The following is a 56,403-nucleotide window of genomic DNA, read 5'->3' as shown; positions in this document are numbered from 1 at the left end:
GGCATCCCCTTCGCGCCAGACCCCCGATGCGATCTGCGCCAGCACATGGCGTTTGATGCGCTCAAAAGCCGGCAGCGTTGCGTCTTCCGAGGCATCGCTGCCCCCATCGGGTAAATCTAACTTACGTGGTGCGGGCATAGGGTTTTCACTGGGATTTGAATTCGGCAATTGTATTGACATCACAAATCGCGCCGGATATATTTGTCTATACAACTTTAGCGATAAATTGCATAAGTTGTATTGTAAAAATGTATAGCGCTTCGCCACCTGGAAACGACCCCATGAGCCTGCACCACCCCGCGCCACCGTCAGCACAAACGGTTGAAACCCGCACCATCGACATGGTTCCCGAACGGGAGCGCTATGGCTCGGCACTGAGCCAGCTCACGCTGTGGTTCGGAGCCAATATGCAAATTACCGCCGTCGTGGACGGAGCCCTGGCGATTATTTTTGGTGCCGAGGCGCTCACCGCCATCGTCGGCCTGCTGATAGGCAACATCCTGGGCGGCGCGGTGATGGCCTTGCATTCGGCCCAAGGGCCGCGCCTGGGGCTGCCGCAAATGATTTCCAGCCGGGTGCAGTTCGGGGTCAAGGGTGCCGCACTGCCCTTGGTACTGGTGGTGCTGATGTACCTGGGCTTTGCCGCCACCGGCACCGTGCTGTCGGGCCAGGCGATCAACCGCATGTTCGGCTTTACCGCTCCCGAGATCGGCATCATCGTATTCGGCAGCCTGACCGCCATCGTGGCCGTGGTGGGGTACAAACTGATCCACGTGGTGGGGCGCATCTCCACCGTGGTCGGCATCCTGGGCTTTGGCTATTTGGCGGTACAACTGTTTAGCCACTACGACGTGGCTGCGGCCTTTGGCCAAAAGCCGTTTTCGGTGGCCTCGCTGCTGCTGACGGTGGCCTTGTCTGCAGGCTGGCAAATGACGTTTGCCCCGTATGTGGCCGATTACTCGCGCTACCTGCCGTCCAAGACCAGCCCCGCCGCCACCTTTTGGTCCACTTTTGCGGGCAGCGTGACCGGAGCGCAACTGGCCATGACCTTTGGCGTGCTGGTTGCGGCCACCGGCGGCAAGTTTTTGAAAAACCAGGTGGGCTTCATGGGTGACCTGGCCGGGCCGAACCTGGCCGTGGTGATCTACCTAGTCATTGTGGTGGGCAAGCTCACCGTCAACTGCCTGAATGCTTACGGCGGCTTCATGTCGATCCTGACCACCGTCAGCGCCTTCAACCACAAGTCGCAGGTATCGCCCCGCACCCGCATGCTGTACATCATCGGTTTTGTGCTGCTGTCGATGGTGATTGCCCTGGCCGCCAGCTCCGACTTTTTGAACAACTTCAAGAATTTCGTGTTGCTGTTGCTGGCGGTATTTGTGCCCTGGAGCGCGGTCAATCTGGTGGACTACTACCTGGTGTCCAAAGAAAAAGTGGACATCCCCGCGCTGTACGACAGCCAGGGCCGCTACGGTGCCTACAACAGCGTGGCGCTGGGCAGCTACCTGCTGGGCATCGTGGTGCAAATCCCGTTTTTGAACCAGTCCCTGTACGTAGGCCCCATCGCCAAAATGCTGGACGGTGCGGATATCTCGTGGATCGTCGGCCTGCTGGTCACGTCCTTGGTGTACTACCCCTTGGCCAAGAAAACCATGCGGGTTCCCGATGCCATGGCCTACCCCCGCGACCCCGCCACGCACTCGTCTCCCCCGCCCTTGCACAAGAGCCCAGCCCGCGCTTGAACCCCTTCCATTCCCTTTTTTTTAGAAAGCTGCCATGACCACCCTCCAAGACCCCCGTTTCGATGCCAGCCGCGAAATCCGTGCCCCCCGTGGCAGTACGCTGAGCTGCAAAAACTGGATCGCCGAAGCCGCCTACCGCATGCTGCAAAACAACCTCGACCCCGAGGTGGCCGAAGACCCGAAGAACCTGGTGGTCTACGGCGGTATTGGCCGCGCGGCCCGCAACTGGGCCTGCTTTGACCAGATCCTGGCCTCGCTCAAAGAGCTGAACGACGACGAAACCCTGCTCATCCAGTCCGGCAAGCCGGTCGGCGTGTTCAAAACCCACGCCAACGCCCCGCGCGTGCTGATCGCCAACTCCAACCTGGTGCCCAAGTGGGCCAACTGGGAACATTTCCACGAACTGGACCGCAAAGGCCTGTTCATGTACGGCCAGATGACCGCTGGCAGCTGGATCTACATCGGTAGCCAGGGCATCGTGCAAGGCACGTTCGAAACCTTTGTCGAAGCCGGTCGCCAGCATTTCAACAACGACTGGGCTGGTAAGTGGATCCTGACCGCCGGCCTGGGCGGCATGGGCGGCGCACAACCCCTGGCCGCGACCCTTGCGGGTGCCGTGTCGCTGAACATCGAGTGCCAGCAAAGCAGCATCGACTTTCGCCTGCGCACCCGCTACGTGGACAAGCAGGCCAAGGACATTGACGACGCACTGGCACTCATCGCCCACCACTGCGAACGCAAAGAGGCCGTATCCATCGCCTTGCTCGGCAACGCCGCCGACATCCTGCCCGAACTGGTGCGCCGCGCCAAGGCTGGTGCCATCCGCCCCGACCTGGTGACCGACCAGACCTCAGCCCACGACCTGGTCAACGGCTACCTGCCCACCGGCTGGAGCGTGGCCGACTGGAAGGCCGCGCAAAAGAACCCGGCCCAGCACGCCGCGCTGACCGCCGCCGCCGCGCAGAGCTGCGCCGTCCACGTGCAAGCCATGCTGGACTTCCAGGCCATGGGCATCCCCACCGTGGACTACGGCAACAACATCCGCCAGGTGGCATTCGACACAGGCGTGAAGAATGCATTTGACTTCCCCGGCTTTGTGCCCGCCTACATCCGGCCGCTGTTCTGCGAAGGCAAGGGCCCGTTCCGCTGGGTGGCCTTGTCGGGCGACCCGGAAGACATCTTCAAGACCGATGCCAAGATCAAGGAGCTGTTCCCCGACAACCACCATACCCACCGCTGGCTGGACATGGCGCGCGAACGCATCGCCTTCCAGGGTCTGCCCGCACGCATCTGCTGGCTGGGCCTGGGCGAGCGCCACATCGCCGGGCTGGCCTTCAACGAGATGGTGCGCAACGGCGAACTCAAAGCCCCCATCGTGATTGGCCGTGACCACCTGGACACCGGCTCCGTCGCCAGCCCGAACCGCGAGACTGAGGCCATGATGGACGGCACCGATGCCGTTAGCGACTGGCCGCTGCTCAACGCGCTGCTGAACACCGCCGGCGGTGCCAGCTGGGTCAGCCTGCACCACGGCGGCGGGGTCGGCATGGGCTATTCACAGCACTCCGGCATGGTCATCGTGGCCGACGGTACGGATGCCGCCGCCGAACGCCTGGCCCGCGTGCTGGTCAACGACAGCGGCAGCGGCGTGATGCGCCACGCCGATGCCGGCTACGACATTGCCATCGCCACTGCCAAGAAACAAGGTTTGAACCTGCCCATGGTGAAGTAAATGTTCCCCCCAGGCTTCGCGCACTGCCCCGGAATCTGCTTGTAAAGCAGATTCCGCATGTCGCTTCGCCAACCCCTCGGGGGCGATACCAGCGGCCCGGCAAAGCCGGTTCCGCGGTATCCCTGGAAGGGGTGCAACATAAATTGCTACGGTATTAATAGCTGCTTACGCTTATACATATTGCGCCAGTGGCGCTTTTTATTCAAATCTTTCGCCTGTCCCTCAACCCTCTGAAAGTGAAACCATGAAGACCTCGCACCTCCTCTCCGCCAGTCTGCTCGCCCTGGGCTTTCTGACCAGCACCGCTCCCGTCCAGGCCAAGGACTGGAAGTCCGTCACCATCGCCACCGAAGGTGCCTACGACCCCTGGAACCTGACCCTGCCCGGCGGCAAGCTCGGTGGCTTCGAAGTCGAGATGGTGGAAGACCTGTGCAAGCGCATGCAGATCACCTGCAAGCTGGTGGTGCAGAACTGGGACGGCATGATCGCTGGCTTGAAAGCTGGCAAATACGACGTGATGATGGACTCCATCGTCATCACCGATGAGCGCAAAAAAGAAATCGCCTTCTCGGTCCCCTACGCCTCCACCTCGGCCAGCTTTGTGGCCGCCAGCGGCAAGCTGTTGCCCGAAGCCAAGGGCCCCACCATGAAGCTGGGCACCGACCCGAAAGCCGTGCGCGCCGCCATCGAGCCCCTGCGTGCTGCACTCAAGGGCAAGACTATTGGTATCGCCTCGGGCACCGTCTACACCGCCTTCATGGACGCGCACTTCAAGGACATCGCCACCGTCCGCGAATACAGCGCCTCGGCCGACACCATGCTGGACCTGAAAGCTGGCCGCATCGATGCCGCATTCGACGACGTGACCCTGATCAACTCCATCCTGGAAAAACCCGACAGCAAGGGCCTGGCCTACACCGGCCCGAAGATCGGCGGCCTGGTGTTTGGTGAAGGCGAGGCCCTGGGCTTCCGCAAGGCCGACGGCGACCTGAAAGCCAAGTTCGACGTGGCCATCAAGGCCGCCCTGGCCGACGGCACGGTGAAAAAGCTGTCGCTGAAGTGGTTCAAAACTGATTTGACTGGCACGCTGTAGTCCACGCTGCGGCCACCGCGACAACCATGACCGAAAGACCATGATGGAATTGTTCGAAATGCTGGGGTTTGGCGAACAAGGCTGGGGCTCGGCCCTGCTGCTCGCCACCCTGTTGACGGTGGCCCTGACGCTATGCGGCTTGCTGGTGGGCGCGGTGTTCGGCGCGCTGGTCGCCGCCGCCAAGCTGTCGCCGCGGCGCGGTTTACGCGCACTGGGCGAGCTGTACTCCACGGTGTTCCGGGGCATCCCGGAGCTGCTGGTGATCTACCTGTTTTACTTCGGCGGCTCCACGGCCATCACCGCCATTGGCCAGTGGTTTGGCGCAGAGGGGTTCATCGCCACGCCACCATTCCTGGTGGGTGCGCTGGCCGTCGGCATGATTTCCGGCTCCTACCAGGCCGAGGTCTACCGCGGCGCCTACCTGGCCGTAGTGCCAGGCGAGCTGGAAGCAGCGCGGTCCATCGGCATGCCCACGCTGATGCTGGCACGGCGCATCCTGCTGCCGCAAATTTTTCGCCTGTCGCTGCCCGGCCTGGGCAACGTCTGGCAGATGAGCCTGAAGGACTCGGCCTTGATCTCGGTCACCGGCCTGGCCGAACTGATGCGCACCACCCAGATCGGTGCCGGCTCGACACGCCAGTACTTCACCTTCTACATCGTCGGCGGCATGATTTACCTGGTACTGACAGGCATGTCGAACCAGGTCTTCAGCCGCTCCGAACGCCACATGAACAAATCGCAACGCCGTAGTTTGGCGGGAGGCCACTGATATGGACATAGACTTCCTTCTAGACACCCTGGGCAAGCTGCTGGCCGCCGTGCCTACCACGCTGGGCCTGTTCTTTCTGTCGCTGCTGTGCGGCGGCCTGCTGTCGCTGGTGATCGTGGCCATGCGTGTCAGCCCGTATCCGGCGTTCAGTTGGTTCGCACGCGGCTATGTGTTGGTGTTCCGTGGCTCGCCGCTGCTGATCCAGCTGTTCCTGGTCTATTACGGCCTGGGCCAGTTTGAAGTCGTGCGCGACAGCGTCTTCTGGATCGTGCTGCGCTCGCCCTATGCCTGCGCCGTGCTGGCCCTGGCCCTGTGCACGGCTGGCTACACGGCCGAGATCTTGCGCGGCGGCTTGCTGGCCGTACCGCATGGGCAGATCGAAGCCGGACTGGCCACCGGCATGTCGCGCTGGACACTGGTGCAACGCGTGATCGCCCCCATCGCGCTACGCCAATGCCTGCCCGCCTACTCCACCGAAGCGGTGCTGCTGGTGAAATCCACCGCGCTGGCCAGCCTGGTCACGGTATGGGATGTCACCGGCGTGGCCCAGCAGATCATCCAGCGCACCTACCGCACCATGGAGGTGTTTATCTGCGCCGCCGCCATCTACCTGGTACTGAACTTTTTGCTGGTACGCGCCGTGGCTTTGCTGGAGCATCGCTTGTCACCGCACCTGCGCAAACGGCCCCACAGCACCCCCACCGTCCAAACGGCCTAAATCCACCTACCGCCATGACCACTCCTACGCTCTCCACCACCGGCATCCACAAGTCTTTTGGCAGCCACCACGTACTGAAGGGCATCTCCCTGGATGCCCACAAGGGCGATGTAATTTCGATCCTGGGGGCCAGCGGCTCGGGCAAGAGCACCTACCTGCGCTGCATCAACTTGCTGGAGACCCCGGACGAAGGCAGCATGCACCTGGACGGCGAGATGCTCAAAATGCGCCAACGCAAAGACGGCCGCATGGAGGCCATGGACCGCAAGCAGGTCGAACGCATGCGCTCGCAACTGGCTATGGTGTTCCAGAGCTTCAACCTCTGGTCGCACATGACCGTGCTGCAGAACCTGATCGAAGGCCCGATGCGGGTACAGAAGCGCCCACGCACCGAATGCGTGGAAGAGGCCGAAGCGCTGCTGCAACGCGTCGGCCTGTTCGAGCGGCGCGACTACTACCCGGCGCATCTGTCCGGCGGCCAGCAGCAACGCGTGGCGATTGCCCGCGCGCTGGCCATGCGCCCACAGGTCATGCTGTTCGACGAACCCACCTCGGCGCTTGACCCCGAACTGGTCGGTGAAGTGCTGAAGGTGATGCGCTCCTTGGCCGAAGAAGGTCGCACCATGTTGGTGGTGACGCACGAAATGGGCTTTGCGCGCAATGTATCGAACAAGGTGGTCTTCATGCACCAGGGGCAGATCGACGTGCAAGGTGCTCCTGGCGATGTGTTTGGCGCGCAAAGTTCAGAGCGGTTTAGGCAGTTCACGGCTGGGCACCAGGAAAGGACCGCCGCATGACCGTGACGAGCATCACCCTGGGTGACCAGCCCCTGGGTTTCCGCGACCTGGTGGCCGTGGCCCGTGACGGTGCGCAGCTGGAGATATCGGAAGCCGCCTGGGCCCGCATCGCCAACGCCCAGGCCATCGTGCAGCGCATCGTGGCCAGCGGCGAGCGGGCCTATGGCATCAGCACCGGGCTGGGGGCCTTGAGCCAGGTGCTGCTGCACGGTGAGCAACTGGCGCAGTTATCCAAAAATACCTTGCTCAGCCACGCCTGCGGGGTTGGCCCGCTGCTGTCTGAGGCGCAGACCCGCGCCATCCTGGTCGCGGCGCTGGCCAACTTCTGCCAGGGCTATTCGGGCCTGCAGCCCCAGGTGGTCGAAGGGCTGCAGACGCTGCTGAATTTACACATCACCCCCTGTGTGCCCTCGCAGGGCTCGGTGGGCTACCTCACCCATATGGCCCACATCAGCGTGGCGCTGCTGGGCGTGGGCGAGGTGCGCTGGCAGGGCCGCACCCTGCCCGCCGCCGAGGCCCTGGCCGCCAACGGCCTGCAGCCCCTGGTGCTGGGCGCCAAAGACGGTCTGTGCCTGGTCAACGGCACCCCTTGCATGACCGGCCTGGCCGCGCTGACCCTGGCCGACGTGGAGCGCCTGGTCGACTGGGCCGACGTGACCGGGGCCATGAGTTTTGAAGCCTTGAAAGGGCAAATTGCCGCCTTCGATGCCGACATCCTGGCCCTCAAACCCCACCCCGGCATGCAGCGGGTGGGCCAGCGTTTGCGCAGCCTGCTGGCGGGCAGCGAGGTGATTGCCAGTAGCCTGGGCCTGCGCACGCAGGATGCGTTGAGCCTGCGCTCCATGCCGCAAATCCACGGGGCCTGCCGCGACCAGATCGCCCACGCGGCCCGGCAGATCGAAACCGAACTCAACTCGGCCACCGACAACCCGCTGCTGCTGGGCACGCCAGATGCCTACCGCGTCATGTCGCAAGCGAATCCGCACGGCGAATCGGTGGCCATGGCCTGCGATCTGCTGCGCATCGCTGCGGCCGAACTCGGCGGTGTGGCCGAGCGGCGGCTGGACCGGCTGGTCAACCCGGTGCTGAGCGGCCTGCCCGCGTTTCTGGTGGCCGAGCCGGGCGTGAATTCGGGCCTGATGATTGCGCAGTACACCGCCGCCTCGCTGGTGGGCGAAAACCGCCGCCTGGCCCAGCCGGTGGTGGTGGACAACTTCGTCACCTCCGGTGGGCAGGAAGACCACCTGAGCCTGGGCACCACCGCCGCACTAGACCTGCACAAGTCGCTAGAGAACCTCACGCACATCCTGGCCATCGAATACCTGCTGGCCGCCCAGGCGCTGGAGTTTTTGAAAGCACAAAAATTCGGCGAAGGCACGGGCCAGGCGTGGCAACTGCTGCGCCGGCACGTGCCATCTTTCGATGCCGACCGCTTCCTGGCCCCCGACATTGCGCAGGCCGCCGCCCTCTTACGAACGCCTTTTTCGCCATTCCCATGATCCACACCTTCAACACCGCCACCTTGCCCGCCACGCCGTGGAAGAACGGCGGCGGCACCACCATTGAGGTCGTCTGCCAGCCGCCCGGTGCAGGCATGGACAGCTTCGACTGGCGCGTGAGCATCGCCACCATCGCCGCAGCCGGTCCGTTCTCGGCCTTTCCCGGCGTGGACCGGGTGATCATGTTGCTGGACGGTGCGGGTGTGCGGCTGTTTGGTGGTGCCATAGACCACCGGCTGGACACGCCTAGCGTGCCGTTCGTGTTCTCGGGCGACGTGGCGCTGGGCTGTGAACTGCTGGGCGGTGCATCGACCGACTTCAACCTGATGACTCGGCGCGGGCGGGTACAGGCCGAGGTGCGGGTGGTGCACGCCACCGAAGAGTTTTCCACCACCAGCGGCCTGCTGCTGGCGGTGCGTGGCATCTGGCAGTTAGGCAGTCTTTCCTGCGCCCCCGGCCACGGCCTGTGGTGGGATGCACCGGCGCAATTACACGCCGCACCGCAAACGGAAGATGCCATGTTGGTCGCGGTAAATTTAAGCCAAATAAGCCTCTAGCGCATATTACACCTGCGCAAGCAGCTCTTTATTTAATAGCAAACACACCATGCAAAACACCCCTAACGCCGACGGCATCTGGCACCACCTGCGGCTGGCCGATGGCGGCGCGGCCAACGCCCTGGCGGTGCAGCACGGCCATATCGCCTGGATAGGCGACATAGCAGCCCTGCCAACCGCCTTGTCCGCCCTGCCCCGCATCAATGCCCGCAATGCGCTGGCCACACCCGGCCTGGTCGATTGCCACACGCACCTGGTTTACGGCGGCCAACGGGCCAACGAATTTGCCATGCGCTTGGCGGGTGCCAGCTACGAAGAGGTGGCGAAAGCGGGCGGCGGCATCGTGTCGTCCGTGTTGGCCACCCGCGCCGCCAGTGAAGTCGATTTGTACGCCCAAGCTGCACCTCGCCTGCAGCAATTGCTGGCCGATGGTGTGTGTGCCATCGAAATCAAATCCGGCTACGGCCTGAGCCTGGAGCACGAGCGCAAGCAGTTGCGCGTGGCCCGTCGTCTGGGCGTGGACTTTGGCGTGACGGTGCGCACCACCTTCCTCGGCGCGCACGCCCTGCCGCCCGAGTACGCGGGGCGCAGCCAGGACTACATCGACCTGGTGTGCACCGAAATGCTGCCCGCCCTTACCGCCGAGGGGCTGGTGGACGCGGTGGACGTGTTCTGCGAACGCATCGCGTTTTCGCTGGCCCAGACAGAACAGGTTTTTAAAGCCGCGCGAGCGCTGGGGCTGCCGGTAAAGCTGCATGCAGAGCAGCTGTCCGACATGGGCGGCTCGGCGTTGGCCGCCCGGTACGGGGCACTGTCTTGCGACCACATCGAGCACTTGTCGCAAGCCGGTATCGAGGCCATGCGCGCCTCTGGCACCGTGGCTGTGCTGCTGCCCGGCGCGTACTACACGCTGCGCGACACGCACCTGCCGCCGATTGCCGCCCTGCGCGCCGCCGGTGTGCCCATGGCCGTGTCTACCGACCACAACCCCGGCACCTCGCCCACCTTGAGCCTGCTGCTGATGGCCAACATGGCCTGCACCCTGTTCCGCCTGACCGTGCCCGAGGCGCTGGCCGGCATCACCACGCACGCCGCCCGTGCGCTGGGCCTGCAAGACACGCACGGTGTGCTGGCGGTGGGGCGGCCTGCCAACGTCATCCTCTGGGACTTGAACGAACCCGCCGAACTCGTCTACTGGCTGGCCCAGCACCCCCCCCGCACCGTCATCCGGCAAGGGCGTGTGGTCATCGACAGCCTTGGGTTGCTGCGGCCATGAGGGGCGTAACCACCAGGGGCCAGATCCCCATTGCGCGCTGGCTTTCCTGCGCCGCCGGGCGCGCATCCCGGCTGACCATGCCCATAGACACATCCACACCATGACAAGCCTCCACGCCAAAAACGCCCTTCTCCCCACCGGCTGGGCAAGCAACGTCTTGCTGCAATGGAACGCCAAGGGTGAACTCACCACCGTCACCCCCGACACCCCACCAGGCAACACCCCCAAGACGGCAGGCCCCGTCACCCCAGGCCTTCCCAACCTCCACTCCCACGCCTTCCAGCGTGCCATGGGTGGATTGACCGAATTCCGGGGTGCCACCCAAGACAGCTTCTGGAGCTGGCGCACGCTGATGTACCAGTTCGCCGCCCGCCTCTCCCCCGAGCAGGTCGAGGCCATCGCCACCTGGCTCTACATCGAAATGCTGGAAGCCGGCTACACGTCGGTCTGCGAATTCCACTACCTTCACCACAGCACCGACGGCACGCCCTACGCCGACGACGCGGAGCTGTCCAAGGCCCTGCTGCGCGCTGCACACACCGCAGGCATCGGTATGACACTGCTGCCCGTGCTGTACCAAACCAGCGGCTTCGACAGCACACCGCCCACCGCAGGCCAACGCCGCTTCATCCGCTCCACCGACTCCATGCTGTGCCTGCTGGACACCCTGAAGCCCCTGTGCGACGCACAAGGCGCACGGCTGGGATTAGCCCCCCACTCCCTGCGCGCCGTGCCACCCGACAGCCTGCGCGAGGCGGTGGCCGGGCTGCACGCCATCGACGCATCCGCCCCCGTCCACATCCACATAGCAGAGCAAACCGCCGAAGTCGATGCCTGCCTGGCCTGGAGCGGCCAGCGCCCGGTGGCATGGCTGCTAGACCACGCGCCGGTCGATGCGCGCTGGTGCCTCATCCACGCCACCCACATGGTGGACACCGAATACCAGCGCGCAGCGGCCAGCGGCGCGGTGGCGGGCATCTGCCCCAGCACCGAGGCGAATCTGGGCGACGGCCTGTTCGACATGCCGCGCTGGCGTGGTGCAGGCGGCGCCTGGGGCATCGGCTCCGATAGCCACGCCTGCGTCAACGCCGCCGAGGAACTGATGCTGCTCGAATACGGCCAGCGCCTGCAGTTTCGCCAGCGCAACGTGCTGGCCAGCACAGACCACAGCCAGGTCGCCACCGCCACCCTGTTGCAGGCCGTGGCTGGGGGGGCGCAGGCCTCGGGCCGCGCTGCGAAGGGTCTTGCCGTAGGCCAGCGCGCCGACTTCTGCGTACTCGACGCGCAGCACCTGGCGCTGGCCGGGTTGGCAGCCCCCGACATGCTCTCAGCCCACGTCTTCGCCAGCCACCGCACGTCGGCGCTGGATGCCGTCTGGGTCGGCGGCCAACAGCGCACCCGGCAAGGCCGCCACCCGCTGCACGACGCAGCCGCCGCGGCCTTCATCCAAGCCCGAACCCAACTCACCCAAGGGTAACCATGCAAGCCTTCACATTCATCCCAGGCACCCAGCCACTGCTGATCTCCATGCCCCACGTCGGCACCTACCTGCCGCCCGCGCTGGCCGCCCGCCTGACCCCCACCGCCCGGCAGGTGCACGACACCGACTGGCACCTGGAGCGCCTGTACAGCTTCGCCCAGGAGCTGGGCGCATCGGTGCTGATAGCGACCCATTCCCGCTACGTGATCGACCTGAACCGCGACCCGTCGGGGGCCAGCCTGTACCCCGGCCAGAGCGTCACCGGCCTGTGCCCGGTGGACGATTTCGACAACCAGCCCCTGTACCAGGACCCCGCCGACGTGCCCACCACCGCCGAGATCGCCCTGCGCCGCGACACCCTGTGGCAGCCCTACCACCAGCAACTGCATGCCGAGCTGGCCCGTATCCAGGCGGTCCACGGCAAAGCCGTTTTGTGGGACGCGCACTCCATCCGCTCGGTGGTGCCGCGCTTCTTCGACGGCAAGCTGCCGGATTTGAATTTGGGTAGCGGCAACGGCACAAGCTGTGACCCCGCGATGTCCGCCGCGTTACTGGCCGTCGCGCAGAGCGCCCCCGGCTACACCGCCGTGCTCAATGGCCGTTTCCAGGGCGGCTACATCACCCGCCACTACGGCCAGCCCGCAAACAACATCCACGCCATCCAGCTGGAAATGACCCAAAGCAGCTACATGCAAGAAGCCATGCCCTTCGACTACCTGCCCGAGGTGGCGGCGGGCATCCAGCCGCATTTGCGGCGGATGGTGGAGGTGGCATTGGGGTTTGGGCAGACGGATGGGAATTAAAAATTTTTATGAAATAGGGCCCTGGCGCACATAACACTTGCGCAGGTCGCTCCTAAAAATAGAGCAATCACAGCTCCGCAACCATCAATTACCTTTCGGTAATTTTTAGCTTGACTTACGGCTGGGTTCAGCCAGAATTACCAATCGGTAACTTTTGTCACCCACCATGCCAGAACTCCCTTCAGAATTACCCTCCGGTAACGTCACACTGCCCTGTGCCATCCGCACGGCAGCCGACATCGGGCAGGTCATGGGCACCCAGCGCCGCGCCCTGGGTCTGCGCCAGATCGACCTGGCAGGCATCGGCAACACCGGCAACCGCTTGGTCGTGGACATCGAAAAAGGCAAGCCCACGGTGCAACTCCAAAAGGTGCTCGACATGCTGGACTTGCTGGGCCTGGAATTGACCGTAAACGTGAAAACCCGGCCAAAACCGCCAGGACCGCTGTGAAGCCACGCACCACCACCTTGGATGTTTTCTACGGCACGGAGTGCATGGGCTCGGTGCATGACACCGTGCCCCTGGCTTTTGCCTACGCGCAGACCTGGCTGGACCGCCAAGCTGCATTCCCCCTGTCCGCCATCGCCCTGCAGGTCGGCATGGTCACGACCCCGCAGGTGCAGGCTTTCTTTGAGAACCTGCTGCCCGAGGGCGAACTGCGCGTGTACCTGGCCGAGCAGCGCAAGGCGTCTACATTGTTCTCCTTGTTGCTAGAAGTCGCGGGCGATACGGCCGGGGCGTTTGTCATGCTGCCCCATGGGCAAACGCCGGAGCCACCCGCGTACACGCCCACCACCTGGCAGGCACTGGCCCGCACCATCCAAAACCAGTCCGCCGCCGCGATCCAACTCCAGGGGCCACAGAGTGGCAACACCCGGATTTCCCTGGCGGGCGCGCAGGACAAGGCCTCCATTGCCCTCTTCGACGGCACCACACCCCTCCTGCCCCAGGGCTCGGCCCCGTCCACGCACATTCTCAAGCCCGACATCCGGCGGCTAGCAAAGGTCCGGGAATCTGCGGCCAACGAGGCCATCACCATGCGCACGGCGGCCTACTGCGGGCTCAACACCGCCAAGGTCTTCTACCAGTCGCAGACCCGCGCTTGCGTTGTCGAGCGCTTCGACCGACTCACACGCGCCGACGGCAGCTTGGGCCGCTTGGTCCAATACGACTTTTGCCAGCTCACGGGCACTAGCTCGGAGCGGAAATACGAAAAAGAAGGCGGCCCTGGCGTGGCCCAATGCGCGCAGACCATCCGCCAGTACAGCGCCAGTGCCGCCCTGGACCTGTTGGCCTTCGCGCAGTGGATTTTCTTCAACCTCTACGTGGGCAACAACGACAGCCACGCCAAGAACCTCTCGGTCTATGAGCGGCCCGGTGAAGGGATGCGCCTGACCCCGTTCTACGACCTGATGTGCACCCGCATCTACCCCGGCCTGTCCAGAGAATTCGCATTCAATATTGGCGGCACCCTGCTCCCTGGAGACATCGGCAAAGCCCAGGTGCAAGACCTGGCGGCGCAGATCGGCATGGGGGCGAAATACCTGCAATCGGTAGCGCAGGAACTCGCGGCCAGGGTGCCCGATGCCATCGACCAAGCCACCAAAGACATCGCCCCCTACCTCAGCAAAAGCGGACAAACCTTTGCGGGAAAACTCGCCATGGATGTGAAGTCAATGACCAAGCGCACAGTCGTTCGCATCGGCGCTTGACCCCACACCAATACGGCTGCCACATCCGCGCCAGCCCACGGGAAGTGACCCCAAGCAGTTGCATGCAGGAAGCCATGCCCTTCGACTACCGGCCCGAAGGGGCGGCGCCGTTGGGGCAGGAATAACCCCAAACACCACCCAGCTGAAAACGGTGATTTGGGTCATACGTCACAAAAATACCGAGCTGCATCGCACCCAGCACCGGTCATAATTTTCCAGTTCAGTGCCCTCAAACCTTGCGCGCCGCAACCCTTGGCGCGCAAAGGCTTTGCGCCTACCCACAAGGCTTATCCGCCTTTGTCATCGACGAATCCCCCCACGCATAAACTCAGGAAAATTACCAGTGAAGTTTCTCTATCTCTCAGCAGCAGTCCTAGTCCTCTCAGGCTGCGCATCCGTCATGAACGACAACACCAATCCCGTCAAAATTGAAACCAAAACAGAGACAGGTGAATTGGTCAAAGGAGCGGACTGCACACTGGTCAATGACTAAGCATCCATCACCGTCAAGTCCGGGGAAATTGCCAATGTTCGCCGCTCTAACGCCGATCTCGAAATCACATGCCAACACCCGACAAACCCTGACGCGGTCGCCAAAGCTACGTCTCGCGTGAATGGCGGAATGTTTGGAAACATTCTTCTGGGTGGTGGCATTGGCATGATCGTCGACCACAACAGAGGCACGGCGTATACGTACCCGACCTGGATCCAACTGGTTTTCGGCAAGACGCTGGCATTTGACCGGCGCGACGAAAAAGAAGGCCACCCCGTACCACCGGCACCCCTAGTTGCCGTCACAGCGAACAAGGCCCTCTGATATCGTAGCTTCGTCGCACGGTACCGTATCTGGCCTACGGCACCGTGTGCCAACCGATGACGCCATGGAGCCACGGGTCAGTCTGCACACCCACAGCCGGACTTGCAATCCCCCACTTGGGTGCCAGCTACAGTAGTGACATGGACACCCCCACCGCCACCTTCCTAGCCCTCCTGCTCCTCGCCGCCGTCTGCATCCTGGGCTGGTTCACCCCCAAATGGTGGGTGGCCCGGCGCAGGCGCAAGATTCGGCAGCAGCCCTTCCCGGCGGCGTGGCGCACGATCTTGCGCCGCCGCGTGCCGCTGGTGCGGCGCATGCCCGCCGACCTGCAGTTGCAGCTGAAACAGCAAATGCAGGTCTTCATCGCCGAGAAGGCGTTTCTGGGCTGTGCGGGTCTGGTCATTACCGACGAGATGCGGGTGGTGATTGCCGCCCAGGCCTGCCTGCTGGTGCTGAACCGGCCCACCGGCCTGTACCCGCACCTGCGGCAAATTCTGGTCTACCCGGGGGCGTTTGCAGTGCAGCGCACGCACACCGATGGCGTAGTGCAGCGCGAGGAACGGCAGGCGCTGCTGGGCGAATCCTGGTCGCAAGGGCAAGTGATTTTGTCGTGGTACGACGCGCTGGAAGGGGCGACCACGCCGGGCGATGGGGGTAATGTGGTGATCCATGAATTTGCCCACCAGTTGGACCAGGAAAAAGGCCATGCCAATGGTGCACCCCACCGAAGCCGAAATGCCGACCCGGCCCGCTGGTCCCAGGTGTTCCACGCGGCCTACGCCAAACTGCGGCGCGAGGCCCATGTGGGCGAACCCGGCCTGCTGAACCACTACGGCGCGCAAGACCCGGCCGAGTTTTTTGCCGTGGTGTCCGAGGTGTTCTTTGAGCAGGCGGCGGAGTTGCAAGACTACGACCCTGCGCTGTACCAGGAACTCAGCGGCTACTACCGGGTGGACCCGGCGGGCTGGTGAAATAGATTTTTAAGCAAAATAGGCCGCTAGCGCATATTTCGCCTACGCTAGTAGCTCCCATTTAAATAGCAGACCCCACTTCCCCACCACGGCCTCCCCGGTCCAGCCGCCGCCCAATACCTTGTACAGCGTGACCTCGTTGGCCAGGCGGGACAGTTGGGTGCCGATCAAACCCTGCTGGGCGGTGTACAGGCTGCGCTGGGTCACCATCACGTCGAGATAGCTGTCTACGCCGCGCTGGTAGCGGGCGTCGGACAGTTTGAAGCTGTCCGCCGTGGCATCCACCAAGGCTTGCTGGGCGCTGAGTTGGTCGCCCAGGTTGCTGCGCTGGGCCAGTGCGTCGGCGACTTCGCGGAAGGCGGTCTGGATGGTTTTTTCGTACTGGGCCACGTTAATGTCGCGGGTGACGGTGGCGATGTCCAGGTTGGCCTGATTCGCACCTCCATCGAACAGCAGCAGGGTGATTTGCGGCACAAAGCTCCAGGCCCCGGCACCGGCTTTAAACAAGCCGGCCAGGTCGTTGCTGCTCGTACCCGCCGACGCGGTGAGGCTGATGCGCGGGTAGAAGGCGGCGCGGGCCGCACCGATGTTGTAGCTGGCGGCTTGCAGGCTGTGCTCGGCCTGCAAGATGTCGGGGCGGCGCTGCAGCAGGTCGGACGGCAAACCTGCGGGCAAATCGGGCAGCGCGCTGACGCGCTGGGCTAGGCCGGTGGGGGCCAGATCCGCAGGCACGGCGGTGCCCAGCAGCAGGGCCAGGGCGTTCTGGTCCAGCGCCACCTGGGCGGTGTAGCTGGCCACATCGACGCGGGCGGATTCGACACTGGTTTGCTGCTGGCGCAGGGGCAGGGCCGAGTCGGTGCCCAGCTCGAACCGGCGCTGGGTGAGGCCATAGGTGTCGCTCTGGCTTTGCAGGGTTTGGCGGGCCAGGGCCAGGCGGGCCAGGTCGGCCGACCAGCTGAGGTAGGCGCTGGCCACTTCGGCCACCAGGCTGATTTGCGTGCTGCGGCGGGCCTCGGCGGTGGCCAGGTACGACTCCAGGGCCTGGGCGTTGAGGCTGCGCACGCGGCCAAACAGGTCCAGCTCGTAGGCACTGGTGCCGATGCTGGCGCTGTATTGGTGGCCCACCACGGCCTGGCCGGTGCCCGACAGGCTGGCCGGGGTGCGGCTGGCGCTGCCACTGCCGGTGGCGTTCAGCGTGGGCCAGGTGGCCGCATCTTGCACCCGGTACTGGGCGCGGGCCTGGGCGATGTTCAGCACGGCCACGCGCAGGTCGCGGTTGTTCGCCAGGGCCAGATCGATCAGGCTGCGCAGCTTGGCGTCGGCGAAGAAGTCGCGCCAATCAATCTCGGCGGCGGCCTGGCCGCTGGCCGAGGCGGTGGGAAACACGGCAGGCACGGGGGCCGCCGGGCGTTCGTAGGTGGGTGCCAGGCTGCTGCAGCCCGCCAAAACGACGGCGAGCGCGAGGCTGGTCAGTTTAAAAAATGGCATTTCAGTGACCTTCCAACAAAACAGGGGCGGCGGCGGGCTTGCGCTTGAACAAACGCACCACCACCACATAAAACAGCGGCACAAAGAAGATGGCCAGCACGGTGCCCGACAGCATGCCGCCCACCACCGCCGTGCTCAGCGCGTTCTGCGCACCGGCACCGGCACCGGAGCTCAGCACCAGTGGCAGCACGCCCAGCACAAAGGCCAGTGAGGTCATCAGAATCGGGCGCAGGCGCATGCGGGCGGCAGTGAGCGCAGCCTGCACCTCGTCCATGCCGTCGGCCACCAGGTCCTTGGCAAACTCCACAATCAAAATCGCGTTTTTCGAGGCCAGGCCCACGGTGGTGAGCAGGCCCACCTGGAAGTACACGTCGTTCATCTTGAAGCTCAGCATGGCGGCCAGCAGGGTGCCCAGCACGCCCAGGGGCACCACCAAGATGACCGACAGCGGGATGGCCCAGCTCTCGTACAGGGCCGCCAGGCACAGGAACACCACTAGGATGGACACGGCGTACAGCATGCTGCTTTGGCCGCTGGAGGCGCGCTCTTGCTTGGACAGGCCGGTCCACTCGTAGCCTATGCCCGCGGGCAGCGCGGCGGCGTGTTTTTCCACCAGGTCCATGGCCTCGCCGCTGGACAACACGCCGGGCAGGCCCATGCCCAGAATCTCGACCGAGGGCACGCTGTTGTAGCGCTCCAGCCGGGGTGAACCGGAGGTCCAGGCGGCAGTGGCAAACGCGCTGAACGGCACCATGGTTCCGCTGCTGTTGCGCACGAACCAGCGGTCGATGTCGCTGGGCAGCATGCGGAACTGCGCGTCGGCCTGCAAGAAGACCTTTTTCACCCGGCCCTGGTCGATGAAGTCGTTCACATAGCTGCTACCCCAGGCGGCAGAAAAGGTGGCGTTGATGTCGGCCATGCCCAGGCCCAGAGCACCGGCTTTTTGCGCGTCGATCTCCAGCTTGAACTCGGCCGTGTCTTCCAGCCCGTTGGGGCGCACGCCGACCAGGCCTTTTTCTTGCGCCAGCGCGCCCAGTAACTGGTTGCGCGCCTGCATCAGGGCGGCATGCCCCACGTTGCCGCGGTCTTGCAGCATCAAATCGAAACCGGTGGCGTTGCCCAGCTCGGACACGGCGGGCGGCACCACGGCAAACACCGAGCCGTCGCGGATGCTGGCAAACGCCGCCGAGGCTTTGGCCGCCACGGCGCTGACCTTCAACGCAGCGGCGGTGCGCTCGTCCCAGGACTTGAGCTTGACGAAGGCCAGGCCCGCGTTCTGCCCGCTACCGGCAAAGCTGAAACCAGCCACCGAGAAGACGGATTCGACCGCGTCCTTCTGGTCTTCCAGAAAGTGCTTTTCTACCGTGTCGATCACCTTCAGCGTGCGCTCTTGCGTGGCACCGGGCGGCAACTGGATCAGGGTGAACAGGCTGCCCTGGTCTTCGTCGGGCAAGAAGCTGGCCGGGATCTTGGTGAAGCTATAGCCCACAAAAGCCACCACCACCGCGTAGCCCAGCATGTAGACCTTGCCGCGCCCCAGCATGTGGCGCACCACGCCCTGGTGGCGCTGGCTGCCGCGGTCGAACACGCGGTTGAACCAGCCAAAAAAGCCGGTGTTGGTCAGCGCATGGCCCTTGGCCACGGGCTTGAGCAAGGTGGCGCACAGGGCGGGCGTGAGGATCATCGCCACCAGCACCGACAGCGTCATGGCCGCCACGATGGTGACGGTGAACTGGCGGTAGATCACGCCGGTAGAGCCCCCAAAAAACGCCATCGGCACAAACACCGCCGCCAGCACCAGGGCCACACCCACCAGCGCGCCGGTGATCTGGCCCATGGATTTGCGCGTGGCCTCCAGCGGCGTGGAGCCGTCTTCGGTCATCACCCGCTCCACGTTTTCCACCACCACAATCGCATCGTCCACCAGCAGGCCGATGGCCAGCACCATGGCCAGCATGGTCAGGGTGTTGATGGAATAACCAAACGCCGACAGCACGCCAAAGGTGCCCAGCAGCACCACCGGCACGGCGATGGTGGGGATCAGCGTGGTGCGGAAGTTCTGCAAAAACAAATACATCACAAAGAACACCAGCACCACGGCCTCGATCAGCGTCTTGACCACTTCTTCGATGGAGATGCGCACAAACGGCGTGGTGTCGTAGGGCTTGTAGGCCTTCATACCGGCGGGGAAGAACTTGCCCAGTTCGTCCAGCTTGGCATCCACACCGCGCACGGTGTCGAGAGCATTCGCGCCAGTGGCCAGCTTGATGGCCAGGCCGGTGGCGGGCTTGCCGTTGAAGTGGGCCACGCTGCCGTAGTTCTCGCTGCCCAGCTCGATGCGGGCCACGTCGCGCAGGCGCACGTTGGAGCCGTCGGTCTGGGTGCGGAGAATGATGTTTTCAAACTCTGCCGCGGTCTGCAGCCGGGTTTGCGAGGTGATGGTGGCATTGAGCTGCTGCCCGGCCGCCGACGGCAAGCCGCCGAGCTGGCCGGCCGACACCTGGGCGTTTTGCGCGCTGATGGCGGTGCTCACATCGGCCGGGGTGAGCTTGAAGTTGTTCAGCTTGCTCGGGTCCAGCCAGACGCGCATGGCGTACTGCGCGCCAAACAGCGTGGTGTCGCCCATACCCTGCACGCGGCTGATCTGGTCTTGCACGTTGGCGGCCACGTAGTCGGCCAAATCCGCGCCGTTCATCTTGCCGTTTTCAGACACGAAAGCGATCACGCTCAAAAAGCTGGCGGACGATTTGGTGACCTGCACGCCCTACTGCTGCACCTCTTGCGGCAGCAGCGGCGTGGCCAGGGCCAGCTTGTTTTGCACCTGCACCTGGGCGGTGTCGGGGTTGGTGCCGTTCTCGAAGGTCAGGGTGATGTTGACGCTACCCGACGCGTCGCTGGTCGACGATATGTAGTCCAGTCCGTCCAGCCCCTTCATTTTTTGCTCAATGATCTGGGTGACGGTGTCCTCCAGCGTTTTGGCAGATGCGCCGGGGTAGCTGGCGCTGATACCCACCGACGGTGGGGCAATGGTGGGGTACTGCGCGATGGGCAGGCTGGTGATCGACAAGATGCCGGCCAGCATCACGACGATGGCCAGTACCCAGGCGAAGATCGGGCGGTCGATGAAAAAACGGGCCATGAAAATTCTCCGGGATTACTTCTGGGCCACAGCGGCGCTTGCGGCAACGGCAGGCTTCGCCGTCAGGGGTTTGGCATCGACTGCCGCGCCGGGCTGGGCTTTTTGCTGGCCTTCGACCACCAGCTTGTCGCCCGCTTGCAGGCCGCTGGTCACCAGCCACTGGTCGCCAATGGCGCGGTCGGTCACCAGCGTGCGCTGCTCCAGCTTGCCGTCGGCGGCCACCACAAAGGCGACCGGTTTACCGGTGCTGTCGCGGCTCACGGCGGGCTGTGGCACCAGCAGCGCCTGCTCGGCCACGGCCTGGGCCAGCACGGCGCGCACGTACATGCCGGGCAGCAGCTCAGCGTGGGGGTTGGGGAACTCGGCGCGCAGGGTGACGGCGCCGGTGGTTTGGTCCACCGTCACGTCGGTGAATTTGAGCTTGCCGTCCAGCGGGTAGGTGCTGCCGTCTTCCAGCCGCAGCGTGACCTTGGCCGTACCGCTGCCCAGCGTGCCCTGCGCCAGTGCCCGCTTCAGCGCCAGCAAGGCACTGCTGGACTGGGTGATGTCCACGTAGATGGGGTTGAGCTTTTGCACCGTGGCCAGCGCGGTGGTCTGGTTGGCGGTGACCAAGGCCCCCACCGTCACCGCCGATTTGCCGATGCGCCCGCTGATGGGCGCGACGATGCGGGTGTAGTCAAGGTTGATCTTGGCAGTTTGCAGCGCTGCCTTGGCCGAAGCCACATCGGCCTCGCCCTGCAGCTCGGTGACTGCGGCGTTGTCGGCCTCTTGCTGGCTTACCGCCTTGATGGCCACCAGCTCCTTGTAGCGGCTGGCCTGCAGCTTGGTGGACACCAGCGTGGCCTGCGCCTTGGCCAACGCGGCCTGCGCGCTGTCAACCGTGGCGCGGTAGCTGGCGGGGTCTACCTGGTACAGCAGCGTACCGGCCTGGACCTCGCTGCCTTCGACAAACTTGCGCGTCTGCACCAGGCCGGTGACCTGGGGCCGTACGTCGGCCACTTCCACTGGCGAGGTGCGACCGGGCAGCTCGCTGGTCAGCGCTACGCGCTGGGGTTGCACCACGATGTAGCTGACCTGGGGTGCCGCTGGGGCCGCAGCCGGGGCTGCGTTGGAAGCCGCCTGGCCGCAGGCGGCCAAAGCCAGCACCATGGCCAATGCCGACACGGCCATCCAGGCCGCTGTGGGCCGGTGCGAAAAATAAGGGATCTGCATGGAAAACCTCCTGGGTGGCAAGGCATCTGCCGATGGCTTGCGATGGATCAAAGCGTTATCCATAACTGTACTGTACGGTTTATTTTAAATTTGACATTTACCGTCTGTCAAGCAAAAATGTACACATGAGTACACTTAAAAGAGGCAGCCCATGAAAGTCCGCACCGATGCCAAGCGCGATGCGATCCTGAAAATCGCCTCCGAGGTGTTTTTGGAAATGGGCTACGAACGGGCCTCCATGGCGGCCATTGCGGCCCGCCTTGGCGGCTCCAAAGCCACGCTGTACGGCTACTTCCCGTCCAAGGAAGCCATCTTCCTGACGCTGGCCCGCCAGTTCGGGGCCGAGCACATCGACCCGGCGCTGGAGGAGTTAACCACCTCCAAGGACGACGATTTGCCCAGCTTGCTGCAACGCTTTGGCGAGCGCCTGCTGGTGTTTCTGGCCTCGGCCACGGCCATGTCTTCGTACCGCCTGGTGCTGGCCGAAGCCGGACACTCCGAGGTGGGGCGTTTGTTTTATGAAGCCGGCCAGCAACAGGGCGAGCAGGCCATGGCGGCGTACATGCAGTCGGTGATGGACCGGGGCCTGCTGCGCCAGGCCGACCCGTTGGTGGCCGCCCGGCACTTTGGCGCGCTGATGCACTCCGAGATCGACCACCGCTATTTCTACCGCGAAAACCCGGAACTGACACCCGAACAGGTGCAAGGCAAGGTGGCCCGGGCGGTACGGGTTTTCATGGGCGGCTATAGCCCTGATACTAAATAAGTATAAATAGTACCTCTAGCGCATATGCAATATGCGCCTAAAGCTATTATTTATATAGCAATTTTCACTAAATCGGCTACGTAGATTCCACGCCACGGGGCGCTTGGGTTCCTCTACACTTTGGGCTATTACTGCCCACGGATCGCCCATGCGCCCAGACACAGCCTCCACCGTGCCCCCTGTTGTCGAGCACTTCCGCCAGGTTTTGCTGTGGCCCGTGCGGCTCATGCCGGTGCGCGGCAGCGAGGGCACGGTGGCCAAGCCCTGGCAGGTGCTGGCCGACATGGGCGAGGCATCCCCCTGGCGCGAAGTGGTGGACGAATTCACCGGCGACAGCAGCAGCTTCCACGAGCGGCATTACAACGAATTTGTGACCTTTTTGCCCTACGTACAGCGGTTTTTGTACGGCGAAGGTCTGCCCAAACACGGCGAATCGCACAAGGTGCAAGGCTCGCCAATGCGGGTCTTTCGCCGCCACGACATCACCGCTGTGCGGGTGCCGCCGCGCCCTGGCGACGCGCCCATCACACTGGACACGGTGCACGTAGACCCGTACTTCTTCCTCGACGTGGACCTGGTGCTGCTGAACGTGGAGGTCACCGCCAACCACCTGCCGCTGGAGACGGCGCAGGAGCTGATGTACCGCTTTGGCCGTGCCTACCCGGCAGGCTGGGACGATGCGGGCCAAGCCCTGCACTGCCTGGCCAGCGCCGAGTGGCTGGGCGCGCAGGGCCAGGTGCTGGCCGCGTCCGATGCCAACCAGCGCGATGCCTTTTTGTCCCACGTCAGCACCCGGCGCGCGCCACGCATCTCGGCCCACTGGGACTTCATGATGCAGCCGCTGGTGGGCGACCACTCGGACCACCCCGGTGCGCTGCGCTTTCGCCAGATCGAGTACTACCGCATGCCGCTGATGGCCTACCTGGCCATGGACCGGCCACGCGACCTGACCCGCAGCGACTTTGTACGCCTGGGCCTGGTCACCGGCTCGGGCGCGCGCGACCCCGCCGGGGGCTGCGCCCTGCCCTACGGCGACCAGCATCTGAGCGACTTTGAGCACAAATACTGCTACGACCGCTTCTGGACCGAAGGCGGTGCCGCCCCAACACCCGCTACCTGTGCAACGGCCACGCCCTGGTGGTGGGCGATGCCAGCAGCCAGTTCTACGGCTGCCGCGACCGGGGCGTGCTGGCGCAGTTCCGGCACCAGCATTTCCTGGTCTTCCTGATTGCCCACTTCCAGAAAGCCGCTCTGCTGATGTACTCCGACCGGCTGGCCGAGGCGCTGAAAAACCTGGACATCAGCGATGCCGCCAGCGTGCGCCAGTTCAAGCGCTCCATCCGCTACGGCTTTGGCAGCTTCTTGCGCTTCACCCACCGCTACTGGTTCCATGAACTGTCCGAGCAGGCCCAGGTGCGCGCGCTGTTCCACATGTGTTCCCAGCACCTGGGGCTGGAGCCGCTGCACGCCGAGGTCAAGGAACGCATCGCCGAGATGAACCAGTACCTGGAGGCCGACAGCCTGCGCCGCCAGGCCAATACCGTGGTGCGCCTCACCGTGGTCACCATCTTTGGCCTGATCGGCACCGTGACCACTGGCTTTTTGGGCATGAACCTGATGGCCGAAGCCGATGCCCCGATGGAGCGGCGGCTGGCCATCTTTGCCATCGTCTTTATCCTGACCACGGTGCTGACGGTCTACACCATGGTCAAGTCCAAGCGCCTGTCGGACTTTCTGGACGTGCTGTCCGACGAGCGCCTGTCGATGTGGCAAAAGGGCAAAGCCTTGGTCGGCGTGTGGACGCGCAAGGACGACTAGAGGCGTTGCCCCCCACGGTGGCCTGCAGGAATGGATGCATGCGGTTCGCCTCAAGCCTCAAAATAGCGCCGAAACACACCCCGGAGCCCGCCATGCAACCCATCCAGCTTTTCGACCCCGCCAGCCACACCTACACCTACGTGCTGGTCGATCCACTCAGCCACGCCGCCGCCATCATCGACCCGGTGGACACCCTGCTGGAGCGCGATCTGGCGCTGCTGCAAACCCAGGGCCTGTCGCTGGTATGGACGCTGGAAACCCATGCCCACGCCGACCACATCACCAGCGCGGGCCGGCTGGCCGAACACACCGGGGCCCAGACGGCAGTGCCTGCGGGCTGCGGCATCCAGGGTGCGGCAATGCAGTTGCAGCACGGCGACCTGCTGCGCTTTGGCAGCGAAACCCTGCAGGCACTGCACACACCTGGTCATACCGCGGGCAGCATGAGTTTTGTGTGGCGCGACCATGTGTTCACTGGCGACACCCTGCTCATCGGCGGCTGTGGCCGCACCGATTTCCAGTCGGGCAGCGCCGAAGCCCTGTACCACAGCATCACCCAGATTCTGTTTGCCCTGCCCGACATGACGCGGGTCTGGCCGGGGCATGATTACCACGGTAAAACCCAGTCCAGCATCGGGGCCGAGAAGTCCCACAATCCGCGCATCGCCCACAAAACCCTACCGGAATTTATCGCCACCATGGAAGCCCTGAACCTGCCCCGCCCACAACGCATGGACCAAGCCGTGCCCGCCAACCAGGCCTCGGGCCTGCCGCACGAAGCCAGCCCGCTGCCGCCCCTGGTCCGCCCCGCCGAAGGCTATGCGGGCGACGTGTCGCCCCAGCTGGCCTGCGCCTGGTGGCAGGCGGGCGAGGCGGTGCTGGTCGACGTGCGCACCGATGCCGAGCGCGCCTGGGTCGGCGAGGTGCCGGGTGCCGTGCCGCTGGCCTGGAAGCAATGGCCCGGCATGGCCCTGAACGCCGATTTCGACACCGGCCTGCAAGCCGCGCTGGCAGGCGGCAAAAAAGCCGTGCTGCTGTGCCGCAGCGGCGTGCGCTCCGTGGCCGCCGCCAAGCGCGCCACCGAGCTGGGGCTGCAGGCCTACAACATCCTGGAAGGCTTCGAAGGCGACCCCGACACCGAAGCCCACCGCGGCCGCAAAGGCGGCTGGCGCTTCCATAACCTGCCCTGGCGGCAAAGCTAGGCGCAGCGCCAGGAAGATTGTCATCAAGGTGTAAACACCAGCGTGCAGAGCCAGGCCGCAGTTGATAATGCGCCCAAAATAAGCAACGACGCACCCACGCTACAGCCGGAACGCACGCCCCCCAGGATTCCGTGGAACTGGCTCCGCCAGGCCACTGGAATCGCCCCCTGCAAGGGGGGTGGCGAAAGAGGCGTAGCCCTGCAGCCTGGGGGTGTTCAACAAAACTTCAGGACGCAGGATGAGTTTTCTCGCCATCGACATTGGCAACACCCGTCTCAAATGGTCGCTGTACGACGCGCCCCGCCCGGGGGCCGCGCTGCTGGCCCATGGCGCAGAATTTCTGGAAAACATCGACAAGCTGGCCGACGGCCCCTGGGCCGAGCTGCCCACACCCACGTCCATCCTCGGCTGCATCGTAGCCGGGGACGCCATCAAACGGCGCGTGCTGGAGCAACTGGAGCTGTGGGACGTACACCCCCAGTGGGTGGTGTCCAGCCCCGCCGAGGCCGGTTTGACCAACGGCTACGACCACCCTACCCGTCTGGGGGCCGACCGCTGGGTCGCCATGGTGGGCGCACGCCACCGCATGCTGGCCCAGGGGCCCGAGCGGCCCATGGTGGTGGTGATGGTAGGCACGGCGGTGACGGTGGAGGCGGTGGACACCCACGGCAAGTTCCTCGGCGGCCTGATTCTGCCCGGCCACGGCATCATGCTGCGCGCGCTGGAGTCCGGCACCGCCGGGTTGCACGTGCCCACCGGCGAGGTGCGGGTGTTCCCCACCAACACCAGCGACGCGCTGACTAGCGGCGGCACCTATGCCATCGCCGGAGCCGTGGAGCGCATGGTGCAGCACGTGCGCCAGCACTGCGGAGCCGAACCCGCCTGCTACATGACCGGCGGCGCAGGCTGGAAGATGGCACCCAGCATGTCGGTGCAGTGCGAATTGGTGGACAACCTGATTTTCGACGGCCTGCTGGCCATGGCGGCTGAGCGTTTCAAAGCGCTAGTTTTATAAGCTTTTTAGGCCTCTAGCGCATATTTCACATACGCTAGTAGCTATTAATTTAATAGCAATCACTTACAACGACTTCAACCAGGCTTCGGCCAAACGCACCCAGTACGTTGCACCCAGCGGGATCAGATCGTCGTTGAAGTCGTAGCTGGGGTTGTGCAGGGTGCAGGGGCCTGCGCCGTGGCCCAGGGCTCGGTGGTCGCCGTCGCCGTTGGCAATGAAGCAGTAGGCCCCGGGCTTGGCGAGCAGCATGTAGGCGAAGTCTTCCGCGCCCATGGTGGGTTCCTGGGTGACCACGTTGGCAGGCCCCACGATGTCGGCCATCACCTGGCGGGCGAAGGCGGCTTCGGCGACGTGGTTGATGGTGGGCGGGTAGTTGCGGGCAAATTCAAAGTCGCAACGGGCCCCAAAGGCTTCGCACAGGCTGTCGGCAATCTGGCGCATGCGGGCTTCGATCAAATCCAGCACCTCCAGCGTGAAGGTGCGCACTGTGCCCTGCAGCTCCATGCTGTCGGGCACGATGTTGGTGGCCGAGCCGCCGTGCACCATGGTGACCGACACCACGCCCGCGTCGATGGGCTTTTTGTTGCGGCTAATGATGGTCTGGAAGGCCAGCACCATCTGGGCGGCAATAGGCACGGGGTCGATACCCATATTGGGCATGGCGGCGTGGCTGCCTTTGCCGTGGATGGTGATCTTGAATTCGCTGCTGGAGGCCATCACCGGGCCGGGGCTGAGGGCAAACTGGCCCACCTGCATGCCGGGCCAGTTGTGCATGCCAAACACCGCGTCCATCGGAAAGCGGGTGAACAGGCCTTCCTGCACCATCTCGCGGGCCCCGCCACCGCCCTCTTCGGCAGGCTGGAAGATCAGGTAGACCGTGCCGTCGAAGTTGCGGTGTTCGGCCAGGTACTGCGCCGCGGCCAGCAGCATGGCGGTGTGGCCATCATGCCCGCAGGCGTGCATCTTGCCGGGGTGCTGGCTGGCATGGGCGAAGGTGTTGAACTCTTGCAGCGGCAGCGCGTCCATGTCGGCGCGCAGGCCGATGGCGCGCTGGGAGCTGCCGTTTTGCAGGATGCCGACCACGCCGGTGCCCGCCAGGCCCCGGTGGATGGGGATGCCCCATTCGGTCAGCTGGCGCGCCACCAGGTCGGCGGTCAGCACCTCTTGAAAACTCAGTTCCGGGTGGGCGTGCAGTTCGCGGCGCAGGGCTGCGATGCCGGGGGCTTGCTCCACCAGTTTGTCGATCACGGGCATGCCATTCTCCTTACATGCGGATGCGTCCATCTCCGGTGAGCATGGACAGCTCCACAAAACCCGATCCTACATGGTCGGTTGCCGACAGTTTGACCGCAAAACCGCCGTAAGACTGTGCGCCCAGCGACTCCAACCCGGCCACCAGGGCCTCGCCGTTCAAGGTTTTGGCCGCGCTGGCCCGCCGCAGGCCATCGACCAGCACTTTGGCGGCCAGATAGCCCTCGATGCTGGAGAAATTGGCCTGAGCGGTACCACCGGTGGCCTTCACCGCCTCGGCCAAGCTGCGCGCCAGCGGGCTGGCGGCACTGTAGGGGGACGGCATGACCTGGGACACCACAATGCCGGCGGCATCCTTACCCAGTTCGTCGGCCAAGGCCTGGGTGCCCACAAACGACACGTTGAAGAACTGCCCGCCGTAGCCCAGCTTGCGTGCCGCCCGGATCAGGGCCGCGCACGCGGTGTAGGCGCTAATCTGCACAATCGCCTGCGGTTCGGCCGCGCGCAGGGTTTGGGCGGCGGCGGCCACATCGACCGAATTGCGCTCCACCGTGACCAGCGCCACCGGTTTGCGGCCCAGTTTGGACAAGGCCAGCGTGACCCCGTCCAAGCCGGCTTTGCCGTAGGCATCGTTTTGGTAGAACACGGCGATGCGGTCCAGGCCCAGCTGGGTGAGTTGCTTGACGATCAGCGCCGTCTCGTCTTGGTACGAGGCCCGCACGTGGAAGACATACCTGTTGAACGGCTCGCGCAAGGCCATGGCCCCGGTGAGCGGTGCCACAAACGGGGTTTTCGCCTGTATGGCCAGCGGCAAGGCCGCCAGGCTGGTGGGGGTACCCACATAGCCAAACAAGGCCAGTGCGTCGGCGGCCAACAGCTTGCGGGTGTTGTCCAGGCAGCGGTCAGGCTCATAGCCGTCGTCCAGCGTGCGCAATTCGATCTGCCGGTGGTCCACGCCGCCCTGCGCATTCACCCAGTCCAAATACAGTTTGGCACCTTGGGCATACTGGATGCCTAACTGGGCTGCAGGCCCGGTCAAGGCCGCCGACTGGCCTAGCAGAATCTTGCCACCCGATTGCGCATGTACCGATGGAAAACCGGCTACAGCAGCGAAACCGGAAGCGATAGAAAAACGGCGGCGATTTATCATTGATACATTTTGTCACGTGCAGGAAGCCTCCCATGCCAGACCAAGACCACTCCGCGACAAGCTCCGTGCAACGGGTACGGGGCGCCTGCCCGCACGACTGCCCCGATACCTGTGCGCTGCTGACCACGGTGCAGGACGGCATCGCCATCAAGGTACAGGGCAATCCGGCCCATGCGCACACCGACGGCGTGCTGTGCACCAAGGTATCGCGCTACACCGAGCGCACCTACCATCCGGAACGCATCCTGCAGCCGCTCAAGCGCAGCGGCCCCAAGGGCTCGGGCCAGTACACCCCCGTGGGCTGGGACGAGGCGCTGGGCGACATTGCCGCGCGCCTGCTAGCCATTGCTGCCCACAACAACCCCGAAGCCATCGTGCCCTACAGCTACGCGGGCACCATGGGGCTGGTGCAGGGCGAGAGCATCGCCGCCCGCTTCTTCCACACGCTGGGCGCTTCGCTGCTGGACCGCACGATCTGCGCGTCGGCCGGTGCCGAGGGCCTGGTGCACACGCTGGGCGGCAAAGTGGGCATGCAGGTGCAGTTTTTTGCCGAATCCAAGCTCATCTTGATTTGGGGCAGCAACTCGATTGGCAGCAATTTGCACTTCTGGCGCTACGTGCAGCAGGCCAAGCGCAATGGCGCGCGGCTGGTATGTATCGACCCGCGCAAAACCGAAACCGCCGAAAAGTGCCATGAGCACATCGCCCTGCGCCCCGGCACCGATGCCGCGCTGGCGTTCGCACTGATGCACCAACTCATCACCCACGATTGGCTGGACCACGCCTACCTGGCCGAGCACACCGTTGGCTGGCCTGCGCTGCGCGAACGCGCCTTGCAGTGGCCGCCCGAACGCGCTGCCGAGGTGTGCGGCGTGCCGGTGGAACAGATCGTGTCGCTGGCGCGCGACTACGGCCAGTGCGTTGTGAACCGAGAGCCCGCCGCCATCCGCCTGAACTACGGCATGCAGCGCACCCGGGGTGGCGGCAATGCCACCCGCGCCGTGGTGAGCCTGCCCGCACTGATCGGGGCCTGGCGGCACCGTGCGGGTGGCGTGCTGATGAGCAGCTCGGGCCAGTTCCCGGTACAGCGCGCGGCCTTGCAGCGGCCGGACTTGCTGGCCGGGCGCAGGCCCCGCACCATCAACATGAGCACGATTGGCGATGCCTTGCTGGACGCAACAGCACCGCGGATCGAGGCGCTGGTGGTTTACAACAGTAATCCCGTGGCCGTGGCTCCCGATTCGGGCAAAGTTGTGCAGGGTTTTGCCCGCGAGGATTTATTCACTGTGGTGCTGGAGCATTTCCAGACCGATACCGCCGACTACGCCGACTACATCCTGCCCGCCACCACGCAGTTGGAGCACTGGGACGTACACAGCGGCTATGGCCACACCGATGCCTTGCTGAACCGGCCCGCGATTGCGCCACTGGGCCAATCCAAAACCAACACACAGATTTTTCGAGAGCTAGCGGCCCGTATGGGCTTGACCGACCCCTGCCTGAGCGAGAGCGATGGGGAGTTGTGCCGTACCGCGTATGGTGCCCAAGTGGATTTTGCTGCGTTGCTGGAGCACGGTTTTGCCACAATTCCCCTGCCCGATGCGCCGTTTGCCACAGGGCAATTTCCCACACCGTCGGGCAAGTGCGAGTTTTTCAGCGATCGGCTGGCAGCGCAGGGGCTGGATGGTTTGCCGGATTACCTGCCCAATTACGAGGCGGCAGGCACTTCCAAAGACTTTCCGCTGGCGATGATTTCACCGCCTGCCCGCAACTTCTTGAACTCCAGCTTCGTCAACATTACCAGCCTGCGCCACATCGAGGGCGAGCCACTGCTGGAAATCCATGCCGACGATGCCCAACAGCGGGGTATCACCACCGGAGCGGTGGTGCGCATATTTAACCAGCGCGGCACGTACCGGTGCAAAGCCAAGGTATCGGCCAGAGCCCGGGTCGGCGTAGTCAATGGATTGGGGGTGTGGTGGCGCAAACTGGGGCTGGATGGCAGCAATGTGAACCAGCTCACTAGCCAGCAGTTGACCGATTTAGGCCGTGCGCCTACGTTCTATGACTGCTGGGTCGAGGTCGCATTAGACGCGCCCCCCGGAGACAGAGAAAACCTGACTTCCATGGGCCAGGGTGCAAGGCACCGCCAGCCATGAAAGTTGTTTCAACTTAAGCCGAAACGGTGGACTTGTCGCCCTTCGCCTTGGCCACCACGGGCGGTGCACCAACTACTTGCCAGATCGTTTTAAAACCCGTGTCGGGGATCTGCAAAGGTTTGGTACGCGCTACCTCAGGAGGAGTGACGACAACCGCAGGAGCTTTCTTAGCCATGAGCACTTTCAAAATTTCGGGAGGGCCGATTGTCGCAGCAGCACCGTGTAAACCCGCGCTGAATGCACACTCTTACGCCTTCCCCGTACCGTGGCGTTGTAACCAAGCTACAAATACGGCGTGGTCCTGCGCCACACCCCGGCGACGTTAAAGGTAGGTCACTTGTGTTTTCGATGAAAATACAGCTTGTTCGCGCACTCTTTGCGCCTGTTCCCCACCGCACACCCTCATCACCGTGACCACTCCCCTCGCACCCAACACTAAAACGTCGAAACCGCGCGCCCCCAAGCAGCAGCACGCCCCACACATCCGAGAGGTGCACCCCCTACTGCACAAGCTGTATGACCTGTATCCCAAGCTGTTTGGCGCCCAGGCGTTGCCATTAAAACTCGGCATCTTTCACGAACTCGTCGCCAACCACCCCGATCTGTTGGAAGCCAAGGCTTTGCGCGAAGCCCTGGGGCAACACACCCGGTCCACCCGTTACCTGGAGCAAGTCGCCACTGGTGTGCAGCGCCACGACCTGCAAGGTAACCCTGTGGAAACGCTGGCACCGGAGCATGTGCACCAGGCCATCATGGAAGTTGCCCGCCGGGACCGTGCAGGCAACAGCCCCGCAGCACAAGCCAAGCTACGTATGCGGCTGCGCAATGCCTTTGAAGCCTCAGGATTGAGCCGTAGCGCGTATGCAGAGCAGGTCAAACCACCGCTGGAAGCATGGAATGCCCTGCTGGACCACGCCTATACCGAAGACGGTGCCGCGGCAGCAAAACGAGAAGCACTTTTGAAAGCCTTTGAAAGCAGCGGCCAGACCTTGATGCAGTTTGCCGACATGTACGGGATGGACCAAGCCAGCACAGAAAGCTCGCTGGAACAAGCCAAACAAGACCGAGCCACCAAGCAAGCAGAATAGACCCGAGAACCGTGGCGCAGCATACTTGCGCCACGAAGCCTGGTGAGGGTGAGGAAACCTTCACTGTTGCCACGACATAGAAAGCACCCAGCTGGCGCTGAGAAGCATTTGTCATACGGCAGAAATTAAAAAACCCACACAAGGCGGGTTTTTTAACTCGTAGCACCGAAGTACTACTGATTGGTTGCGCGAGTAGGATTTGAACCTACGACCTTTGGGTTATGAGCCCAACGAGCTACCAGGCTGCTCCATCGCGCGGTGTATCTCTATTATAGCAGCTTATGATTGGTCTGCAGATATTTCTACAGCTTCTTTTACATCAGCACGGTCAACCAGTTCCACGAATGCCATAGGTGCATTGTCACCCACGCGGAAACCCATCTTCAAGATGCGGGTGTAGCCGCCTGGACGAGCCTTGAAATGCGGGCCCAGGTCATTGAACAACTTGGTCACGCTATCGCGGTCACGCAAACGGTCAAAAGCCAGACGGCGGTTAGCCACAGTCGCTTCTTTAGCCAAAGTGATCATAGGCTCGATCACGCGCCGCAATTCCTTTGCTTTAGGCAAAGTAGTCTTGATGGCCTCGTGCTCAATCAACGAGTTCATCATGTTGCGCAACATCGCAAGACGGTGCGAAGTGGTGCGGTTAAGTTTACGAAGTCCGTGTCCGTGGCGCATGGTGCATTCCTTTCAATTATTTTGACGCACAGCCGGATCAGGTACTGCACGTTGCACGTGTCCTTTGCAGGACATTTTCAAAGACCAGCGCAACACCAAGGTGCGGCACCGGCCATATTTCCAATTAACGCTTATCCAAGCCAGCCGGTGGCCAGCTTTCAAGCTTCATACCCAAGGTCAGACCGCGCGAAGCGAGGACTTCCTTGATTTCATTCAGCGATTTGCGACCCAGATTAGGGGTCTTGAGCAATTCATTCTCGGTGCGCTGGATCAGATCACCGATGTAATAAATATTCTCAGCCTTCAGGCAGTTCGCAGAGCGAACCGTCAATTCAAGCTCATCCACAGGACGCAACAGAATCGGGTCAAACTGCGTGTTACCACGCGGAGCTGGCTGTTCAAACACGCCGGCCAATTCGCTGCCTTCCAACTGCGCAAACACTGCGAGCTGTTCAACCAGTATTTTAGCCGATGCGCGCACGGCATCTTCCGCCGAGATCGCACCATTGGTTTCGATCTCCACCACCAGCTTGTCCAGGTCGGTACGCTGCTCAACGCGAGCGCTTTCGACGGTGTAACTCACGCGCTTGACGGGTGAAAACGAAGCATCCAGCACAATACGGCCGATCGACTTGGTTTGCTCATCCGCATAGCGCCGCATGCTACCTGGAACGTAACCACGGCCCTTTTCGACCTTGATTTGCATGTCCAGCTTGCCGCCTTGCGACAAATGCGCAATCACGTGGTCTGGGTTGATGATTTCAACATCGTGCGGAGTCTGAATGTCAGCTGCAGTGACCACGCCGTCGCCGTCTTTACGTAGGCTCAGGGTGACTTCATCACGGTTGTGCAGTTTGAAAACAACGCCTTTGAGGTTCAACAAAATGTTCACAACATCTTCTTGAACACCGTCAATCGAAGAGTACTCATGCAGCACGCCTGCAATAGTCACTTCGGTTGCCGAATAACCCACCATGGACGACAACAGTACACGGCGTAGTGCATTGCCCAATGTATGCCCGTAGCCGCGTTCAAACGGCTCTAACGCAACTTTCGCACGGTTGTGGCCCAGTTGTTCGACGTTGATGGCTTTGGGTTTCAGCAAATTAGTTTGCATGCATGCTTCCTCTCAGTACCCCCAGCTCGTTACACCGGTAAGGCAAGTGTTGGTTCTAGACTGCAGTGCCCCGCAGCCTAGGAACAAAATCAAACGAAAAATGCGGAATTAACGCGAATACAATTCAACGATCAGCGATTCGTTGACATCAGAAGCGAACTCATCACGGTCTGGTACTTTCTTGAAAATACCTTCGGTCTTTTCAATACTGACCTCAACCCAGGCCGGCAGGCCCACTTGTTGTGCTAATTGCAGGGCTTCAACAATGCGGTTCTGCTTCTTCGACTTATCGCGAACAGCCACTACGTCACCGGTCTTGACCATGTACGAAGGGATATTCACGCACTGGCCGTTTACCGTCATCGCCTTGTGCGAGACCAACTGGCGTGCTTCAGCGCGCGTGGAGCCAAAGCCCATGCGGTATACGACATTGTCAAGACGCGATTCCAGCAGGAACAGCAGATTGGCACCGGTATTACCTTTACGGCGATCGGCTTCTTCAAAATAGCGGCGGAACTGACGCTCCAACACACCGTACATGCGCTTTACTTTTTGCTTTTCGCGCAGCTGCAAACCGAAGTCAGACGTACGGGCACCGGAAGTGCGGCCGTGCTGACCTGGTTTGGAGTCGAATTTAGCCTTGTCGCTGATCGAACGGCGAGCGCTCTTCAGGAAAAGATCAGTGCCTTCACGGCGGGAGAGTTTGGCCTTGGGACCGAGATAGCGTGCCACTTGAGCGTCCTTAAATATTATCTTCCACGCAGAAACGTGGGAGCCATCTGCGCAATGCAGATGGCGGTGGGCTTATAAAAACCGGACCGAAATGAATTCCGGCCAGATTAGATGCGACGACGCTTTTGAGGGCGGCAACCGTTGTGTGGAACGGGAGTCACATCTGCAATCGAGGTAATGCGGATACCGAGTGCACCCAGAGCGCGAACCGAAGACTCGCGGCCAGGACCCGGGCCTTTGATTTCGACATCAAGATTCTTGATACCTTGTTCAATGGCAGCACGACCAGCCACTTCGGAAGCAACCTGGGCAGCAAACGGAGTCGATTTACGCGAACCCTTGAAACCCTGGCCACCGGAAGAAGCCCAAGACAACGCATTGCCTTGACGATCAGTGATCGTAATGATTGTATTGTTAAATGATGCGTGCACGTGTGCGACACCGTCAGACACGTTCTTTCGAACCTTCTTACGTACGCGCTGCGATGCGTTGCTTTGTTGAGCTTTAGCCATAGTGATTTCTCAATCCCTTTATTTCTTCAATGAAGCCGCAGCCTTGCGCGGTCCCTTGCGCGTGCGTGCGTTGGTACGCGTACGCTGGCCACGCATGGGAAGACCACGACGGTGGCGGAAACCACGGTAGCAGCCGATGTCCATCAATCGCTTGATGTTCATCGTGGTTTCTCTACGCAAATCGCCTTCAATGGTGAAGAGAGCGATTTGGTCGCGGATCTTTTCCAGATCTGCATCGGTCAAGTCTTTGACCTTTTTGGAATATGCAATGTCGCAAGCTTCGCAAATCTTGCGAGCGCGAGTGCGACCGATTCCAAAAATAGCGGTTAAGCCGATTTCGGAATGCTTTTGCGGCGGAATATTAATACCAGCGATACGTGCCATGTGCGTCCTCTAAAACTTTTCTATCAACCTTGACGCTGTTTGTGGCGTGGATCTGTACAGATCACACGAACCACGCCCTTGCGCCGGATGACTTTGCAGTTGCGGCAAATTTTCTTAACCGAAGCTGAAACTCTCATTTAATTCTCCTAAAACTCTGAATACCGTGCGATTGAATTCTCTGGAACAAAACACCAGAACCCATGACCAACTTTAGCCTACCAATTACGCATTGGCAGAAGACTTGAAATTCGCCTTTTTCAGCAATGACTCATATTGTTGAGACATCATGTAGTTTTGAACCTGGGCCATGAAATCCATGGTCACCACCACAATAATCAGCAATGACGTTCCACCAAAATTAAACGGCACGTTGTACTTCAAAACCAATATTTCCGGAACCAAGCACACAAAGGTGATATAGACAGCACCTGCCAAAGTCAACCGGAGCAATATCTTGTCGATGTAGCGAGCAGTTTGTTCACCAGGGCGAATACCAGGAATAAACGCGCCGCTTTTCTTCAGGTTGTCTGCAGTTTCACGGCTATTGAATACCAAGGCCGTGTAGAAAAAGCAGAAAAACACAATGGCGCTGGCATAAAACAACACATACACCGGCTGCCCAGGACTCAGCATGCCTGCAACATCTTTCAACCAACGCAGCGATTCAGAAGCACTAAACCAATTCACCACCGTTGCTGGCAACAAAATAATCGACGAAGCGAAGATCGGAGGAATCACACCCGCCATGTTCAGTTTCAAGGGTAGATGCGAAGACTGACCGCCATACACCTTGTTACCAACTTGTCGTCGTGCGTAATTCACCAGAATCTTTCTTTGACCGCGCTCTACAAACACGACAAAGTAAGTAACCAAGGCAACCACAGCTACGATAAAGATGGAGGCAATGATGCTCATCGCACCGGTACGCACCAACTCAAGCAAACCACCAATCGATCCAGGCAAACCAGCCGCAATACCAGCAAAGATCAGAATAGAAATACCATTCCCTAAACCACGCTCTGTAATTTGCTCACCCAACCACATCAAGAACATGGTTCCAGCAGTCAAACTTACTACTGCTGTCATCCGGAAACCAAATCCAGGAGACAACACCAAGCCTGGCGAACTTTCCAGCCCCGTAGCAATCACCAGAGACTGGAACAACGCAAGGCCCAAAGTGCCATAGCGGGTGTACTGGGTAATCTTGCGACGACCAGACTCACCTTCCTTCTTCATCTGCTCAAACATCGGGACTACATAACCCATCAATTGCATGATGATGGAGGCCGAGATGTAAGGCATGATGCCCAGGGCAAATACCGTGAACCGAGACAACGCACCGCCAGAAAACATATTGAATAAGCTCAATATGCCGCCTTGCTGGCCTTTGAAAAGTTGCTGCAGTTGCGTTGCATCGATGCCAGGCACAGGAATATGTGCACCGACACGATAAACAACCAGCGCGAGCAGCAAAAACACCAAGCGACGACGCAGGTCGCCGAACTTACCAGTCTTTGCGATTTGAGCGCTAGTTGCCACCGAACGTTTCCTTCAACAAAAACTTAAACCAGGCTGCCACCGGCGGCTTCAATAGCCACCTTGGCTGCTGCCGTAGCACCAATACCTGTGAACTTGATCGCCTTAGTCAGTTCGCCGGTCTTGATCACCTTGATGACCTTAGCCATCTGAGAGATCAAACCTGCTTGCTTCAGTGCCAGACCGTCTACTTCAGACAAGCCCAGCTTTTCCAGCGCTTCCAGAGTGACCTCGGCGTTGTACTTCAGCAAATGCGATTTGAAACCACGCTTAGGCAAACGGCGTTGCATAGGCATTTGACCGCCTTCAAAACCGACCTTGTGGTAGCCGCCTGCACGGGATTTTTGACCCTTGTGGCCACGACCAGAGGTCTTGCCCAGGCCAGAGCCAATGCCGCGACCAACGCGACGCTTGGCGTGCTTTGCACCCGCTGCGGGCTTAATGCCATTGAGTTCCATCGTCAATCCTTAGATGATTTTGACCAGATAACTGATCTTGTTGATCATGCCGCGGACTTCGGGCGTGTCTTGCAGTTCGCTTACGCTGCGAATCTTGCGCAGACCCAAGCCACGAACGGTTGCACGGTGCGATTCTTTGGTACCAATCGGGCTGCGAACCAGCGTCACTTTGAGTGTTTGTTGCGTTGTCATTTGGATAACCTTGCTCAGACGAATATTTCTTCGACGTTTTTGCCGCGCTTGGCAGCAATGTCCGAGGGAGTGGTCGAATTACGCAATGCATCCAAGGTGGCACGCACCATGTTGTAAGGGTTCGACGAACCATGGCTCTTGGCCACGATATCGGTGATACCCATCACTTCAAACACTGCGCGCATAGGGCCGCCTGCAATGATGCCGGTACCCTTGGGGGCTGGCGCCATCATCACGTTGGCTGCGCCATGTTGGCCAGTCACTTTGTGGAAAACGGAACCGTTTTTCAGTGTGACCTTCACCATATTGCGGCGGGCTTCTTCCATCGCTTTTTGCACAGCAGCAGGCACTTCTTTCGACTTGCCCTTGCCCATACCAACGCGGCCTTCGCCATCACCTACCACGGTCAAAGCTGCGAAACCAAGAATACGGCCACCCTTGACCACTTTGGTAACGCGGTTGACCGCGATCATCTTTTCACGCAGGCCGTCTTCAGGCCCTTCAGCCTTACCCTGCATTTTCCCTTGAACTTTAGCCATGATTTATTCCGATCTGCTTAGAACTGCAAGCCAGCTTCGCGGGCAGCATCGGCAAGCGCCTTGACGCGTCCGTGGTACGCAAAACCTGAGCGATCAAACGCTACTTTTTCAACACCAGCTGCTTTTGCTTTTTCAGCAATCAGCTTGCCAATGGCTTGTGCTGCGGTGGTGTTGCCACCCTTGCCAGCGCCGCCCAGCTCTTTGCGCACAGCCGCTTCGGCGGTCGATGCGCTAGCCAGAATCTTGGCACCGTCGCCAGAAATAACGCTGGCGTAGATGTGCAAGTTGGTACGGTTCACCGTCAGGCGTGCAACGCCTTGGGTTGCAATACGGATGCGGGTTTGACGCGCACGACGGAGACGCTGTTCTTTTTTGGTCAACATGTTGCGGCTCCTTATTTCTTCTTGGTTTCTTTGATCGTGATCTTCTCATCCGAATAACGGATGCCCTTGCCCTTGTAAGGCTCGGGAGGACGGATCGCACGAATCTCAGCAGCCACTTGGCCCACACGTTGGCGGTCCGCACCCTTGATCAGAATTTCTGTCGGGGTGGGGGTCGCAACGGTGATGCCAGCAGGCATGTCGATATTGACGGGGTGGGAGTAACCCACGGCCAAGTTCAGCTTTGCACCTTGGGCGGCGGCTTTGTAGCCCACGCCAACCAGGTTCAGCTTCTTCTCGAAACCCTTGGTCACACCGACGACCATATTGTTCACCAGCTGACGCATGGTGCCCGACATGGCATTGGCTTCACGGGACTCGTTGGCGGGGGCAAACGTGAGTTTGCCAGCATCATTGGTCACGGTCACCAGCGCATTTTGGGTCAACGACAGCGAACCGCCGGTGCCCTTGACATTAATTTGGTCGTCCTTGATTGCCACATCCACACCAGCGGGGATAGCAACAGGCATTTTTCCTACGCGAGACATTTGCTAGTTCTCCTGCTTAAGCGACGTAGCACAAGACTTCGCCACCGATACCGGTTGCGCGGGCTTTGCGGTCCGTCATCACGCCTTGCGGAGTGGTAACAATTGCCACACCCAAGCCATTCATGACTTGAGGAATGGCGCCGTGGCCTTTATAAACACGTAAGCCGGGACGGCTAACGCGCTCAATACGTTCGATCACAGGGCGACCGGCGTAATATTTCAAGGTAATTTCTAGTTCGCTTTTGCCAGCTTCGGTTTTCACCTGGAAGCCGTCAATGTAGCCCTCGTCTTTCAAGACTTGGGCAATCGCGACCTTCACTTTGGATGAAGGAATCGATACAGTCGTTTTGGCCACCATTTGCGCGTTGCGGATGCGAGTCAGCAAGTCGGCGATGGGATCACTCATACTCATGTTTAGGTTCTCCTGCCTTACTTACCAGCTGGCCTTGACCATACCGGGGATATCGCCAGCAAAAGCCAGTTCGCGAATTTTTGCGCGAGCCAGACCAAACTGACGGAATGTTCCACGAGGACGACCCGTGATGGCGCAACGGTTACGTTGGCGCGTCGGGTTTGCATTGCGTGGAAGCTTTTGCAAAGCCAAGCGCGCCGCAGCACGCTCGTCGTCGGTCTTCTTGGCATCGGTCGAAATTGCTTTCAACTCTGCGTGTTTTGCTGCGTACTTGGCAACCAATTGGTCACGCTTGAGTTCACGCTGAATCAGAGCTTGTTTAGCCACACGTCACCTCAGTTCTTGAACGGAAAACGGAACCCGGCGAGCAGTGCTTTGCACTCTTCGTCATTCTTGGCCGTTGTCGTGATGCTGATATTGAGACCGCGCAAGGCATCAACCTTGTCGTACTCGATTTCAGGAAAAATGATCTGCTCTTTCACGCCGATGTTGTAATTACCACGGCCATCAAAAGCACGACCAGAGATACCACGGAAGTCACGTACACGGGGCAGAGCCACGGTGACGAAACGATCCAGGAACTCAAACATCTGCACGCCGCGCAAAGTCACCATGCAACCGATGGCCTGGCCTTCACGGATTTTGAAACCCGCAATAGCCTTCTTAGCCTTGGTCACGACTGGGCGCTGGCCGGCAATCTTGGTCAAGTCGGCAACTGCGTTGTCAATGACCTTCTTGTCGGATACCGCTTCGCTCACACCCATATTCAGGGTGATCTTGGTAAAGCGAGGAACTTGCATCGGCGAGGTGTAGCCAAACTTGGCCATCAGATCAGGAGCAACCTTGTCGCGATAGAGTTGTTGTAGACGTGCCATGCTCATGCAACCTTGATTTCTTCGCCGCTAGACTTGTAAACGCGTGTGCGCTTGCCATCTGCCAGCAACTTGATTCCAACACGATCAGCCTTGCCGGTAGCCGCATTAAAGATGGCTACGTTGGACTGGTGAATGGGCATATTCTTTTCAATAATGCCGCCTGCCTCGCCCTTCATGGGATTCGGTTTAGCGTGCTTCTTGACCATATTGATGCCATCGACCAACAGGTACGAGTCATCTTTACGCAGCGCCACAGTGCCGCGCTTGCCTTTGTCGCGGCCGGTGAGCACAACGACTTGGTCGCCTTTGCGAATTTTGTTCATGTTGCGTCCTTACAGAACTTCAGGAGCCAGGGACACGATCTTCATGAACTTTTCGGTACGCAATTCACGCGTCACGGGTCCAAAGATGCGGGTGCCAATGGGCTCCAGCTTTGCGTTGAGCAACACTGCTGCGTTGCCGTCGAATTTGACCAGCGAACCGTCTGCACGACGAATGCCTTTGGCCGTGCGCACCACCACTGCACTATAGATCTCGCCTTTTTTGACGCGACCACGTGGAGCGGCTTCTTTAATGCTCACTTTGATGACGTCGCCAACGCTTGCATAGCGACGCTTGGACCCGCCCAGCACCTTGATGCAGAGAACGGATTTCGCGCCAGTATTGTCGGCAACATCTAACCGGGATTCAGTTTGGATCATGTCTATGTTTTCCCAACTTGCATCAGTTGAACCGGTTTATCACCAGCTCGCCTGATCAGTCTTGGGCCCGTCGTCCACGCTACAAACCACTCATAGCGCTTCCTTTGGGCAGAAGCATCGCTTTTTAGGAGCGAAGCCTTCGATTATGCAGAGTATTTGACAACACGTCAACACCCTGCCAAGAAAAACCACCAATGAGCGCCATCAGCGCGCGGCCAACACGGCAAAAGCCACCTCTGCAAAGCCCGCACCCCGCTCCTTGAAGGTGATGTAACGGGGTTTGCAAGCCATCTGCGATTCAAATCTGCGCACATTGGCGACACCGATACTGTTTGGCAAGGCGTCAAACATACGTTGGTCGTTGGTGGAGTCGCCCACGTAGGCCCAGAGATCGCGCTCTGCGGCCATGTCGCGCCCCAGCAAGGTCTTGACGATCCAGCATGCCCCCACCCATTTGTCATGCCCGCCATACCAGCCATTGATATGGATGGAGCTGATCGTGGCGTGCATGCCCTCAGATTGCAAAATTGCCACGACCTGGGCGATCTTGTCGGATGGCAGTTGGGTAAATTCGCTGTGGTCGATGGCGATGTCGGTTTCACGCCCTAGGGAGTCCTCTGACAACTGGGCCCCGGGCACTTCAGCCAGTACCCGCTGCGCAACTTGCTGCATGCGTGCAAAGTTGGTGCGACGCGTAGCGGCATCCTGGATATACAGTTTTGATAGCTGTTCGTGCAGACAGCACCTATGCTGGAGGCCGATTTGGCTTAAATTTTGAAGCGCAACAGCACCATTTTCTGCCACGATCGCATCGACCGGCCAGGTACACGCAAAGGGCTCGCTCCAAGCCACAGGGCGGCCGGTGATGGCAATCACGACTAAACCCGCTGCCTTCAGGTCCGCCAAGGCCTGCAGTGCATCGGCGGTGATGGCTCCATCGGTCGTCAGGGTGTCGTCGATGTCGGTCAGTACGCCCACCAGGCCACGCCGCGCCGCCAGCGGCCATTGCGCCAGGGGCTTCACGCGGGCAGGGTCACATAGAGTTGCGCCAAAGCAACAAATGCATCGGTTTGAGGATCGACACCGGTTTCTTCTTGCAGGATTGCGGCTACCGCCGGGGCCAACGTGGCGGCCAACCGTGCGTCGAGGAAGAGCAAGCGACTGCGCCGAGCCAGCACATCTTCCACGGTACGGGCGTATTCAAAACGCGCCGCAAAACGTACCATGCCCTCGGTGACCCCACCGCCCAGCCAACGATCTCCACCGGGTAAGGTCTGGACGATGGGCTGCTCTGTGCCGTAGGCATGCAGACCGGGCGCGTCACTGATTTTGGGGCGCTGGGCATCTACGGCCACACCGGCCCCCACCAAGCGCAAAGTGGAAGTTGTGCCAGGCTTGCGCGGTTGCAGCAGATGCGCGTCAAAACATTTGTCCAGCACGTCCTCGGCCATGGCGCGGTAGGTAGTCCACTTGCCGCCGGTCACGGTGACGAGGCCGCTTTTACTGACCAATACCGTGTGCTCGCGGCTGATACCTTTGGTGTTACCGCCATCGTCATCCTGTGGCTTGACCAGCGGACGCAGGCCGACCCAGACGCTTTTCACATCGGCACGCGTAGGGGCGCGGCTGAGATAGCGGGCGGACTCACTCAGGATGAACTCCACTTCTTCCTTGAAAGGCCGCGGCTCGCGAGCCAGGTCTTCGCGCGGCGTGTCGGTGGTGCCCAGAATGACTTTGCCTAGCCAAGGCACGGCGAACAGCACACGGCCATCGGCCGTTTTGGGTACCAGCATGGCGTGGTCGCCGGGTAGAAATTCACGGTCCACCACGATGTGTACGCCCTGGCTGGGGGCCACCATGGGTTTGGCCACCCGGCCCGTAGCTTCACCGTCTTGCTGGCGGAATGCATCGACCCAGACACCGGTGGCGTTCACTACGCAGCCCGCCCGCAGTGTGATCTTGGCACCGGTTTCACGGTCTTCGCAGTGCACACCGGCAACTTTGCCGTCTTCATGCAGCAAACCGGTGGCGGCGCAGTAATTGACCACCACCGCACCGTGGGCGGCGGCCGTGCGGGCCAGCACCAGGGCCAACCGCGCATCGTCAAATTGACCATCCCAGTACTTTACGCCGCCCTTGAGGCCCTGGGCCTGGACGGTAGGCAAGTACTGCAGGGTTTTATTGCGCCCTAAAAATTCTGTGGGGCCCAAGCCAGCCTTGCCTGCCAAGGCATCGTACATCTTCAAACCAATGCCGTAAAACGGCGTATCCAGTAACTTGTACGAGGGCATCACAAAGGCCAGCGGCTGGGCCAGATGCGGCGCGTTGTGCAGCAGCGTGGTGCGCTCGTGCAGCGCCTCGCGCACCAAGGCGATGTTGCCCTGGGCCAGATAGCGTACGCCGCCGTGCACCAGCTTGGTCGCCCGCGACGAGGTGCCTTTGGCAAAGTCGTGTGACTCGACCAGAGCCACGCTGAAGCCCCGCGCAGCGGCATCCAGCGCCACGCCCAGGCCAGTGGCCCCACCACCAATCACCACCACATCAAAGCGGGCGGGGGCGGTCAATTGCGCCATCAATGCAGAACGCAAGGTAGCCAGGGGTGGAGATGCGAGTGTCATAACCTAAATTTCACCAATCAAACAAACCCACCAAGCGCGAAGCATGCCGGGCTCAAAAAAAAGCCGCGTGTACAGAGTCCACGCGGCGAGACGCATAAAGCTTATGGCATCTGTGTTAACGCTTTCCACTGCATGCACTGGGTGCAAAGCATCCCAAGGCATGAAAGTGCTTGCACGTTAACGGACCTTGCCATTCTTCCATGCGTTCAGCAGCGTGTCGTAGGCAATGGTTTCGCCCTTGGGTTTTTCGTTCGCCAGCTTCTTCCATGGGGCATGGGCATCGCTCAGGTACTTGTTCGGATCGCCCTTGGGGGTTAGCTTGGGGGCGCAATGGGCCATACCCGCACGTTCGAGGCGGGACATCACGTTGTCCATCTCGTCGGCCAGGTTGTCCATGGCTTTTTGCGGCGTCTTCTCGCCCGTTACAGCCTCGGCCACATTCTTCCACCACAGCTGCGCCAGCTTGGGGTAGTCAGGCACATTGGTCCCGGTGGGAGTCCAGGCCACGCGCGCCGGGCTGCGGTAGAACTCAATCAAACCACCATATTTATTGGCGTTTTGTGTGAAGTAGTCGGCGCGGATATCGCTGTCGCGGATGAAGGTCAGGCCGGTGATGGACTTCTTCAACGATACGGTCTTGCTGGTCACAAACTGGGCGTACAGCCAGGCAGCCGCCACTTTGTTGGCATCGTGGTCCTTGAAGAAGGTCCACGAACCCACGTCCTGGTAGCCGTTTTGCATGCCGGGCTTCCAGTACGGGCCATTCGGGCCGGGGGCCATGCGCCATTTGGGTGTGCCGTCGGCGTTCACCACGGGCAGACCGGGCTTGACCATATCGGCGGTAAACGCGGTGTACCAGAAGATTTGCTGGGCAATCTGGCCTTGCGCAGGCACCGGGCCAGACTCACCGAAGGTCATACCCATGGCCTCCTTGGGCGCGAACTTCTTCATCCAGTCGATGTACTTGGTCAAGGCATACACGGCCGCGGGCGAATTGGTGGCACCGCCGCGCGAAACCGATGCGCCCACCGGTGTGCACTTGTCGTCGGCCACCTTGATGCCCCACTCATCGATCGGCATGCCGTTGGGAATGCCTACGTCGGCCGCACCGGCCATGGACAGCCAGGCATCGGTGAAACGCCAACCCAGGGACGGGTCTTTTTTGCCGTAGTCCATGTGGCCATAGATAGGCTTGCCGTCGATGGTCTTCACGTCTTCACTGAAAAACGCTGCGATGTCTTCGTAAGCGCTCCAGTTCAGTGGCACACCCAGGTCGTAGCCGTACTTGCCTTTGAACTTGTCTTTCAGGTCCTGGCGCGCGAACAGGTCGGCACGGAACCAGTACAGGTTGGCAAACTGCTGGTCTGGCAGTTGGTACATCTTCTTGTCGGGCGCAGTGGTGAAGCTGGTGCCGATGAAGTCCTTCAAATCCAGGTCTGGATTGGTGAACTCTTTGCCGGTGCCGGTCATGTAGTCGGACAACGCCAGAATCTTGCCGTAGCGGTAGTGTGTGCCGATCAGGTCCGAATCCGAAATCCAGCCGTCGTAAATCGACTTGCCCGACTGCATCGAGGTCTGCAGTTTTTCGACCACGTCGCCCTCTTGGATCACGTCGTGTTTGACCTTGATGCCGGTGATTTCTTCAAACGCCTTGGCCAAGGTTTTCGACTCGTACTCATGGGTCGTCAGGGTCTCGGACACCACCGAAATCTCCTTCACGCCCTTGGCTTGCAGCTTCTTGGCGGCTTCAATGAACCACTTCATTTCAGCCGCTTGCTTGTCCTTGCTCAAGGTCGAAGGCTGGAACTCGCTGTCGATCCACTTTTTGGCCGCCGCCTCATCGGCAAAAGCGTGGCCGGTCAGCGCGCAAGCCGCTGCAATGGCCAGTATGGAATAACGCATCTTCATGTCTCGTCTCCTCATTGGTGTACCCCCATTTCGACAAAAGGCTTGCTCGGCTCTGGGGGAAATAAAAGCCGAATCCTGGAAACTTCTTGTTTAACCCTTGCGCATGACCAGCGCCAAAACCGCCATGGACACCACAAAGCTGATCCAGATCGACGGATCTCCGTCCAGTTGGAACCACTCGGCAAACTTACCGCTCAGGCCCACAAAAGCCAGATTCACATAGGCCGCGCTCAGCAAGCCAATGAACAGGCGGTCACCACGGGTGGTTTCCATTGGCAAAAAGCCGCGCCGCAAGGTGGTGGGCGACTTGATCTCCCACACGGTCATACCCGCCAGCATTAAAGCGATACAGATAAAAAATACTGCGACCGGCAAGGTCCACGCCATCCACTCAAACATACAAATCTCCTGTTGGTCGGATCACACACGGCCCATCGCAAAACCTTTTGCGATGTAGTTCCGCACAAACCAGATCACGATGGCACCTGGAACGATGGTCAATACCCCCGCGGCGGCCAACGTCGCCCAGTCCATGCCGGATGCCGACACGGTGCGCGTCATGGTGGACACGATGGGCTTGGCGTTCACGCTGGTCAGGGTGCGGGCCAGCAGCAATTCGACCCAGCTGAACATGAAGCAGAAGAACGCCGCCACGCCCACACCAGCTTTGATCAACGGCAGGAAGATGGTGAGGAAAAAGCGCGGAAAGGTATAGCCGTCGATGTACGCCGTCTCGTCGATCTCGCGCGGAATGCCGCTCATGAAGCCCTCCAGAATCCACACCGCCAACGGCACGCTGAACAGCAAATGCGCCAGCGCCACCGCCAGGTGCGTGTCCATCAGGCCCACCGTGGTGTAGAGCTGGAAGAACGGCAGCAAGAACACCGCAGGCGGGGTCATGCGGTTGGTCAACAGCCAAAAGAACACATGCTTGTCGCCCAGAAAGCTGTAGCGCGAGAACGCATAGGCTGCAGGCAGCGACACGGTGAGTGTGATCACCATGTTCATGCTGACGTAGATCAGGCTGTTGATGTAGCCCGAGTACCAGGATGGATCGGTCAGAATGGTGTGGTAGTTGTCCCAGGTGAAGTGCTGGGGAAACAGCGAGAAGCTGGCCACAATCTCCTGGTTGGTCTTGAACGACATGTTGACCATCCAGTAGATGGGCAGCAGCGCGAAGAGGATGTAGGCGAACAGAAAGATCGTCCGCTTTTGAAACTTGGGCTTATTCATGGCCGCCTTCTTTTTCTTGGGTGCCGACGCGCTGCATCCAGTTGTACAAAATAAAGCACAGCAGCAGGATGATCAAAAAGTAGATCAGTGAAAACGCTGCGGCCGGGCCCAGGTCAAACTGGCCCACGGCTTTCTGCGTCAGAAACTGCGACAAGAAGGTGGTCGCATTGCCCGGCCCACCGCCCGTCAGCACAAACGGCTCGGTATAGATCATGAAGCTGTCCATGAAGCGCAACAGCACGCCAATCATCAATACGCCACGCATCTTGGGCAGTTGGATGTAGCGGAACACGGCAAACTTGCTGGCTCCGTCAATCCGCGCGGCCTGGTAGTACGCATCGGGGATAGAGCGCAAGCCCGCATAGCCCAGCAAGGCCACCAGCGGCGTCCAGTGCCACACATCCATTATCAGTACCGTCAACCAGGCATGGGCGGCATTGCCGGTGTAGCTGTAGTCGATACCCAGCCACAGCAGCGTCGCGCCCAGCAGCCCAATGTCCGAGCGGCCAAAAATCTGCCAAATGGTGCCCACCACGTTCCAGGGGATCAATAGCGACAGCGAGACAATCACCAGCACCACCGAAGCCTTCCAGCCATCGGCAGGCATCGCCAAGGCCAGCAAAACACCCAGTGGCAGTTCCACCGCCAGTACCGACAGCGAGAACGTCAGTTGGCGCAACAGCGCGGCATGCAGCTCTTCGTCGCGCATCACGGCCACAAACCACTCGGTGCCCACGAACACGCGGCGCTCGGGCGAGATGATGTCTTGCACCGAATAGTTCACCACGGTCATCAACGGAATGATGGCGGAAAACGCCACACAGATCAGCACCGGCAGTATCAAGAACCAGGCCTTCTGGTTCACCGGTTTGGTGGTAGTGCTCATGCGACGATTTCCTCATTTTGGTAGAAGCAGGTGTGCTCACCGAGTACCTGCAGCCAGACAACTTCGCCCACGGCGGGCAGTTGGACTTCTGGGCTGAGCCGGGCTTTGAGCGCCTGGCCATCCACGGTGGCCGTCAACATCACGTGGGTGCCCACGTCCTGGATCTTGGATACGGTGCACAGCAGCGCGCCAGGGGCGGCGGGCTGTGCCAACATGACGTATTCGGGCCGGACACCCAATTTGAGCGCCCCATCGGGCAAAGCGCGAGGCAGTACCCATTGCGCGCCCGCCACCCGCAAATGGCCCGAGGCAGCCTGGGCGGGTAAAAAGTTCATGCCGGGCGAGCCAATGAAGTTGCCGACAAACGTGTGGCCGGGCCGCTCGAACAGCGCATCGGCAGAGCCCACTTGCACAGCACGGCCGCGCGTCATCACCACCACCTGCTCGGCAAAGGTCAGCGCCTCCACCTGGTCGTGCGTTACGTAGATCAGTGTGAGCTTGAGTTCACGGTGGATCTGCTTGAGCTTGCGGCGCAGCTGCCATTTCAGGTGCGGATCAATGACGGTCAGCGGCTCGTCAAACAGCACGGCCGATACGTCTGGCCGCACCAGGCCACGGCCGAGCGAAATTTTCTGCTTGGCATCGGCCGCCAAATTTGCCGCGCGCTGGTTTAACTGGCCGCTCATCTCCAGCATCTCGGCAATCTCGCCCACACGCTTGTCGATCTGCGCCTGCGGCACTTTGCGGTTGCGCAGCGGGAAAGCCAGGTTTTCGGCCACCGTCATGGTGTCGTAGACCACCGGAAACTGGAACACCTGGGCAATATTGCGCTCTTGCGGGGAGGCGCGGGTCACATCTTTGCCATCAAATAAAACCGTCCCTTGCGACGGGGCCAGCAGGCCGGACATGATGTTCAGCATCGTGGTTTTGCCACAGCCCGATGGGCCCAGCAAGGCATAGGCACCACCGTCGTTGAATGTCATCTTCAGTGGCAGCAGCGCGTAGTCGCTGTCTTGCGTGGGGTTGGCGCGGTAAGCGTGCGCCAGATCCAATTCAATGCGGGCCATTAGATGGGTCCCCCTACTTTCACGTGGCGTACAGGGGCCAGCAGCAAAGCGCCCTGGGCATCAAACACGTAGGCCTGGGTGGCATGGAAGTACAAAGTCAAAGCCGTGCCCAAATCAAAATAATGCACGCCCGTGAGCTGTGCCACCAGCTCACCGATAGGCGTGGAGACGTGCACAAAGGTGTCGGAGCCCGATATCTCGGCCAGCTCGACATGCCCGGTCAACGCCACGTCGCCAGGACGGGCGTGCACCCGCAGCGCACTGGCGCGCAAACCCACGGTCAACAGGCCTCCCGGGGTGGTCGGCAGCAAAGCCAGCGCCAGCAGCGGGCCAGCCTGTAACTGCACCCCACCCGAGGCGGTGTGTGCGGCAATCAGGTTCATCGGCGGGTCGCTGAATGCCCGGGCCACACGCAGCGACTTGGGCTGGTGAAACACCTCGGCGGTAGGGCCGTACTGCAACAACTCACCGGCATCCATTACCGCGGTGTAGCCGCCCAGCAGCAAGGCTTCGCCCGGCTCGGTGGTGGCGTAGACCACGGTGGATTCCCCGGCAGCAAACAGCGAACTCAGCTCGTCGCGCAGTTCCTCGCGCAGCTTGTAATCCAGGTTGACCAGCGGCTCGTCCAGCAGCATCAGTGGCGCGGCTTTGGCCAGCGCACGGGCCAGGGCCACGCGCTGCTGTTGTCCGCCTGACAGCTCTGCCGGATAGCGGTCCAGAAACATCTCAATGTGCAGCTTTTCGGCCAGGGCACGAACGCGCTGGTCCATGTTTTTTTCACCGCGCAGCTTGAGTGGCGAGGCAATGTTGTCGCGCACCTTGAGTGATGGGTAGTTGATGAACTGCTGGTAGACCATGGCCACATTGCGCTCGCGCACCGACTGGCCAGTTACGTCCACGCTGTCCACCTTGACCCGGCCATGGGTCGGCACATCCAAGCCCGCCATGATGCGCATCAGGCTGGTTTTACCCGCCTGGGTGGCACCCAGCAGCACGGTGACCGCGCCAGGTTGGGGGGCAATACCCATCTCGTACAGCCACGTTTGCGCCCCCACCTTTTTGCTGACATTTTTCAAGCTTAACTGCATCGAGTTTCTTTACTTAAATTTACCCAAATCTTCGAATTTGATAATTATTGTTCGTTTGCGTTTCTTTTTTCCTAGGATTTACCCTTAATAAGTTCTTTGTCTTTCGTTTTAAAGTCGCCACTACGACATTTACGAAAAAACAAACATTTGTGAACCCCAACCCAAGACAACTACTGCTGCTGCAAGCCGTGCAAGGCCAAGGCTCCGTCACCGTGGACCAACTAGCTGATACGCTGGGTGTGACCCTGCAAACCGTGCGCCGCGACGTGCAGCGCATGGCCGACGACGGCCTGCTCACCCGTTTTCACGGCGGCGTGCGCGTACCCAGCTCGACCATCGAAAACATTGCCCACCCGCAACGCGAAAACCTGCACGCCGACGGCAAGGCCCGCATCGCCCGCGCGGTGGCGGCCGAGGTACCCAATGGCTGCTCGCTGATCCTCAACATCGGCACCACCACCGAGGCCATTGCCAAGGCTCTGATGCAGCACAAGGGCCTGCGCGTCATCACCAACAACCTGAACGTGGCCACGATCCTCAGCGCCAACCCGGAATGCGAAGTCATCATTGCTGGCGGCGTGGTGCGCGGCCGAGACCGCGGCGTGGTCGGCGAGGCTGCTATCGATTTCATATGCCAATTCAAGGTGGATATTGCGCTGATTGGCATTTCGGCCATAGAAACCGACGGCACGCTGCGCGACTTTGACTACCGTGAAGTCAAGGTGTCGCAGGCCATCATCCGGCAGGCCCGCGAGGTCTGGGTGGCGGCCGACAGCAGCAAGTTCAACCGCCCCGCCATGGTTGAAGTGGCCCGCCTGTCGCAAATTGACCGCCTGTTCACCGACGGCCCGGTACCCGACCCCTTCCCCGCCCTGCTGCGTGATGCCCAGGTACGTAACCATATTGCAAGCCACTAGATCTACCATGACCTACATCCTCGCCCTTGACCAAGGCACCTCTAGCTCGCGGAGCATCGTCTTCCACGCCGACGGCCACATCGTCAGCCAGTCGCAGCTCGAACTACCGCAAATCTTTCCGCAGCCCGGTTGGGTGGAACACGACCCCATGGAGATCTGGCGCACCCAGCTCACCACCGCCCGTGCCGCTCTGGCCCAGGCCGGGCTGGCGGCCAAAGACATCCGCGCCATCGGCATCACCAACCAGCGCGAAACCACCGTGGTGTGGAACCGCGCTACCGGCCAACCCATCCACCACGCCATCGTCTGGCAAGACCGGCGCGCCGAGCCCACCTGCGTGCAACTGCGCGCCGATGGCATGGCCGATGTGATCCAGCGCAAAACCGGGCTGCTGGTGGATGCCTACTTCTCGGGCACCAAGCTCAAATGGCTGCTGGACCAAGTGCCCCAGGCTCGCGCCCAGGCCGAGCGCGGCGAGCTGGCGTTTGGCACCATCGACAGCTGGCTGATGTGGCAGCTCACCGAGGGCCGGGTGCACGCCACCGATGTCAGCAACGCATCGCGCACCATGCTGTTCAATGTGCACAGCAACCAGTGGGATGCCGAGCTGCTGGCAGCGCTGGACATCCCCGCCAGCCTGATGCCCAGCGTCAAACCCAGCAGTGCACTCTACGGCGAAGTCAGCCCGGCCCTGCTGGGCCACGCCATCCCCATCGGCGGTGTGGCAGGCGACCAGCAGAGCGCGCTGTTCGGCCAGGCCTGCTTCAAGGCCGGCATGGCCAAGAACACCTACGGCACCGGCTGCTTCATGCTGATGCACACCGGCAGCACCTTTCAGACCTCGCATAACGGCCTACTCACCACCAGTGCGGCCCAGCCGTCGGCGCAGCCCGAATTCGCCATCGAAGGCAGCGTATTCGTGGGCGGCGCGGTGGTGCAGTGGCTGCGCGACGGGCTCAAGGCCATCCCCAGCAGCAGCGAAGTGCAAAGCCTGGCCCAAAGCGTGCCCGACTCGGGCGGCGTGATGTTTGTGCCCGCCTTCACCGGCCTGGGTGCGCCCTACTGGAAGCCCGAGGCGCGCGGCAGCATCACCGGCTTGAGCCGCGGCACCACGCTGGCCCATATTGCCCGCGCCGCACTGGAGAGCATTGCTTATCAATCCGCCGCCCTACTGCTGGCCATGGGCCGCGACGCGGTGCAGGCCGGGGGCATGCCCGTAGCCGAGCTGCGGGTGGACGGCGGGGCCTGCGTGAACGACCTGCTGATGCAATTCCAGGCCGATCTGCTGGGCATCCCGGTGATCCGCCCCGCCGTGACCGAAACCACCGCCCTGGGTGCCGCCTACCTGGCCGGGCTGGCGGTGGGCGTGTACCGCAATACCGACGAACTGGCCGCGCTGTGGCGGGCCGAGCGGCGCTTTCTGCCCACGCTGGGCACACAACGTGCTACGGAGTTGATGGCCCGCTGGGAGCACGCGGTACGACAGACAGTGTTGGAATAACCACTAAATTCGCCGGCAGAAAAGACAATAGAGGGTTAACCCTAAAATTGTGCTGGCGCATGACTAGGGTTAACCCTATAATTCACTCCAACGTCAACCCGATGTCTAGGAGTAAACACCATGTCCACCAATACCCTGCAACTGACCCGCGCCAACAATGCCCCTGTCAGTTCTGCTCTGCAAGAACTTTTCACCGCCGCTGGCCACCTGGTCGCCGCCCTGTCTGCCACGCTGTTCAAAACCGCCGAGCCCCGCGCCCTGACAGTGTTTGAAGAAGCCGAACAAGTGCGCAAGATGGCCGAAGCCTACGCCGACAGCGACCGTGGCTTTGCCGCTGACCTGTTCGCCGCCGCCGACCGCCACGAAATGGCAAACCGGTAATAAGCGCACACCCACCAAAAAGGAGGCTTGCCTCCTTTTTTATTCTGCTACTTTTTTAGTAGCTACTTGTGCATATTGAATATACACAAGAGGCACTTTTCTATAAATTTCTACACCGCGAAGCGCTCAGTGCCCATGGCGGTGATGGATGTCTGGAAAGTGCGCGTGGCTGTGCTGTAACGGCACATGCGGATGCGGATGGGTGTGTGGCTCTACGCCATCCCACGCAAAGTCGTGCGCATGCTGGTGGTGTCCGTCGTGCTTGTGGCGGTGTGCATGCTCTAACGCTACATGGGTGTGCGCATGCGCGTGGTGCTCGGTCAGGTGTAGCCACACGCCCGCCGCCATCAGGGCCGCAGCCATCCAAAACGCCCCGGTCGTAGGCTCGCCAAACACTAGCACCGCTATTGCCGCACCCACAAACGGTGCGACCGAGAAATACGCCCCGGTGCGGGCCGCGCCCAACCCGCGCAGGGCCAGCACAAATAGCACCAAGCTCAGCCCGTAGCCCACAAAGCCAATTCCCAGGGCCGAGGCCAGCACTGCGCCGCTGGGCCACGCCGCGCCCAGCGCCCAGCCCAGCCCGGTGTTGACCGCTCCGGCCACCAGCCCCTTGCAGCCGGCCACCCACACCGCGTCCGAGGCGGATACTTTGCGGGTCAGGTTGGTGTCGATGGCCCAGGCCAGGCAGGCGCCCAGCAGCGCCAGCGGCCCCCATCCCAGTACCGCCGCGCTGCGGCCCGACCACGCCAGCACGGCCCCGCCCGCCACGATCAGCAGCATGCCCAGCACGATGCGGCGGTCGGCATTTTCGCGGAACACCAGCCAGGCCAACACCGCCGTCAGCACCGACTCAAAATTCAGCAGCAGCGACGCACTCGCCGCCGTGGTGTGCGCCAGCCCCAGCATCAACAGCAGCGGCCCCAGCACCCCGCCAAACACAATGGCACCGGCCATCCACGGCCATTCCGCGCGTGGCAAGTCTGCGGGCCGCCAGCCCCGGTCGCGCAGCAGCCGCAGCAGAAGCAGCCCGCCACCGCTGCCCAGGTACAGCAATCCCGCCAGCAAAAACGGCGACAAGCCCCCGCCCACCAACTGCTTGGCCAGCGGCGTGCTGGCCCCGAACAATAGGGCCGCGCCCAAGGCAGGCAGGGCTGCGCGGTGTAGGGCGTTCATGCTTATCCTAAATGGGTGTGCCGCGCGGGTGAGGCGGCTAGATCCATCGCCGCCAAGCCTTGCAAAATACCGCAGGCATCCACCGCCTGCTCCGAGCCGCAGCGCTCGCGCAGGGCGGCCAGCTGCAACTTCAACTGCGCCAGCTCCCGAATCCGCTCATCCACATGGGCGATGTGCTGGTCAAACACCGCGTTGACCGCACGGCAATCGTCTGCGGGCCCATCGGCCAGCGCCAGCAGGGAATGGATTTCTGCATGGCTCATGTCCAGCGCCCGGCAATTGCGGATCAGCCGCAGTCGCTCCACATGCGCCGGGCCGTACACCCGGAAGTTGCCCGCCGTGCGCGCGGGCGCGGCCAGCAAACCCTCTTTTTCGTAGTAGCGCACCGTCTCTACCGTGCACTGGGCCACCTGCGCCAATTCGCCAATCTTCATAAGGTCTTCCCCAAATAGCAGTTGACTCTATAGTAGCTTCAGGTTGCTTAATGGGCACAACCTGCATCCAGAAAGCCCTATGTCCGACCATACCCACCACCACGAACATTCGCACGACCATGGCCATGAGCATGGCCAAGAACATAGCGATGTAGCCTGTTGCGGCAGTCACGCCGAGCCCGTGCTGGCCCCGCTCCACGCACCGGCCAACAGCAGCAGCGGCGATGTGCTCACCCCCATCCGCATCCTGCAAATGGATTGCCCTACCGAAGAAGCCTTGCTGCGCGGCAAGCTGGGCGGCATGGCCGGAGTGGCCAGGCTGGAATTTAACCTGATGCAGCGCGTGCTGACCGTCACCCACGCCCCTGAGGCGATCGAGCCCATCCTGGCCGCCGTGCGTTCGCTGGGCTACACGCCCGAACTGGCCCAGGGCAGCACGCCGCCCACGCCGGAGCCCGCCAAACCCTGGTCGCCGCTGATTCTGGCCGGGGTGGCCGCAGTTGCGTCCGAAGCCGCGCACTTTGCCGCCCTGCCTTCCTGGGTGCCCGCCCTGCTGGCCCTGATGGCCATCGCCACCTGCGGCCTGACCACCTACAAAAAAGGCTGGGTCGCGCTGCGCAACCGCAACCTAAACATCAACGCGCTGATGAGCATTGCCGTCACCGGCGCGCTGCTGCTGGGCCAGTGGCCCGAAGCGGCCATGGTGATGGTGCTGTTCACCCTGGCCGAGCGCATCGAGGCCCTGTCGCTGGACCGCGCCCGCAACGCCATCCAGGGCCTGCTGCAACTGGCCCCCGAGCGCGCCACCGTGCAGCAGGCCGATGGCAGCTGGCTGGCCGTCGAGGCCAAAGCCGTCCCCCTGCAGGCTCGCGTGCGCATCCAGCCCGGCGAACGTCTGGCGCTGGACGGCAGCATCACCAGCGGCCGCTCCACCATCGACCAGGCCGCCATCACCGGCGAAAGCCTGCCGGTCGAAAAGACCGTGGGCGACAGCGTGTTTGCGGGCACGGTCAACGCCGCCGGTTCGTTCGAGTACCAGGTGAGCGCGTTGGCGGGCGACAGCACGCTGGCCCGCATCATCCACGCTGTGGAAGCCGCCCAGGGTGCGCGCGCGCCCACGCAGCGCTTTGTGGACCAGTTTGCCAAGATCTACACCCCTGTGGTCTTCGTACTCGCCGTGCTGGTGGCCGTGCTGCCGCCGCTGCTGGCAGGCGGCGACTGGTTTGCCTGGGTCTACAAGGCCCTGGTGCTGCTGGTGATTGCCTGCCCCTGCGCACTGGTGATTTCCACCCCGGTCACCATCGTCAGTGGCCTGGCCGCAGCGGCACGCCTGGGGCTGCTGGTCAAAGGCGGTGTGTTCCTGGAGCAGGGCCGCAAGCTGCGCTGGCTGGCGCTGGACAAAACCGGCACCCTGACCCACGGCAAACCCGTGCAAACCGACTTTGCCGTGCTGGACGGCAGTGCGGACACCGAGGCCCGCAGCCTGGCCGCCAGCTTGGCCAGCCGCTCCGACCACCCCGTGTCCCGCGCCGTGGCCGATGCCGCGCAGCGCGACGGCATCGCTCTGCGCGAGGTGGCCAACTTTGAAGCCCTGCCGGGCCGCGGCACGCAAGGCGACATCCACGGCCAGCGCTACCTGCTGGGCAACCACCGCCTCATCCACGAGCAAGGCCTGTGCTCCGACGCGCTGGAGGCCCGTCTGGCCGCCCTGGAAACCCAGGGCAAAACCGTGGTGCTGCTGGCCCACGACAAGCAGGTCATCGCCCTGTTCGCCGTAGCCGATACCGTCAAAGACAGCAGCCGCCAGGCCATCCAGGAACTCCACGCACTAGGCATCCAGACCGTGATGCTCACGGGAGACAACCCCCACACCGC

The 56,403-nt window shown here is 61.6% G+C and carries 56 protein-coding genes, 1 tRNA gene and 3 pseudogenes (2 of these 60 cut by a window edge); 26 read left to right on the top strand and 34 right to left on the bottom strand.

Annotated elements, in window-relative coordinates:
* Nucleotides 1-138: the beginning of a histidine utilization repressor gene (gene hutC / locus Q0T48_RS18740; RefSeq protein WP_295959502.1), read on the bottom strand. It extends 615 nt beyond the left edge of the window; the window shows 138 of its 753 coding nt (coding positions 1-138); it begins with the start codon at nt 136-138; the stop codon falls past the left edge of the window.
* 143 nt (nt 139-281) lie between these two features.
* On the opposite strand from hutC, the gene Q0T48_RS18735 reads away from it, so the two are divergent.
* From Q0T48_RS18735 to Q0T48_RS18665, 15 genes are all read left to right on the top strand, one after another.
* On the top strand, nt 282-1,742 hold the full coding sequence (locus Q0T48_RS18735) for a cytosine permease (RefSeq protein ID WP_295959500.1): 1,461 nt from the start codon (nt 282-284) through the stop codon (nt 1,740-1,742).
* A gap of 34 nt (nt 1,743-1,776) precedes the next feature.
* Nucleotides 1,777-3,474, top strand: coding sequence for a urocanate hydratase (hutU, locus tag Q0T48_RS18730; RefSeq protein WP_295959497.1), 1,698 nt, complete (start codon nt 1,777-1,779; stop codon nt 3,472-3,474).
* Between the two features lie 244 nt (nt 3,475-3,718).
* Nucleotides 3,719-4,567 carry a transporter substrate-binding domain-containing protein gene (locus Q0T48_RS18725; protein ID WP_295959495.1) on the top strand — a complete coding sequence of 283 codons (849 nt, stop codon included), beginning with the start codon at nt 3,719-3,721 and terminating at the stop codon, nt 4,565-4,567.
* 43 nt (nt 4,568-4,610) lie between these two features.
* Nucleotides 4,611-5,336, top strand: coding sequence for an ABC transporter permease subunit (locus Q0T48_RS18720; RefSeq protein ID WP_295959489.1), 726 nt, complete (start codon nt 4,611-4,613; stop codon nt 5,334-5,336).
* 1 nt (nt 5,337) lies between these two features.
* Nucleotides 5,338-6,054 carry an ABC transporter permease subunit gene (locus Q0T48_RS18715; RefSeq protein WP_295959486.1) on the top strand — a complete coding sequence of 239 codons (717 nt, stop codon included), beginning with the start codon at nt 5,338-5,340 and terminating at the stop codon, nt 6,052-6,054.
* A 14-nt stretch (nt 6,055-6,068) separates the two neighbouring features.
* A complete protein-coding gene (locus Q0T48_RS18710) occupies nt 6,069-6,851 on the top strand; it encodes an ATP-binding cassette domain-containing protein (protein WP_295959483.1) in 783 nt (260 codons plus the stop codon).
* Entirely contained in the window at nt 6,848-8,350 is a 1,503-nt protein-coding gene (hutH, locus tag Q0T48_RS18705; protein WP_295959478.1) for a histidine ammonia-lyase, read from the top strand. The genes Q0T48_RS18710 and hutH overlap by 4 nt, the downstream gene beginning before the upstream one ends.
* Nucleotides 8,347-8,907 (top strand): HutD family protein, encoded by a 561-nt coding sequence (locus Q0T48_RS18700; protein WP_295959475.1) that lies wholly within the window; start codon nt 8,347-8,349, stop codon nt 8,905-8,907. Before hutH ends, Q0T48_RS18700 begins: the two co-directional genes overlap by 4 nt.
* A gap of 49 nt (nt 8,908-8,956) precedes the next feature.
* Complete coding sequence (hutI, locus tag Q0T48_RS18695) at nt 8,957-10,183, top strand: imidazolonepropionase (RefSeq protein WP_295959473.1); 1,227 nt, start codon at nt 8,957-8,959, stop codon at nt 10,181-10,183.
* A gap of 100 nt (nt 10,184-10,283) precedes the next feature.
* Nucleotides 10,284-11,660, top strand: a complete 1,377-nt coding sequence (locus Q0T48_RS18690; RefSeq protein ID WP_295959470.1) for a formimidoylglutamate deiminase — start codon at nt 10,284-10,286, stop codon at nt 11,658-11,660.
* Nucleotides 11,661-11,662: 2 nt separating this feature from the next.
* Complete coding sequence (hutG, locus tag Q0T48_RS18685; RefSeq protein ID WP_295959467.1) at nt 11,663-12,466, top strand: N-formylglutamate deformylase; 804 nt, start codon at nt 11,663-11,665, stop codon at nt 12,464-12,466.
* A 166-nt stretch (nt 12,467-12,632) separates the two neighbouring features.
* Complete coding sequence (locus Q0T48_RS18680; RefSeq protein ID WP_295959464.1) at nt 12,633-12,917, top strand: transcriptional regulator; 285 nt, start codon at nt 12,633-12,635, stop codon at nt 12,915-12,917.
* Entirely contained in the window at nt 12,914-14,179 is a 1,266-nt protein-coding gene (locus Q0T48_RS18675) for a type II toxin-antitoxin system HipA family toxin (RefSeq protein WP_295959461.1), read from the top strand. Before Q0T48_RS18680 ends, Q0T48_RS18675 begins: the two co-directional genes overlap by 4 nt.
* Before the next feature lie 658 nt (nt 14,180-14,837).
* Complete coding sequence (locus tag Q0T48_RS18670; protein WP_295959458.1) at nt 14,838-14,996, top strand: hypothetical protein; 159 nt, start codon at nt 14,838-14,840, stop codon at nt 14,994-14,996.
* A 140-nt stretch (nt 14,997-15,136) separates the two neighbouring features.
* Nucleotides 15,137-15,967, top strand: a complete 831-nt coding sequence (locus Q0T48_RS18665; protein ID WP_295959456.1) for a M90 family metallopeptidase — start codon at nt 15,137-15,139, stop codon at nt 15,965-15,967.
* Between the two features lie 42 nt (nt 15,968-16,009).
* On the opposite strand, the gene adeC is transcribed toward Q0T48_RS18665, so the two are convergent.
* The 3 genes and pseudogenes from adeC to Q0T48_RS18650 form a co-directional block, all read right to left on the bottom strand.
* Nucleotides 16,010-17,455 (bottom strand): AdeC/AdeK/OprM family multidrug efflux complex outer membrane factor, encoded by a 1,446-nt coding sequence (gene adeC / locus Q0T48_RS18660; protein ID WP_295959451.1) that lies wholly within the window; start codon nt 17,453-17,455, stop codon nt 16,010-16,012.
* A 1-nt stretch (nt 17,456) separates the two neighbouring features.
* Nucleotides 17,457-20,594: pseudogene (locus Q0T48_RS18655) on the bottom strand (efflux RND transporter permease subunit).
* A gap of 15 nt (nt 20,595-20,609) precedes the next feature.
* Nucleotides 20,610-21,806 (bottom strand): efflux RND transporter periplasmic adaptor subunit, encoded by a 1,197-nt coding sequence (locus tag Q0T48_RS18650; RefSeq protein ID WP_295959448.1) that lies wholly within the window; start codon nt 21,804-21,806, stop codon nt 20,610-20,612.
* Nucleotides 21,807-21,957: 151 nt separating this feature from the next.
* Here Q0T48_RS18650 and Q0T48_RS18645 point away from each other — a divergent pair, with 151 nt between their 5' ends.
* The 5 genes and pseudogenes from Q0T48_RS18645 to Q0T48_RS18625 all read left to right on the top strand — a co-directional run bounded on the left by Q0T48_RS18645 (nt 21,958) and on the right by Q0T48_RS18625 (nt 26,607).
* A complete protein-coding gene (locus tag Q0T48_RS18645) occupies nt 21,958-22,572 on the top strand; it encodes a TetR/AcrR family transcriptional regulator (RefSeq protein WP_295959445.1) in 615 nt (204 codons plus the stop codon).
* Between the two features lie 148 nt (nt 22,573-22,720).
* Nucleotides 22,721-24,390, top strand: a pseudogene (locus Q0T48_RS18640) (hypothetical protein).
* Between the two features lie 38 nt (nt 24,391-24,428).
* Nucleotides 24,429-24,983, top strand: a pseudogene (locus Q0T48_RS18635) (MBL fold metallo-hydrolase); the annotation flags it as partial.
* A 138-nt stretch (nt 24,984-25,121) separates the two neighbouring features.
* Nucleotides 25,122-25,592 (top strand): rhodanese-like domain-containing protein, encoded by a 471-nt coding sequence (locus tag Q0T48_RS18630; RefSeq protein ID WP_295959563.1) that lies wholly within the window; start codon nt 25,122-25,124, stop codon nt 25,590-25,592.
* A gap of 238 nt (nt 25,593-25,830) precedes the next feature.
* Entirely contained in the window at nt 25,831-26,607 is a 777-nt protein-coding gene (locus Q0T48_RS18625) for a type III pantothenate kinase (protein WP_295959442.1), read from the top strand.
* Between the two features lie 63 nt (nt 26,608-26,670).
* Here Q0T48_RS18625 and Q0T48_RS18620 read toward each other — a convergent pair whose 3' ends face one another.
* Nucleotides 26,671-27,861, bottom strand: a complete 1,191-nt coding sequence (locus tag Q0T48_RS18620; protein WP_295959439.1) for a M20 aminoacylase family protein — start codon at nt 27,859-27,861, stop codon at nt 26,671-26,673.
* 10 nt (nt 27,862-27,871) lie between these two features.
* A complete protein-coding gene (locus Q0T48_RS18615) occupies nt 27,872-29,008 on the bottom strand; it encodes an ABC transporter substrate-binding protein (RefSeq protein ID WP_295959437.1) in 1,137 nt (378 codons plus the stop codon).
* A 32-nt stretch (nt 29,009-29,040) separates the two neighbouring features.
* Between Q0T48_RS18615 and Q0T48_RS18610 the strand changes: the two genes are divergently transcribed.
* Complete coding sequence (locus tag Q0T48_RS18610; protein ID WP_295959434.1) at nt 29,041-31,167, top strand: molybdopterin oxidoreductase family protein; 2,127 nt, start codon at nt 29,041-29,043, stop codon at nt 31,165-31,167.
* Nucleotides 31,168-31,577: 410 nt separating this feature from the next.
* Nucleotides 31,578-32,255: a ProQ/FINO family protein gene (locus Q0T48_RS18605; protein ID WP_295959431.1), complete on the top strand. Its 678-nt coding sequence runs from the start codon at nt 31,578-31,580 to the stop codon at nt 32,253-32,255.
* Between the two features lie 181 nt (nt 32,256-32,436).
* Here the strand turns inward: Q0T48_RS18605 and Q0T48_RS18600 are convergent.
* From Q0T48_RS18600 to Q0T48_RS18475, 26 genes are all read right to left on the bottom strand, one after another.
* Nucleotides 32,437-32,513: transfer RNA gene (locus tag Q0T48_RS18600), tRNA-Met, on the bottom strand.
* 21 nt (nt 32,514-32,534) lie between these two features.
* Nucleotides 32,535-32,933 (bottom strand): 50S ribosomal protein L17, encoded by a 399-nt coding sequence (gene rplQ / locus Q0T48_RS18595; protein ID WP_295959428.1) that lies wholly within the window; start codon nt 32,931-32,933, stop codon nt 32,535-32,537.
* 124 nt (nt 32,934-33,057) lie between these two features.
* On the bottom strand, nt 33,058-34,050 hold the full coding sequence (rpoA, locus tag Q0T48_RS18590) for a DNA-directed RNA polymerase subunit alpha (protein ID WP_295959425.1): 993 nt from the start codon (nt 34,048-34,050) through the stop codon (nt 33,058-33,060).
* 108 nt (nt 34,051-34,158) lie between these two features.
* A complete protein-coding gene (gene rpsD / locus Q0T48_RS18585; RefSeq protein WP_295959421.1) occupies nt 34,159-34,782 on the bottom strand; it encodes a 30S ribosomal protein S4 in 624 nt (207 codons plus the stop codon).
* A gap of 107 nt (nt 34,783-34,889) precedes the next feature.
* Nucleotides 34,890-35,294 carry a 30S ribosomal protein S11 gene (gene rpsK / locus Q0T48_RS18580; protein WP_092757621.1) on the bottom strand — a complete coding sequence of 135 codons (405 nt, stop codon included), beginning with the start codon at nt 35,292-35,294 and terminating at the stop codon, nt 34,890-34,892.
* Nucleotides 35,295-35,312: 18 nt separating this feature from the next.
* Nucleotides 35,313-35,678 carry a 30S ribosomal protein S13 gene (gene rpsM, locus Q0T48_RS18575; RefSeq protein ID WP_295959417.1) on the bottom strand — a complete coding sequence of 122 codons (366 nt, stop codon included), beginning with the start codon at nt 35,676-35,678 and terminating at the stop codon, nt 35,313-35,315.
* Between the two features lie 23 nt (nt 35,679-35,701).
* Nucleotides 35,702-35,815, bottom strand: coding sequence for a 50S ribosomal protein L36 (gene rpmJ / locus Q0T48_RS18570; protein ID WP_028820150.1), 114 nt, complete (start codon nt 35,813-35,815; stop codon nt 35,702-35,704).
* An 85-nt stretch (nt 35,816-35,900) separates the two neighbouring features.
* On the bottom strand, nt 35,901-37,217 hold the full coding sequence (gene secY, locus Q0T48_RS18565; RefSeq protein ID WP_295959414.1) for a preprotein translocase subunit SecY: 1,317 nt from the start codon (nt 37,215-37,217) through the stop codon (nt 35,901-35,903).
* 23 nt (nt 37,218-37,240) lie between these two features.
* Nucleotides 37,241-37,672 carry a 50S ribosomal protein L15 gene (gene rplO / locus Q0T48_RS18560; RefSeq protein ID WP_295959412.1) on the bottom strand — a complete coding sequence of 144 codons (432 nt, stop codon included), beginning with the start codon at nt 37,670-37,672 and terminating at the stop codon, nt 37,241-37,243.
* Nucleotides 37,673-37,681: 9 nt separating this feature from the next.
* A complete protein-coding gene (gene rpmD / locus Q0T48_RS18555) occupies nt 37,682-37,864 on the bottom strand; it encodes a 50S ribosomal protein L30 (RefSeq protein WP_092757618.1) in 183 nt (60 codons plus the stop codon).
* 14 nt (nt 37,865-37,878) lie between these two features.
* Nucleotides 37,879-38,403: a 30S ribosomal protein S5 gene (gene rpsE, locus Q0T48_RS18550; protein WP_092757617.1), complete on the bottom strand. Its 525-nt coding sequence runs from the start codon at nt 38,401-38,403 to the stop codon at nt 37,879-37,881.
* 17 nt (nt 38,404-38,420) lie between these two features.
* Nucleotides 38,421-38,786 (bottom strand): 50S ribosomal protein L18, encoded by a 366-nt coding sequence (rplR, locus tag Q0T48_RS18545; protein WP_295959407.1) that lies wholly within the window; start codon nt 38,784-38,786, stop codon nt 38,421-38,423.
* An 11-nt stretch (nt 38,787-38,797) separates the two neighbouring features.
* A complete protein-coding gene (rplF, locus tag Q0T48_RS18540) occupies nt 38,798-39,331 on the bottom strand; it encodes a 50S ribosomal protein L6 (RefSeq protein ID WP_295959404.1) in 534 nt (177 codons plus the stop codon).
* Between the two features lie 16 nt (nt 39,332-39,347).
* Nucleotides 39,348-39,743, bottom strand: a complete 396-nt coding sequence (gene rpsH, locus Q0T48_RS18535) for a 30S ribosomal protein S8 (protein ID WP_295959402.1) — start codon at nt 39,741-39,743, stop codon at nt 39,348-39,350.
* Nucleotides 39,744-39,764: 21 nt separating this feature from the next.
* A complete protein-coding gene (gene rpsN, locus Q0T48_RS18530; protein WP_295959399.1) occupies nt 39,765-40,070 on the bottom strand; it encodes a 30S ribosomal protein S14 in 306 nt (101 codons plus the stop codon).
* Between the two features lie 8 nt (nt 40,071-40,078).
* Nucleotides 40,079-40,618 (bottom strand): 50S ribosomal protein L5, encoded by a 540-nt coding sequence (gene rplE / locus Q0T48_RS18525; RefSeq protein WP_295959396.1) that lies wholly within the window; start codon nt 40,616-40,618, stop codon nt 40,079-40,081.
* Nucleotides 40,619-40,620: 2 nt separating this feature from the next.
* Nucleotides 40,621-40,941, bottom strand: coding sequence for a 50S ribosomal protein L24 (gene rplX, locus Q0T48_RS18520; RefSeq protein ID WP_295959393.1), 321 nt, complete (start codon nt 40,939-40,941; stop codon nt 40,621-40,623).
* Nucleotides 40,942-40,950: 9 nt separating this feature from the next.
* Nucleotides 40,951-41,319 carry a 50S ribosomal protein L14 gene (rplN, locus tag Q0T48_RS18515; RefSeq protein ID WP_068674584.1) on the bottom strand — a complete coding sequence of 123 codons (369 nt, stop codon included), beginning with the start codon at nt 41,317-41,319 and terminating at the stop codon, nt 40,951-40,953.
* Between the two features lie 204 nt (nt 41,320-41,523).
* On the bottom strand, nt 41,524-42,342 hold the full coding sequence (locus Q0T48_RS18510) for an HAD-IIB family hydrolase (RefSeq protein ID WP_295959377.1): 819 nt from the start codon (nt 42,340-42,342) through the stop codon (nt 41,524-41,526).
* The gene (locus Q0T48_RS18505) at nt 42,339-43,937 is read right to left on the bottom strand and encodes a glycerol-3-phosphate dehydrogenase/oxidase (RefSeq protein ID WP_295959375.1); all 1,599 of its coding nucleotides are present in this window, start codon (nt 43,935-43,937) and stop codon (nt 42,339-42,341) included. Before Q0T48_RS18505 ends, Q0T48_RS18510 begins: the two co-directional genes overlap by 4 nt.
* A gap of 177 nt (nt 43,938-44,114) precedes the next feature.
* On the bottom strand, nt 44,115-45,845 hold the full coding sequence (locus Q0T48_RS18500) for an ABC transporter substrate-binding protein (protein ID WP_295959371.1): 1,731 nt from the start codon (nt 45,843-45,845) through the stop codon (nt 44,115-44,117).
* Between the two features lie 90 nt (nt 45,846-45,935).
* A complete protein-coding gene (locus Q0T48_RS18495) occupies nt 45,936-46,244 on the bottom strand; it encodes a DUF2160 domain-containing protein (protein WP_295959368.1) in 309 nt (102 codons plus the stop codon).
* 21 nt (nt 46,245-46,265) lie between these two features.
* Nucleotides 46,266-47,078, bottom strand: a complete 813-nt coding sequence (locus tag Q0T48_RS18490; protein WP_295959366.1) for a carbohydrate ABC transporter permease — start codon at nt 47,076-47,078, stop codon at nt 46,266-46,268.
* Nucleotides 47,071-47,964 (bottom strand): sugar ABC transporter permease, encoded by an 894-nt coding sequence (locus Q0T48_RS18485; RefSeq protein WP_295959362.1) that lies wholly within the window; start codon nt 47,962-47,964, stop codon nt 47,071-47,073. The genes Q0T48_RS18490 and Q0T48_RS18485 overlap by 8 nt, the downstream gene beginning before the upstream one ends.
* Nucleotides 47,961-49,031, bottom strand: a complete 1,071-nt coding sequence (locus Q0T48_RS18480) for an ABC transporter ATP-binding protein (RefSeq protein WP_295959360.1) — start codon at nt 49,029-49,031, stop codon at nt 47,961-47,963. Before Q0T48_RS18480 ends, Q0T48_RS18485 begins: the two co-directional genes overlap by 4 nt.
* On the bottom strand, nt 49,031-50,119 hold the full coding sequence (locus Q0T48_RS18475) for an ABC transporter ATP-binding protein (RefSeq protein ID WP_295959357.1): 1,089 nt from the start codon (nt 50,117-50,119) through the stop codon (nt 49,031-49,033). The genes Q0T48_RS18480 and Q0T48_RS18475 overlap by 1 nt, the downstream gene beginning before the upstream one ends.
* 149 nt (nt 50,120-50,268) lie before the next feature.
* Between Q0T48_RS18475 and Q0T48_RS18470 the strand changes: the two genes are divergently transcribed.
* The 3 genes from Q0T48_RS18470 to Q0T48_RS18460 all read left to right on the top strand — a co-directional run bounded on the left by Q0T48_RS18470 (nt 50,269) and on the right by Q0T48_RS18460 (nt 52,918).
* Entirely contained in the window at nt 50,269-51,036 is a 768-nt protein-coding gene (locus Q0T48_RS18470) for a DeoR/GlpR family DNA-binding transcription regulator (protein ID WP_295959355.1), read from the top strand.
* A 7-nt stretch (nt 51,037-51,043) separates the two neighbouring features.
* Nucleotides 51,044-52,537 carry a glycerol kinase GlpK gene (glpK, locus tag Q0T48_RS18465; protein WP_295959351.1) on the top strand — a complete coding sequence of 498 codons (1,494 nt, stop codon included), beginning with the start codon at nt 51,044-51,046 and terminating at the stop codon, nt 52,535-52,537.
* Nucleotides 52,538-52,657: 120 nt separating this feature from the next.
* Complete coding sequence (locus Q0T48_RS18460; RefSeq protein WP_295959348.1) at nt 52,658-52,918, top strand: hypothetical protein; 261 nt, start codon at nt 52,658-52,660, stop codon at nt 52,916-52,918.
* 126 nt (nt 52,919-53,044) lie between these two features.
* On the opposite strand, the gene Q0T48_RS18455 is transcribed toward Q0T48_RS18460, so the two are convergent.
* On the bottom strand, nt 53,045-54,094 hold the full coding sequence (locus tag Q0T48_RS18455; protein ID WP_295959346.1) for a DMT family transporter: 1,050 nt from the start codon (nt 54,092-54,094) through the stop codon (nt 53,045-53,047).
* 2 nt (nt 54,095-54,096) lie between these two features.
* Nucleotides 54,097-54,528 (bottom strand): Cd(II)/Pb(II)-responsive transcriptional regulator, encoded by a 432-nt coding sequence (cadR, locus tag Q0T48_RS18450; protein WP_295959343.1) that lies wholly within the window; start codon nt 54,526-54,528, stop codon nt 54,097-54,099.
* 79 nt (nt 54,529-54,607) lie between these two features.
* Here cadR and Q0T48_RS18445 point away from each other — a divergent pair, with 79 nt between their 5' ends.
* Nucleotides 54,608-56,403, top strand: partial view of a heavy metal translocating P-type ATPase gene (locus Q0T48_RS18445; RefSeq protein WP_295959341.1) — the 5' portion only. 442 nt of this gene lie beyond the right edge of the window; 1,796 of the gene's 2,238 nt are visible here — the first part of the coding sequence; it begins with the start codon at nt 54,608-54,610; its stop codon lies off the right edge, out of view.

The organism is Rhodoferax sp. (assembly GCF_025354435.1).
In the GTDB taxonomy this organism is placed as follows: Bacteria; Pseudomonadota; Gammaproteobacteria; order Burkholderiales; family Burkholderiaceae_C; genus Rhodoferax_B.
Note: the sequence above shows the minus strand (reverse complement) of the source record. Positions and strands in the feature narration are given on the sequence as shown.

What these genes read in the sequence shown, in the direction of transcription:
- Q0T48_RS18645 (WP_295959445.1), top strand. Translation starts at nt 21,958, where the DNA reads ATGAAAGTCCGCACCGATGCCAAGCGCGATGCGATCCTGAAAATCGCC.
- Q0T48_RS18650 (WP_295959448.1), bottom strand. Translation starts at nt 21,806, where the DNA reads ATGCAGATCCCTTATTTTTCGCACCGGCCCACAGCGGCCTGGATGGCC.
- rpsM (WP_295959417.1), bottom strand. Translation starts at nt 35,678, where the DNA reads ATGGCACGTATCGCTGGTATTAATATTCCGCCGCAAAAGCATTCCGAA.
- Q0T48_RS18505 (WP_295959375.1), bottom strand. Translation starts at nt 43,937, where the DNA reads ATGACACTCGCATCTCCACCCCTGGCTACCTTGCGTTCTGCATTGATG.
- Q0T48_RS18610 (WP_295959434.1), top strand. Translation starts at nt 29,041, where the DNA reads ATGCCAGACCAAGACCACTCCGCGACAAGCTCCGTGCAACGGGTACGG.
- rplE (WP_295959396.1), bottom strand. Translation starts at nt 40,618, where the DNA reads ATGGCACGTCTACAACAACTCTATCGCGACAAGGTTGCTCCTGATCTG.
- Q0T48_RS18490 (WP_295959366.1), bottom strand. Translation starts at nt 47,078, where the DNA reads ATGAATAAGCCCAAGTTTCAAAAGCGGACGATCTTTCTGTTCGCCTAC.
- rpsE (WP_092757617.1), bottom strand. Translation starts at nt 38,403, where the DNA reads ATGGCTAAAGTTCAAGGGAAAATGCAGGGTAAGGCTGAAGGGCCTGAA.
- rplF (WP_295959404.1), bottom strand. Translation starts at nt 39,331, where the DNA reads ATGTCTCGCGTAGGAAAAATGCCTGTTGCTATCCCCGCTGGTGTGGAT.
- rplO (WP_295959412.1), bottom strand. Translation starts at nt 37,672, where the DNA reads ATGGAACTCAATGGCATTAAGCCCGCAGCGGGTGCAAAGCACGCCAAG.
- Q0T48_RS18475 (WP_295959357.1), bottom strand. Translation starts at nt 50,119, where the DNA reads ATGCAGTTAAGCTTGAAAAATGTCAGCAAAAAGGTGGGGGCGCAAACG.
- Q0T48_RS18460 (WP_295959348.1), top strand. Translation starts at nt 52,658, where the DNA reads ATGTCCACCAATACCCTGCAACTGACCCGCGCCAACAATGCCCCTGTC.
- glpK (WP_295959351.1), top strand. Translation starts at nt 51,044, where the DNA reads ATGACCTACATCCTCGCCCTTGACCAAGGCACCTCTAGCTCGCGGAGC.
- rpsH (WP_295959402.1), bottom strand. Translation starts at nt 39,743, where the DNA reads ATGAGTATGAGTGATCCCATCGCCGACTTGCTGACTCGCATCCGCAAC.
- Q0T48_RS18735 (WP_295959500.1), top strand. Translation starts at nt 282, where the DNA reads ATGAGCCTGCACCACCCCGCGCCACCGTCAGCACAAACGGTTGAAACC.
- Q0T48_RS18630 (WP_295959563.1), top strand. Translation starts at nt 25,122, where the DNA reads ATGGACCAAGCCGTGCCCGCCAACCAGGCCTCGGGCCTGCCGCACGAA.
- rpoA (WP_295959425.1), bottom strand. Translation starts at nt 34,050, where the DNA reads ATGCAAACTAATTTGCTGAAACCCAAAGCCATCAACGTCGAACAACTG.
- adeC (WP_295959451.1), bottom strand. Translation starts at nt 17,455, where the DNA reads ATGCCATTTTTTAAACTGACCAGCCTCGCGCTCGCCGTCGTTTTGGCG.
- hutI (WP_295959473.1), top strand. Translation starts at nt 8,957, where the DNA reads ATGCAAAACACCCCTAACGCCGACGGCATCTGGCACCACCTGCGGCTG.
- Q0T48_RS18670 (WP_295959458.1), top strand. Translation starts at nt 14,838, where the DNA reads ATGATCGTCGACCACAACAGAGGCACGGCGTATACGTACCCGACCTGG.
- hutG (WP_295959467.1), top strand. Translation starts at nt 11,663, where the DNA reads ATGCAAGCCTTCACATTCATCCCAGGCACCCAGCCACTGCTGATCTCC.
- hutU (WP_295959497.1), top strand. Translation starts at nt 1,777, where the DNA reads ATGACCACCCTCCAAGACCCCCGTTTCGATGCCAGCCGCGAAATCCGT.
- rpmJ (WP_028820150.1), bottom strand. Translation starts at nt 35,815, where the DNA reads ATGAGAGTTTCAGCTTCGGTTAAGAAAATTTGCCGCAACTGCAAAGTC.
- Q0T48_RS18495 (WP_295959368.1), bottom strand. Translation starts at nt 46,244, where the DNA reads ATGTTTGAGTGGATGGCGTGGACCTTGCCGGTCGCAGTATTTTTTATC.
- Q0T48_RS18690 (WP_295959470.1), top strand. Translation starts at nt 10,284, where the DNA reads ATGACAAGCCTCCACGCCAAAAACGCCCTTCTCCCCACCGGCTGGGCA.
- Q0T48_RS18700 (WP_295959475.1), top strand. Translation starts at nt 8,347, where the DNA reads ATGATCCACACCTTCAACACCGCCACCTTGCCCGCCACGCCGTGGAAG.
- Q0T48_RS18485 (WP_295959362.1), bottom strand. Translation starts at nt 47,964, where the DNA reads ATGAGCACTACCACCAAACCGGTGAACCAGAAGGCCTGGTTCTTGATA.
- Q0T48_RS18500 (WP_295959371.1), bottom strand. Translation starts at nt 45,845, where the DNA reads ATGAAGATGCGTTATTCCATACTGGCCATTGCAGCGGCTTGCGCGCTG.
- Q0T48_RS18725 (WP_295959495.1), top strand. Translation starts at nt 3,719, where the DNA reads ATGAAGACCTCGCACCTCCTCTCCGCCAGTCTGCTCGCCCTGGGCTTT.
- cadR (WP_295959343.1), bottom strand. Translation starts at nt 54,528, where the DNA reads ATGAAGATTGGCGAATTGGCGCAGGTGGCCCAGTGCACGGTAGAGACG.
- Q0T48_RS18620 (WP_295959439.1), bottom strand. Translation starts at nt 27,861, where the DNA reads ATGCCCGTGATCGACAAACTGGTGGAGCAAGCCCCCGGCATCGCAGCC.
- rplX (WP_295959393.1), bottom strand. Translation starts at nt 40,941, where the DNA reads ATGAACAAAATTCGCAAAGGCGACCAAGTCGTTGTGCTCACCGGCCGC.
- rplN (WP_068674584.1), bottom strand. Translation starts at nt 41,319, where the DNA reads ATGATCCAAACTGAATCCCGGTTAGATGTTGCCGACAATACTGGCGCG.
- rplR (WP_295959407.1), bottom strand. Translation starts at nt 38,786, where the DNA reads ATGTTGACCAAAAAAGAACAGCGTCTCCGTCGTGCGCGTCAAACCCGC.
- Q0T48_RS18625 (WP_295959442.1), top strand. Translation starts at nt 25,831, where the DNA reads ATGAGTTTTCTCGCCATCGACATTGGCAACACCCGTCTCAAATGGTCG.
- Q0T48_RS18615 (WP_295959437.1), bottom strand. Translation starts at nt 29,008, where the DNA reads ATGATAAATCGCCGCCGTTTTTCTATCGCTTCCGGTTTCGCTGCTGTA.
- Q0T48_RS18455 (WP_295959346.1), bottom strand. Translation starts at nt 54,094, where the DNA reads ATGAACGCCCTACACCGCGCAGCCCTGCCTGCCTTGGGCGCGGCCCTA.
- hutH (WP_295959478.1), top strand. Translation starts at nt 6,848, where the DNA reads ATGACCGTGACGAGCATCACCCTGGGTGACCAGCCCCTGGGTTTCCGC.
- rpsK (WP_092757621.1), bottom strand. Translation starts at nt 35,294, where the DNA reads ATGGCTAAAGCTCAACAAAGCAACGCATCGCAGCGCGTACGTAAGAAG.
- Q0T48_RS18480 (WP_295959360.1), bottom strand. Translation starts at nt 49,031, where the DNA reads ATGGCCCGCATTGAATTGGATCTGGCGCACGCTTACCGCGCCAACCCC.
- Q0T48_RS18680 (WP_295959464.1), top strand. Translation starts at nt 12,633, where the DNA reads ATGCCAGAACTCCCTTCAGAATTACCCTCCGGTAACGTCACACTGCCC.
- rpmD (WP_092757618.1), bottom strand. Translation starts at nt 37,864, where the DNA reads ATGACAACGCAACAAACACTCAAAGTGACGCTGGTTCGCAGCCCGATT.
- Q0T48_RS18720 (WP_295959489.1), top strand. Translation starts at nt 4,611, where the DNA reads ATGGAATTGTTCGAAATGCTGGGGTTTGGCGAACAAGGCTGGGGCTCG.
- Q0T48_RS18665 (WP_295959456.1), top strand. Translation starts at nt 15,137, where the DNA reads ATGGACACCCCCACCGCCACCTTCCTAGCCCTCCTGCTCCTCGCCGCC.
- Q0T48_RS18715 (WP_295959486.1), top strand. Translation starts at nt 5,338, where the DNA reads ATGGACATAGACTTCCTTCTAGACACCCTGGGCAAGCTGCTGGCCGCC.
- rplQ (WP_295959428.1), bottom strand. Translation starts at nt 32,933, where the DNA reads ATGCGCCACGGACACGGACTTCGTAAACTTAACCGCACCACTTCGCAC.
- Q0T48_RS18710 (WP_295959483.1), top strand. Translation starts at nt 6,069, where the DNA reads ATGACCACTCCTACGCTCTCCACCACCGGCATCCACAAGTCTTTTGGC.